At 32.3% G+C, this 57,671-nt stretch carries 52 protein-coding genes and 1 pseudogene (1 of these 53 running past the window's edge); 47 read left to right on the top strand and 6 right to left on the bottom strand.

Features of this window, described 5'->3' with window-relative positions; translation table 11 throughout:
* From ACQKM9_RS17365 to ACQKM9_RS17200, 34 genes are all read left to right on the top strand, one after another.
* Positions 1–1,788: the end of a hypothetical protein gene (locus ACQKM9_RS17365; protein ID WP_427735637.1), read on the top strand. The gene continues 4,179 nt to the left of window position 1, outside the view; only the last 1,788 of its 5,967 coding nucleotides appear in the window; the start codon falls outside the window, past its left edge; it ends in the stop codon at positions 1,786–1,788.
* Positions 1,789–1,876: 88 nt separating this feature from the next.
* A complete protein-coding gene (locus ACQKM9_RS17360; protein WP_427735636.1) occupies positions 1,877–2,617 on the top strand; it encodes a hypothetical protein in 741 nt (246 codons plus the stop codon).
* A 462-nt stretch (positions 2,618–3,079) separates the two neighbouring features.
* The gene (locus tag ACQKM9_RS17355) at positions 3,080–3,295 is read left to right on the top strand and encodes a helix-turn-helix domain-containing protein (protein ID WP_427735634.1); all 216 of its coding nucleotides are present in this window, start codon (positions 3,080–3,082) and stop codon (positions 3,293–3,295) included.
* Between the two features lie 51 nt (positions 3,296–3,346).
* Positions 3,347–4,294 (top strand): hypothetical protein, encoded by a 948-nt coding sequence (locus tag ACQKM9_RS17350; RefSeq protein ID WP_427735632.1) that lies wholly within the window; start codon positions 3,347–3,349, stop codon positions 4,292–4,294.
* A 139-nt stretch (positions 4,295–4,433) separates the two neighbouring features.
* Entirely contained in the window at positions 4,434–7,814 is a 3,381-nt protein-coding gene (locus tag ACQKM9_RS17345; RefSeq protein WP_427735631.1) for a hypothetical protein, read from the top strand.
* A gap of 65 nt (positions 7,815–7,879) precedes the next feature.
* Complete coding sequence (locus ACQKM9_RS17340) at positions 7,880–8,278, top strand: hypothetical protein (protein WP_427735629.1); 399 nt, start codon at positions 7,880–7,882, stop codon at positions 8,276–8,278.
* A 19-nt stretch (positions 8,279–8,297) separates the two neighbouring features.
* The gene (locus tag ACQKM9_RS17335; RefSeq protein WP_427735628.1) at positions 8,298–8,633 is read left to right on the top strand and encodes a hypothetical protein; all 336 of its coding nucleotides are present in this window, start codon (positions 8,298–8,300) and stop codon (positions 8,631–8,633) included.
* Between the two features lie 60 nt (positions 8,634–8,693).
* On the top strand, positions 8,694–9,377 hold the full coding sequence (locus ACQKM9_RS17330) for a hypothetical protein (protein ID WP_427735627.1): 684 nt from the start codon (positions 8,694–8,696) through the stop codon (positions 9,375–9,377).
* 12 nt (positions 9,378–9,389) lie between these two features.
* Positions 9,390–10,526 (top strand): ATPase, T2SS/T4P/T4SS family, encoded by a 1,137-nt coding sequence (locus ACQKM9_RS17325; protein WP_427735626.1) that lies wholly within the window; start codon positions 9,390–9,392, stop codon positions 10,524–10,526.
* The gene (locus ACQKM9_RS17320; protein ID WP_427735625.1) at positions 10,523–11,365 is read left to right on the top strand and encodes a hypothetical protein; all 843 of its coding nucleotides are present in this window, start codon (positions 10,523–10,525) and stop codon (positions 11,363–11,365) included. The genes ACQKM9_RS17325 and ACQKM9_RS17320 overlap by 4 nt, the downstream gene beginning before the upstream one ends.
* Before the next feature lie 154 nt (positions 11,366–11,519).
* On the top strand, positions 11,520–12,131 hold the full coding sequence (locus ACQKM9_RS17315) for a thermonuclease family protein (RefSeq protein WP_427735623.1): 612 nt from the start codon (positions 11,520–11,522) through the stop codon (positions 12,129–12,131).
* A 75-nt stretch (positions 12,132–12,206) separates the two neighbouring features.
* A complete protein-coding gene (locus tag ACQKM9_RS17310) occupies positions 12,207–12,431 on the top strand; it encodes a hypothetical protein (RefSeq protein ID WP_427735622.1) in 225 nt (74 codons plus the stop codon).
* A 29-nt stretch (positions 12,432–12,460) separates the two neighbouring features.
* Positions 12,461–13,507, top strand: a complete 1,047-nt coding sequence (locus tag ACQKM9_RS17305) for a conjugal transfer protein (protein WP_427735621.1) — start codon at positions 12,461–12,463, stop codon at positions 13,505–13,507.
* A 13-nt stretch (positions 13,508–13,520) separates the two neighbouring features.
* Positions 13,521–13,739 carry a TcpD family membrane protein gene (locus tag ACQKM9_RS17300; protein ID WP_427735620.1) on the top strand — a complete coding sequence of 73 codons (219 nt, stop codon included), beginning with the start codon at positions 13,521–13,523 and terminating at the stop codon, positions 13,737–13,739.
* A 42-nt stretch (positions 13,740–13,781) separates the two neighbouring features.
* Positions 13,782–14,858 (top strand): TcpE family conjugal transfer membrane protein, encoded by a 1,077-nt coding sequence (locus tag ACQKM9_RS17295; protein ID WP_427735618.1) that lies wholly within the window; start codon positions 13,782–13,784, stop codon positions 14,856–14,858.
* The gene (locus ACQKM9_RS17290) at positions 14,859–17,477 is read left to right on the top strand and encodes an ATP-binding protein (protein ID WP_427735616.1); all 2,619 of its coding nucleotides are present in this window, start codon (positions 14,859–14,861) and stop codon (positions 17,475–17,477) included. It abuts the gene before it with no gap.
* Positions 17,478–17,537: 60 nt separating this feature from the next.
* Complete coding sequence (locus ACQKM9_RS17285) at positions 17,538–20,123, top strand: glycine zipper family protein (protein ID WP_427735615.1); 2,586 nt, start codon at positions 17,538–17,540, stop codon at positions 20,121–20,123.
* Positions 20,124–20,165: 42 nt separating this feature from the next.
* Positions 20,166–20,789 (top strand): hypothetical protein, encoded by a 624-nt coding sequence (locus tag ACQKM9_RS17280; protein WP_427735614.1) that lies wholly within the window; start codon positions 20,166–20,168, stop codon positions 20,787–20,789.
* Positions 20,786–21,877, top strand: coding sequence for an NlpC/P60 family protein (locus tag ACQKM9_RS17275; protein ID WP_427735613.1), 1,092 nt, complete (start codon positions 20,786–20,788; stop codon positions 21,875–21,877). The genes ACQKM9_RS17280 and ACQKM9_RS17275 overlap by 4 nt, the downstream gene beginning before the upstream one ends.
* 365 nt (positions 21,878–22,242) lie before the next feature.
* The gene (locus ACQKM9_RS17270; protein WP_427735612.1) at positions 22,243–22,833 is read left to right on the top strand and encodes a hypothetical protein; all 591 of its coding nucleotides are present in this window, start codon (positions 22,243–22,245) and stop codon (positions 22,831–22,833) included.
* Positions 22,834–23,135: 302 nt separating this feature from the next.
* Positions 23,136–24,182 (top strand): hypothetical protein, encoded by a 1,047-nt coding sequence (locus tag ACQKM9_RS17265; protein WP_427735611.1) that lies wholly within the window; start codon positions 23,136–23,138, stop codon positions 24,180–24,182.
* A 43-nt stretch (positions 24,183–24,225) separates the two neighbouring features.
* Positions 24,226–24,450 carry a hypothetical protein gene (locus ACQKM9_RS17260; protein ID WP_427735609.1) on the top strand — a complete coding sequence of 75 codons (225 nt, stop codon included), beginning with the start codon at positions 24,226–24,228 and terminating at the stop codon, positions 24,448–24,450.
* 170 nt (positions 24,451–24,620) lie between these two features.
* Positions 24,621–24,956, top strand: a complete 336-nt coding sequence (locus ACQKM9_RS17255) for a hypothetical protein (RefSeq protein WP_427735608.1) — start codon at positions 24,621–24,623, stop codon at positions 24,954–24,956.
* A 171-nt stretch (positions 24,957–25,127) separates the two neighbouring features.
* The gene (locus ACQKM9_RS17250) at positions 25,128–25,508 is read left to right on the top strand and encodes a hypothetical protein (protein ID WP_427735607.1); all 381 of its coding nucleotides are present in this window, start codon (positions 25,128–25,130) and stop codon (positions 25,506–25,508) included.
* A gap of 137 nt (positions 25,509–25,645) precedes the next feature.
* Positions 25,646–27,388: a type IV secretory system conjugative DNA transfer family protein gene (locus tag ACQKM9_RS17245; RefSeq protein ID WP_427735606.1), complete on the top strand. Its 1,743-nt coding sequence runs from the start codon at positions 25,646–25,648 to the stop codon at positions 27,386–27,388.
* 130 nt (positions 27,389–27,518) lie between these two features.
* The gene (locus ACQKM9_RS17240; RefSeq protein WP_427735605.1) at positions 27,519–28,364 is read left to right on the top strand and encodes a S1 RNA-binding domain-containing protein; all 846 of its coding nucleotides are present in this window, start codon (positions 27,519–27,521) and stop codon (positions 28,362–28,364) included.
* A 3-nt stretch (positions 28,365–28,367) separates the two neighbouring features.
* Positions 28,368–29,093, top strand: a complete 726-nt coding sequence (locus ACQKM9_RS17235; protein WP_427735604.1) for a hypothetical protein — start codon at positions 28,368–28,370, stop codon at positions 29,091–29,093.
* A 436-nt stretch (positions 29,094–29,529) separates the two neighbouring features.
* Complete coding sequence (locus tag ACQKM9_RS17230; RefSeq protein ID WP_427735603.1) at positions 29,530–30,552, top strand: ERF family protein; 1,023 nt, start codon at positions 29,530–29,532, stop codon at positions 30,550–30,552.
* A gap of 23 nt (positions 30,553–30,575) precedes the next feature.
* A complete protein-coding gene (locus ACQKM9_RS17225; protein ID WP_427735602.1) occupies positions 30,576–31,304 on the top strand; it encodes a hypothetical protein in 729 nt (242 codons plus the stop codon).
* Between the two features lie 38 nt (positions 31,305–31,342).
* Positions 31,343–31,861: a single-stranded DNA-binding protein gene (locus tag ACQKM9_RS17220; protein ID WP_427735601.1), complete on the top strand. Its 519-nt coding sequence runs from the start codon at positions 31,343–31,345 to the stop codon at positions 31,859–31,861.
* Between the two features lie 93 nt (positions 31,862–31,954).
* Positions 31,955–32,338 carry a hypothetical protein gene (locus ACQKM9_RS17215; protein WP_427735599.1) on the top strand — a complete coding sequence of 128 codons (384 nt, stop codon included), beginning with the start codon at positions 31,955–31,957 and terminating at the stop codon, positions 32,336–32,338.
* The gene (locus ACQKM9_RS17210) at positions 32,338–33,057 is read left to right on the top strand and encodes a PD-(D/E)XK nuclease family protein (RefSeq protein WP_427735597.1); all 720 of its coding nucleotides are present in this window, start codon (positions 32,338–32,340) and stop codon (positions 33,055–33,057) included. Before ACQKM9_RS17215 ends, ACQKM9_RS17210 begins: the two co-directional genes overlap by 1 nt.
* Positions 33,058–33,108: 51 nt before the next feature.
* Positions 33,109–33,852 (top strand): hypothetical protein, encoded by a 744-nt coding sequence (locus tag ACQKM9_RS17205; protein WP_427735596.1) that lies wholly within the window; start codon positions 33,109–33,111, stop codon positions 33,850–33,852.
* A 1,137-nt stretch (positions 33,853–34,989) separates the two neighbouring features.
* Positions 34,990–35,412 (top strand): tyrosine-type recombinase/integrase, encoded by a 423-nt coding sequence (locus ACQKM9_RS17200; protein ID WP_427735595.1) that lies wholly within the window; start codon positions 34,990–34,992, stop codon positions 35,410–35,412.
* A gap of 259 nt (positions 35,413–35,671) precedes the next feature.
* On the opposite strand, the gene ACQKM9_RS17195 is transcribed toward ACQKM9_RS17200, so the two are convergent.
* Complete coding sequence (locus ACQKM9_RS17195) at positions 35,672–36,262, bottom strand: recombinase family protein (RefSeq protein WP_427735594.1); 591 nt, start codon at positions 36,260–36,262, stop codon at positions 35,672–35,674.
* A 413-nt stretch (positions 36,263–36,675) separates the two neighbouring features.
* Positions 36,676–36,891 (bottom strand): hypothetical protein, encoded by a 216-nt coding sequence (locus ACQKM9_RS17190; RefSeq protein ID WP_427735593.1) that lies wholly within the window; start codon positions 36,889–36,891, stop codon positions 36,676–36,678.
* Between the two features lie 558 nt (positions 36,892–37,449).
* Here ACQKM9_RS17190 and ACQKM9_RS17185 point away from each other — a divergent pair.
* The 8 genes from ACQKM9_RS17185 to ACQKM9_RS17150 all read left to right on the top strand — a co-directional run bounded on the left by ACQKM9_RS17185 (position 37,450) and on the right by ACQKM9_RS17150 (position 46,372).
* Positions 37,450–37,734: a protein NO VEIN domain-containing protein gene (locus tag ACQKM9_RS17185; protein ID WP_427735662.1), complete on the top strand. Its 285-nt coding sequence runs from the start codon at positions 37,450–37,452 to the stop codon at positions 37,732–37,734.
* Between the two features lie 299 nt (positions 37,735–38,033).
* Complete coding sequence (locus ACQKM9_RS17180) at positions 38,034–38,942, top strand: AlbA family DNA-binding domain-containing protein (RefSeq protein WP_427735592.1); 909 nt, start codon at positions 38,034–38,036, stop codon at positions 38,940–38,942.
* A gap of 123 nt (positions 38,943–39,065) precedes the next feature.
* On the top strand, positions 39,066–40,682 hold the full coding sequence (locus tag ACQKM9_RS17175; RefSeq protein ID WP_427735591.1) for a YecA family protein: 1,617 nt from the start codon (positions 39,066–39,068) through the stop codon (positions 40,680–40,682).
* 757 nt (positions 40,683–41,439) lie between these two features.
* Positions 41,440–42,345, top strand: a complete 906-nt coding sequence (locus tag ACQKM9_RS17170; RefSeq protein ID WP_427735590.1) for a hypothetical protein — start codon at positions 41,440–41,442, stop codon at positions 42,343–42,345.
* A 212-nt stretch (positions 42,346–42,557) separates the two neighbouring features.
* Positions 42,558–43,799, top strand: coding sequence for a hypothetical protein (locus ACQKM9_RS17165; RefSeq protein ID WP_427735589.1), 1,242 nt, complete (start codon positions 42,558–42,560; stop codon positions 43,797–43,799).
* 290 nt (positions 43,800–44,089) lie between these two features.
* Positions 44,090–44,488, top strand: a complete 399-nt coding sequence (locus ACQKM9_RS17160) for a hypothetical protein (protein ID WP_427735588.1) — start codon at positions 44,090–44,092, stop codon at positions 44,486–44,488.
* A 179-nt stretch (positions 44,489–44,667) separates the two neighbouring features.
* Positions 44,668–45,456 carry an ImmA/IrrE family metallo-endopeptidase gene (locus ACQKM9_RS17155; RefSeq protein WP_427735587.1) on the top strand — a complete coding sequence of 263 codons (789 nt, stop codon included), beginning with the start codon at positions 44,668–44,670 and terminating at the stop codon, positions 45,454–45,456.
* A gap of 7 nt (positions 45,457–45,463) precedes the next feature.
* Positions 45,464–46,372: a hypothetical protein gene (locus ACQKM9_RS17150; protein ID WP_427735586.1), complete on the top strand. Its 909-nt coding sequence runs from the start codon at positions 45,464–45,466 to the stop codon at positions 46,370–46,372.
* 66 nt (positions 46,373–46,438) lie between these two features.
* Here ACQKM9_RS17150 and ACQKM9_RS17145 read toward each other — a convergent pair whose 3' ends face one another.
* Entirely contained in the window at positions 46,439–46,762 is a 324-nt protein-coding gene (locus tag ACQKM9_RS17145; protein ID WP_427735585.1) for a hypothetical protein, read from the bottom strand.
* Positions 46,763–47,051: 289 nt separating this feature from the next.
* A pseudogene (locus tag ACQKM9_RS17140) lies at positions 47,052–48,186 on the bottom strand (IS3 family transposase).
* 274 nt (positions 48,187–48,460) lie between these two features.
* Here ACQKM9_RS17140 and ACQKM9_RS17135 point away from each other — a divergent pair.
* The 3 genes from ACQKM9_RS17135 (at position 48,461) to ACQKM9_RS17125 (ending at position 54,796) form a co-directional block, all read left to right on the top strand.
* Positions 48,461–52,003, top strand: a complete 3,543-nt coding sequence (locus ACQKM9_RS17135; protein WP_427735584.1) for an SIR2 family NAD-dependent protein deacylase — start codon at positions 48,461–48,463, stop codon at positions 52,001–52,003.
* A 592-nt stretch (positions 52,004–52,595) separates the two neighbouring features.
* Positions 52,596–53,522: a tyrosine-type recombinase/integrase gene (locus tag ACQKM9_RS17130; RefSeq protein ID WP_427735583.1), complete on the top strand. Its 927-nt coding sequence runs from the start codon at positions 52,596–52,598 to the stop codon at positions 53,520–53,522.
* A 123-nt stretch (positions 53,523–53,645) separates the two neighbouring features.
* Positions 53,646–54,796, top strand: a protein-coding gene (locus tag ACQKM9_RS17125) for an IS3 family transposase (RefSeq protein ID WP_427735582.1) whose coding sequence is annotated in 2 segments (ribosomal slippage) — positions 53,646–53,919 and positions 53,919–54,796 — 1,152 coding nt in all. Because the reading frame shifts where the segments join, the coding sequence is not laid out codon by codon here.
* A 546-nt stretch (positions 54,797–55,342) separates the two neighbouring features.
* Here the strand turns inward: ACQKM9_RS17125 and ACQKM9_RS17120 are convergent.
* Complete coding sequence (locus tag ACQKM9_RS17120) at positions 55,343–55,996, bottom strand: hypothetical protein (protein WP_427735581.1); 654 nt, start codon at positions 55,994–55,996, stop codon at positions 55,343–55,345.
* A complete protein-coding gene (locus ACQKM9_RS17115) occupies positions 55,980–56,138 on the bottom strand; it encodes a hypothetical protein (protein ID WP_427735580.1) in 159 nt (52 codons plus the stop codon). Before ACQKM9_RS17115 ends, ACQKM9_RS17120 begins: the two co-directional genes overlap by 17 nt.
* A gap of 149 nt (positions 56,139–56,287) precedes the next feature.
* On the opposite strand from ACQKM9_RS17115, the gene ACQKM9_RS17110 reads away from it, so the two are divergent.
* Together ACQKM9_RS17110 and ACQKM9_RS17105 are read left to right on the top strand one after the other, a co-directional pair.
* A complete protein-coding gene (locus ACQKM9_RS17110) occupies positions 56,288–56,779 on the top strand; it encodes a DUF2716 domain-containing protein (protein WP_427735578.1) in 492 nt (163 codons plus the stop codon).
* 95 nt (positions 56,780–56,874) lie between these two features.
* Entirely contained in the window at positions 56,875–57,471 is a 597-nt protein-coding gene (locus ACQKM9_RS17105) for an AAA family ATPase (protein ID WP_427735577.1), read from the top strand.
* Positions 57,472–57,671: the final 200 nt, after the last annotated feature.

Raw genomic sequence — 57,671 nt, 5'->3', positions numbered from 1 at the left:
GAGTATCAAAGTAATTTAGAACAATATAAGAAAGATAAGGGCGAAGCCTTAATAAAAGAAGATATTCAATTGGTAATCGAATCAACAAATGCTGTAATCAACGCAGAACAAGAAAAAACACTTGCAGCTGTTGAAGAAGCTAAGGTAATCGTGGACAAGTTACTTAAAGGTAATTTGAAAGATACTCTACTAGATAGATTAGATAAAGTTGTTATTGGTATCATCACTAACGACACATCTAATATTACAAAAGACGACTTAGAATATCTTGGTACAGAAAATGTTCGTCCCGAACTAGAAAATGATTATAAACATGCTCTAGGAAATGCTAATGCTACTACAAAAGATGAAATTCAAGCTGTAATTAATACGGTCAATCAATTAGTAGATACATTAACTGATTGGTCAACTTCTAATCTTTCAAAACTGATTAAACTGAAAGAAGTTTTGCCAAATGGTGATTTTAAACATGAAATTGGAGAATATATTGAGGTTATAGAAGATTTCAGAAAAGCAATGAATGATTTTGAAGTTTCAGCTTTAGATAAAGCTAATTCTACAATTGAAATGTTACCGATAGCTCCATACAAGGCATTGTTAAATCCTAGCCAAAATGCTTTAAATAAGCTTTTAAGTGCCAAAAAGGATTTAGACAAAGCTAGAATTGACGGAGCTTTGACAGCTATTGAGGAAATGGCCAACAGTACAGTTAAAATTGAAATGATGACAAAGTGGAAAGAGTTACAATTAGAATACTTTATTAATCACTTGAATGAAGCAGATGTTTCTGATTTAGAGGATCTTGGTATCAAAAACTTAAAGCCTGAATATGAGCAAGATTATTTAGATGCTTTAAAGCAATACGCAGAAGATAAAGGATCAGCACTTACTAAAGAAGATATTCAACTTGTCATTGAGGTTGTAAACGCTGTGAATAAGGCTAAAGAAAAGAAAAATAATGCACTTGTAAAAGAAGCGCAAACATTGATTAAAAATATGATTGATGGTGAGTTGAAAACATCATATACAAAAGAAATGAGCAGTCTATATAATGTTTTAAATCCATCTTACCCAGTAGATAAAGATTGGTTAGAATATGTACAAAAAAACCCTTCTATAGTTACGGAGAGTGATTTAAGTAAAGCAGGGATTGAGAATATAGACAATAGTTTAATCGATGAATATCGTTCATATTTAAACTTATATACGAAAGATCATGAGAATGAAGTATTAACTAAAGAAGATATACAATTTATCATTGATACTATCAATGCTTTAAATAGGATTTCAAATAAAACAAGCACATCAACTATTCAAAAGTTGCAAAATGTAATTTCTACTATGATTGATGGGACAGTAAAAGAAGAGCTATTATTACAACTTGCCACTGTTAAAGCAGAGTTAGGGTTTATTAATCCTACTAACAAAATTGAAATTAAGGATAATAAATTTGTTGATATAGCTGTTACCTTTACTGGTAAGCAATTAGCAAGTAATAAAGTGGATTTAAATATTAGTGCGGTTCCAAATACAGATATTAAAAAGCCACAATTAACTTTGTATAAAGTAATTGATTCTAAGAAAACAAAAATCAAAACAATTCAATTAGGTTCAATGAAAGCAGGAGAGTTGAAAGAAATTAATTACAGCTTAACTTTGGCTGAAGGAAAAGGATATGAAATTACAGCAACAATAAGTGAAGGCAATAATACAGTGAAAGCAATCAATAGTATTAAGGCAGATGATCTTAAGAAATATTTATTCCTAGAAAAAATCAGTGAAAAATAAGCTTGTTAGTCAAACTCGTAGACTTCGGTTTACGGGTTTTTTCTATTTATGAAGGGCAATTTAATACAAAAGTGTATAAGGAGGATTTATGAAGAAACTTACAAAAAGAGTCATGTTGATAATGCTGTTAGTTTTCTCTTTTAGTGGCTTACAATTAGGGACGGTTCAAGCAGCTACTCCAAAAAATGTTGATTTCAGCATTCCAATTAAAGGGGACTTAAAAACAGCTAGTAAGAGCTATAAATTTGAAGTTACGTACAAAACGGATTATATGATTGCTAGCTATCTAGGAAACAGTGTGAAAGAAAATGAGAACTATGTAAATGACTACAGCTTAGAAATTTATAATGCAAAAAACAAATTAGTTGCCACAAGCTCTCGTACATCTTACTACAATGAAGTTGAAAAACGTTTTTATATGTATCAATTAATTGATAAACAACTAACAAAAGGTAAATATACACTAAAAGTAAAAGTCAAAAATCCATTGTCTACTAAACAGCAATTCACGATTACAACGGATAGTGAAGTATATGGTGGAACAGTTTCTATTAGTTCATTGAAAGCTAATAAGAAATCGCCACAACTTGCTAAAACAAAGATTACACTATCAACTAAAGCAAAAGGATCTTATTTAAAGTATCAATACAGCGTAACAAACACGAAAACAAACAAAAGAACTGTGTTACGAAAGTATTCATCTAATAAAACAGCTACTTGGAAACCTACAAAAGCAGGAACTTACAAAATTCTAGTGACTGTAAAAAATACAAAGTCGGGTAAAACAACAACTAAGAGTATGGCTTACAAAGTAAAGAGTAAGAAATGATGAAGCAATTTGCGAATCCTTATAATAGGGTTCGCTTTTTTTATGTCTATAAGTGAACAGCAATTTTCACATCTACAAGGCTAGAGAATTAAAGAAAGGAGAACACTCTTGCAGTAAAAAAAAAGTAATTCTATTTGCAATATTTGCGGTTGCCATAGGTAGTATTTCTGTGTTGAAAATTCAATCAATTCAAGATACACCTTCACTAACCGAATATAAAGATGAAAGTCCAGTTAGACTTGCTTAAAAAGTAGTTCTTACTTTGTCTAATCTCAAAAATAATACATTTTGCTAAAGCGAATATAACTTCATAACTACAAAACAAGTTCTGTTTAATTTTGTAAATATGATACCTATACAAAGCAATTTGATTATAGTAAATGTCATTTTGCTTTGACTTGTTATCTAAAATTTGGTATAATATACATATAGCCAATAGGATATAAAGAAAGGAGTTCAAATATGATTCAATCAAAATTGCCTGTTTTGATGGCAAATCGACGAATTAATATATCTGAACTATCAGAAGAAACAGGTATCAGTAGAAATGCTTTATCTAATTTGTATAACGAAAAAGGCAAAGGGATAAATTATCACACGATAGATACACTTTGTAGGTATTTTGAGTGCGATGTTGCAGACCTGTTAAAATTCGTGGACGAGAAAACAGAAGAGTAATGATTCAAGGTAGGGAGAAGTGTTCAATAGCAAAAGAAGGGCGGAAAAACCATGAAATTAAAAACCAAAATTATTTCTACATTAGCAATCGGAATTTTAGGAGTATCCATGTTCGGTGCAAGTGGAGAAGTACAAGCGAAACATTATAATAAAGTACCTAATGACATTCCAGCAGTGTTTAAAGAATGTCGGTTAGTTATTTCGAAAGATTCTTCTTATAAAAAACGTGATTATGGTACTGGGGAAGTAGATATTTGCTATACAAGAAGTGGCTTTTATGATAAAGAACTTAAGTTGTATACCGATATGGATTATTTTTTAACTTTAAAAGATGGAGATATGTATGACGATTGGACAACTTCGGATTATGGATACTATATGCGTGTTCATTATTTTATTGCAGAAAAATACACAAGTGCTGTAAAGGCAAGTGATGTATATATTACAAATAACAAAGTAGGTAAAAAAGATACAATAGAAGTTACAAATTTACAAAAAAATGATGTTGTAAAAGTTTATACAAAACGAAACAAGGTTACATATATTGCGAATGCCGATAGCCAAATAGCGACCGGCAAATCAAAAGGTTCTAAACTTACATTGTCTGTTAACGATTTAGGTCAAAAAGCCGGTAGTGTATACGTGACAGTAAAACGTGGCAAATTGAATGAAAGTTTCACTAGAAAAATTTCTTTCAATAAAGAAAGTGACAAAGCAGCTATAAAAACTACCCTACCACTTAGTTCAAAAAACGTGACTATTAAAAATAACAAGAATAAACATGATACTATTCAAGTTAAAAACCTAGTGAAAAAACAAAAAGTCACTATTTACGATAGTAAAGGTAAACTATTAACAAGCAAAATAGCTACAGGAAAAACGGTTACACTTAAAGTCAAACAACTTGGTAAAAAAAGCGGTTATCTTTATTTAGCAAGACAAGTTGACGGCAAAAAAACTAGTCAAAAAATTAAAGTGAAATTTAATGCTGAAAAATAACTTTAGTAAAAGGGAAGTGCCTCGTGCATTTCCCTTTTTTTATGTCTATAAGTAAAAGGCAAAATATCTGTTTGCCATTTGATAAAGGGAGGATTGTTGTTAAGAAACATGAAAAAAGCATAAAACAAGGAGGAACATAATGATTAAAAAATTGAGTTTAGCCCTACTAGCTTTTATCATTTTATTCAGCGGTATGCAGTTAGATTTTACTCAACAATTCAAAGATATTATTCAGCCAACACAAAAAGCACTTGCAGCTTCCAAAAGTAATTATGAAGTTTCATCAAATAGCTATCTATACAGTAATATAGCTGATAGTGACAATAAACATGGAAAAGCATTTGCATTGAAAAAAGATGCCGAAAAGACACCGAAAATTGTTTACGATGTTTACAGCCAAGATAAAGGTACTTATCATAAAGCTCCAAGTGTACAAAACATGGATGTAGGTCGTGGTAAAGAGGATGTTTTAACGTTTGATGGATGGAGTGTTATTCATTTCTATTACAAACATACATCATCGAATCAAAAAACGTATATCTCAGTAAAGAATCACAATACAGGAAAGATCACCATTTACGATACGAAACAAACATCATTAAGTGCAACGGATACTTTGTATTACCATGGTCAAAAGGCATGGTGTTCAGATAAAACATTTGATGAATTCGATAGTAAATGTAATAAAAAATATGACAGTGTGGGTTTTAGAGCATATATTCCTGTCGCTGATTTACAAGATCCTGATAACCCAAAAAAGTCTATCAGATTTTCAATGAAGATTATTAAAGCTGTAACACGTACAGGTTCAGATGGAGCTAAACATACTAGAACATGGTGGGACGATTTAACTGTTCCTTATATGTCTTATAATTCAGACAAAAAAAGCAATGATTTAGCTAATTTAAACTATACTTTAGAAAATACTAATAGTAAGGATCTTAGAAGAGCACAAGTCAACAAATCAACTGTTATGCGCTTGTTACAAGCGGGTGGGGATACACGATTTGCTTATTTCAATATGGGACGAATTTATTCAGTACAAGATCAAGTAGAGCGTTCAGATAGAACTGCAGTGTATTTAGAAGTGAAAACACCTGAAGAATCCAACGCTTTGAGGTATGCTGCTAGTCCATTTTGGGTTTACCCTGAAACAGCATCCATATTTGAATTAACACCTGAACCATATATCTTGTATAGGAAAGGTTACGATAAAGACAGGACGACAAGTTCAGGTGGTTATAAAAAAATATATGACGAATTAGACTTTGATACAAGATTTTCTGTCTATCGATATACGCCAAATTATTCATATGCACCACGAACGACAGATAATAGTGGTGCTAAATTAGTGAACGATGAAGGTAATCCATTAGTGCCAATTACTACACCAGTTACAGGTGATCATAAAAAACTTAGTATAATTGATGTAAAACATAAAGAATTGGGAGATATAACATATAAGCTAAGAGAACTCCCGATTTACTACAAAACTAAATCTATTAAGATTACACGTACTCACGTTGATAAGGCTACAGGGGATAAGTTAGCTAAAGACGAAGTAAGCACCGTCAATGTGGGTGACGAATACACGTATTCGCCAAAAGAGAAGATTACGAAAGATGGAAAAGATTATTACCCTATAACGGCTACCAAAACAGGAAAAGTAGGTAAACGTAATAAAACAATTACTTTCCAATATCAAACTAAAGCAAGTAATGAAGTAGCAATGACTATTGAACACTATGATAAAGATTCAAAAAAGGTACTGTTAAAAGAAACAAAATTCGTGAAAAAGTCTGCAGCTTATTCAGTTACACCAAAAGCAAAAGGTTACTTTAAAAACTCTGCAGGGAAGCTATATGAGCCTGTGAGCGCTGTTCCAGTAACGGGTACGGCAGGTGCATCCGATTTTACTATTAAGATTCCTTATAAGCTCTCTACTGACGTAGATGTTGAAGATGGCGTTACTGTTACAATCAAGCACGTTGATAAAGATAGCGGTAAGTTACTTCTAACAGAGAAGTTGCAAAAGCCAAAAGATACTACTTTCCAATATCCTTCTAAACCATCTGGTTACTTTGAGGACAGTAAGGGTAATCCTTATAATCCAGTAAAAGATATTGTTTCTATAACTACAAAGAAGGTAGATATTACTGTACAAATCGATTATACGGTTACAGCTGGGGGTGATGGAGGAGGAATTGATTTAGGAACTGGTGAGTTTTCTCCAGGAGCTGCAGAAGGCGAATTTTCATGGAATCTGAAGAAGACAAGCGATACTTCTGCGCCAGTTATGGTACTTAAAAATAGCGGTACAATGAAAGGTCGTCACTTTGAAACACGCAATCAAAAATATTCAATTGAAGGTGAAGATATTGATTTTAATTCATCAAGTTCAATTACAAAAGAAGTTTCAAATGTAGAGGATTTAAAAGATACTTCTATCAAGTACACATACTCATATGAATATACAAACAGCTATGAGCCTATTCTGTCATGTACTAAATATGATTATGACAAGGAAGGGAACAACCTCGGTTGTTTAACATGGAAGGAAGTCGGCAGAAAACCATTATGGAATTATGGGAAAACTGCTAAATGGACAGCATCATTAAAAGCCGATCACAGCTACGAAGAAGAAGTTTCAGTCTCTTCTTCAGATAGTGATACATTGGCTTTAACAGTTGGCCGAAAAGGGAAATTTAACGGAATGGAAGGCTCTAGTCCGAAACAATCCGTACAAAAAGAACGTATTTCATTTGATGCTGATAATTTAGTGTTAAATACACAACAAGTTAAGCCAGTTGCGGAGGAAATCACGTATGCTTCCGATTTAGGAAATAAATTGTATGCAAATGTAGAAGATTCACATTACTATCCTTTTAATTTGGATGAAAACTTAAAAGATAAGTATGAAAATGATACAGAATATAATTCGTCAACTTACGCTATACCAATGCGAGTTGAATCAAAAACAAGTAATAGCATGAAAATGGTCTTAGCAGATGATTTCTTTGTAACAAAAAATACAGGTCTTCAGGTATCACTTCCGCATAATGAAGCTTCACAAGATAGATTTGCTGATTTAGCTAAATCTGAATATGAGGGCTTATTTGGAGCTACTTATGATGATGAGGTACTTTATACCGCAAATAAAGGCTCGCAATTCTTCATTCCGATAGATGGGAATGATAAGGATACGAAACCAAACACGTGGTACTTTGACAACTTCGTTGTAGGGAAAGTAGGACTAAATGATGTAATTGTTGAAGTACAACAAAAATTACGCTTCAATAAGTATTTGCTTGGTAATGCAAAAGATAACCCAGTAATCAATGAACAACATGAGTCTATTAAGAATATTACTTATACGAATGGCTTCACGATTCCTAAAAGTAATCTTGAACAATTAAGTGCGCTATCATTAGATCGTACAGCACTTTCACACAGCTTCCGTTCTACAGATGTATATGATAAGTACCAAAAAATAAAAGAGCTTGTAGAGGGCTTAAATTAGTGCAATTAAGGACAGTTGGAAATATTTCAACTGTTCTTTTTTAGTATGTAGAAAGGGGTAATACAATGAAAAATGTTTACTTGTATATCTTGATGACATTCGTCGGAATAAGCGCATTGGTAGCTTTCATGTTTTTACGCCACGATGCCAATGTCAATGCAACACAAAGTATTCAGCCAGGCATTATATCAACTGAACTTGGAACAGTTCGTACAGAGGGGAAGGTAGCACTTGATAAGGAAGCTGTAGTGGCAAATTTAGCTTTAGGAATTGCCAAGTCCTATAAAGGTACACCTTATAAAACAAAAGTTGATTATGCCTTTTTAAATAAAGATGGACAAGTTGTAACAAATAATAATTCTAAGGATTATGTAGGTGTTCAGTTCAAAGTGACTTTATTTAATGATGATGGTAAAGCAGTATCAACAAGTACTGAAAGAGTTGCATTGAAAGAGATTCAGTAGAAAAAAATGAGGTGAAATAATGGATCAAAAAGTTGATTTTATGACAACGCTGTTAATTTTTGCAGTTTGCGTTATCCCACTTTCTTTCAATTTGTTCGTAGGGCAAGTAAAAAGTAGTGAAGTGATGAATACATCAACCGAACTTCGCCAATTGATTGCAACAGAAGGTGGGGTAACTACTAGGGTAGAGAGTACTGTAAATAAATTAAAAGCACGAGGTTTTGAAGTGGAATTTAAAACAGAAGATGGTTCGTCAGCTAATGGCATATTACCTGTAGGAACCGTTGTTAAAGTACTAGTAGGTTTAGATGAATTTGAAACAAGTGATGATGTGACAGTCAATAGACGTTCATAAATACAAACAAAAGGGCATTTGAAATAATGCCCTTCTAAAAATAAGAAAGACGGTGAAATAATGGACACATTATTTAAAGAGACAGATAAAGAGTACCTTATTCAATATTTTAAAATACCGAAAAAGAAGTTTAGAAATAGACGGTTACTATTCGCATTTATAATTGGTGTAATACTTTTAGCATTAGGAATTAGACAAAATTCAATGCTTTATTTAGCTGTTCCTGTAGGAGTGTTTATTGGCTATAAAATTCCTTACTTTGAAATGCGAAAAATGAAAAGTATGCAAGATGTTATTAAACAGCTTATGTTCCCTTCATTTGTCCGTCATTTCGTTTCGCTAATAGATACACAAGGGAATGTTTATCAAACATTAATTAAAACTACTGATTACATTAAAGAGCCTATTAAAGCAGAGTTAGAAGTATTGGTATCTAAATTAGGGGTTACGGATCAACAAAATCGAGAAGCCTTTATGGAATTTGCTTATTTTATCAATTCATCAGAAGCCGTAATGATTATGAGTATGATTTATGAATTTGATAAAGAAGGAATCCAAAAAGAAGGGTTAAAGGAGCTAGAAGATATTTTATCGGAACTACAAGAGAATAAGGTTGAAGAAATGCTAAATATGAAGACTAGTTCAATGGGGAAATATGCAACACCTGTAATCCTTTATACATTAGCTTTTGTATTGTTATTTACATCAATTACATTCTTTACGTATTTCAAACTGTATTTATAAGGAGAGAAAAAGATGATTAACCAACACCAAATGACGGAAGAAGAACAAATCGAGCGTTTATTGTTAGATTCATTTTTAGGAGATTACTTAGATGAAAAATCAACAATCACTGATATTACATTTAACGGTACTGATTTATGGCTGAAAGATAATAAAGAAGGACATTATAGACCGACTTCACAACCAAGTGAAGAAGAGGTGAAAAATCTCGGTAAAAAGATAGCAAATAAGCAAGGCCGACAATTCAATCCAGGGAATCCTATTTTAGATACTGAAATTGGAGTGTTTCGTGTAAATTTCATAGACACATCTATTAGCCCTAGCGGAACTACATGTGCTATTCGTATTTCAAGACCTCGTTTAGCAATGGATAGCATTAGCGCAATTGCAGACGAAGACGTAGAAAAGTTGATGAGTGTATTAATCAAAGCAGGTCAAAACTTCGTTATTTCAGGTAAAACAGGCGCAGGTAAAACTGAATTACAAAAATTAATGGCAAAGTACATTAATAATAAAGTGACATTGATTGAAGATACGATGGATAGTCATATGAAAGCTTTGTACCCTGATACTGATATTAATAGTTGGCGTACATTAACAGAATCAACGAGAGAGCATAAAATTGATGCGGCAGCTCTTAATAAAGCTGCCCTTCGTAATAATCCTGATTGGATTATTATTGCTGAAACACGAGATCATGTAATGTACCATCTGTTACAAAGTGCAATGACGGACCATTCGATTATTACAACATTACACTCAAAAGGTGCAAAAATGATTCCTTCACGTATTATCTTTATGATTGCTGAAAAATATCAAATTAATGAATTGTTATTAGGAAGAGCGATTGTTGAAGCATTACCTTTTGGAGTTTATATGTGGGTTGAAGAAGATGAAAATGGTCAAGTGGTACGATTCATGCGTGAGTTTGTAGAGTTTACAGGATTTTCTGAGCAAGGCTTAGAGTACAACACATTATATGAAGTAAAGAAAACATACAATTCAGCTGAAGATAAATACGAAAAATATGTTGTTCGCAATAAACTTTCAGATAGAGTGTTAGATGATTTAATGTATCGTGGTTTTTATCATGAGCTACCTGACGTTTACAAATACGGTGAAAAGAAAAGCGAGGGTATTGAAAAATGAATTTATTAAAAAAACGTGAAGTAAATACAGAAGAAGTACTGGAAGTTGAAATGAATAAGCCAAAAAAGAAAGAAGAAAAAAAGAAAAAGAAAAAGATTGATATAAAAGCTCGATGGGCTGAAATGAGAGTGTTTTTCCCAGCCATTCAAATTATAATTGCGAGCCTTATAATAGGAGGTTTTATTGGATGGTATATGTTTATGCTTACTAGAAGCGTAGCACTATCTGTAATTATAGGTGTTATTTCAGGAATAGTTGGTTTTTACGTAATAGTATACATTCCTAAAGAAATAGCTCATAAACAACACATTTTGAAAGAATTACAGCGCTATTCAACCAACATGACATTTTATTTGCAAGCAGGATATAACATTATGGATGCATTAAAAGAAGTGAAAAAACAGGCTGATAAGGAAATTGCAGAGGACATTGAATTAACTCTCGTTGGATTAGAAAGAAAAGCAATTTTGTACACAGATCATTTCAAAAAGTACCGTTTCGATGCTTTAGATATTTACCACGATGTATTGAATGTAATGTATCAAAATGGTGGTAATCCAAAAGAATTGTTCCACAAGCCGAACAAAGCAATTAACTTTGAATTGGTTTCTTCAGATAAGCTTTATAGAAGAAAAAAAGCATTACGTCAAAAAATATATGTAATGATGGCTACTAGTGCATTAATGCCATTCATGATTAGTTATCAAACAGATGATTTATATGATGTATTTTTAAGTACAGGCGCTACAGCCTATGCAATTTGCTGTTTATATGTATGTGGATTCTTGTTCAGCTTATACCGTTTACAAAAGAATGCTTTAGATATAACAGTGTATTAATTACGCAGATTTTTTTTGCTCAAAATGATGACAACGCATAAAAAATGGATTATAATAATTTCAGGAACTCTACCCGTTCTCTAAAAAGGTAATTTCTATTCGTTGCAGAATAGGGGTTGCCTTTTTTTATGTCATAAGGTGAAAGGAGAAATAAGTGAAAGCACTGATCAAAATTATTCTTTCCTTGTCTTTATGTTTCACATTTTATAAAACTTACGATGATATGCGAGTTTGGGCTGTAGAAAGTGTACCTAAGATACTTAATAACATTGATTTTCCTGATTTGTTTAAAAGGTCTTCTGAAATATTCAAGTCCACAGTAAGAACACCAAATAAGGAAGCTGTAGTCGTTGGAGTAGTTGATGGAGATACAGTGAAAGTAAAGCTGAATAACAAAACTACGACTATTAGAATGTTACTAATTGATACTCCTGAAAGCGTAAAAGATGGTGTGAAGCCCCAAAAGTTCAGTAAAGAAGCTAGTAATTATCTTAAAAAACGATTAAAAAAAGGTTCAACAGTTGAAATCGAATTAGGAGAAAATGCTACAGATAAGTATGGACGTACATTGGCTTACGTTTGGTTAGGGGATGAGAATATGAATTTAACTATGGTGAAAAAAGGATATGCCAGAGTTGCTTATGTATCGAAACCTAACACGAAATATTTATCTGAATTTAAACAGGCTCAAAAAAAAGCGCAATCTAAGAACTCGAAAATTTGGAGCATAGACGGTTACGCAACACCCAATGGGTTTGTTGATTAGATCTTAAATTTACTCATTGGAAGGGGGAATGACTAAAAATTAACTACTTTAAGTTTCGGAAAGGGATGATAAAACATGGTAAAGAAAATGTTTGGTGCGATTGTGAGCTTATTTGTCGTAATCGTTGTAGGAAGCCTTATGCTTGAACAGTTTCCTCAATTACAACCGTTATGGGAAGAAACACAGGTCATGGCAAAATCGCTTTATGCAACCGCAGCAGCTAAATATGGTATTGCAGGAGCCGTAATTCTGATTGCCGGTGTATTAATAATGTTCGGTACATCTAAACATAATACGTAATCTCGAAATATTCCGAGAGGTGAGAAAAAATGAAAGCTTTATTTAAAAAATCGAAAGTAATAAGTGGCAATATAGCTGAAATATCAGAGCAAGAAAAGATAAAGAAAGAGTTAAAGAAAAAGAAACGACAGTCTTCAGTAAAGCCAAAAGGGTTTGTTGCTCGTAAGACAGGTTTAATTGCATTTTGGTGTGTATTTGGATTCATAGTATTTTTCGTGTTCGTTAATGTCTTTGTTGATAATGGCAGTGCAGAAGTAGAAGAACCTAAAATGATCGTTAATAAAGCTACTTCCATTGAAGCTGTACAGTATGCTATCGACTTTTCAAAAGAATTATATACATGGAAGTCTACAAATGAAGGTATTGACGAGCACACACAGCGAATTAAACCGTATTTGGCAGCATCCTTAGATAGCAACGCAGGAATAGAAATTCAATCTGATTCTTGGAACTCTACTTGGAAAAGTAGTGAAGTTAAAGAAATTAAAGAAATCAGTGAACATTTATCTCAAATAACTCTATCTGTGAAATCTAAATTAGTGCCTGGTAAAAAGTCAAAAGGAAAAAAAGCAATTGAAGATCAACAGTATGTAACTTTCTCGGTAGCTTATGACGGTAAAACATTTGGCATTTATGATTTACCACGATTAGCAAATTACAGTAAAACAACAACATTAACGTCTGTAGTATATAACGGTCTACAAACAGCAGAGACCGATACGCAAAGTGAAGTAAATCAGTTTTTACCAACATTTTTCAAAGTGTATATAGAAGATACAAAAGACAAATTGGATTACTTATTAACGGATTCTAAAGTTACTTATGGCTTAAATGGTACTGCAAGGTTTGTAGATGTATCTACTGCTAAAATTTATCAAACAAAAGATGAGGATAAATCAAAAATCATAGCATTTGTGGAGGTTGTATTAGAAAATCCCTCTACTAAGTTACAACATACAGAGAATTACCAATTGACCATTAAAAAAGAAGCAGATCGTTTCGTAGTAGCAGGTTTCGATGAACTAACAAATGTAGAAATTCAATCAACAGAAATAACACCTGGAACAAACAACTAAGGAGGAATATAAAATGGATTTTAAAGAAGCATTCAACTGGATTAAAGAGCAAGCAGGGTACGGACTAATGGCAGTTTTACTAGTGGTGATTATTGTTTGTGCAGCGAAGCGTTCATGGATTGCAATGATTGGTAGTATTGTTGCACTAGCGTTTATTGGTATTTTCGTTACTGATCCAACAGTAATCACAACTCTATCTGCATGGTTAAAAGGAAAAATAATGACTAAATAATTGGTGCATGTTATCACGAAATGATAGAAAGAGGTAAAGTCAATGCAAGAGAAAAAGAGAATCACATTATTGGTTTTAAATGACTACCTTAAATTTGATAGAAAAATATATCAATTGCTTGGTGTATCACTTGGTAGACCGATAAAATTAAAATCAATTTTGTATTTCTTTCTTTTCGCCATTATCGAAGCAACGATTTACTTCACGCCAATAATAGGGGGGCTTTTGAAAATCGTACCCCCTGTATTTTTATTACTAATACCTTTTGGAATGGCTTACTTATTAAGCGATATACGAACGGAAGGGCGAAATCCAATCGCTTTCTTCCGTTCTATTTTTTTATATCAATTAAGAAAGAGAGAGCGTGTAAGTTATTTGCGAGGGCGTGAAATAGCAAGACCAGCTACTTATCGTTTTAGCGGTTATGCAACAGTTGAGTATAGCGATATAGAAGAAATGCAAAAGCAATTAAAACAGGAATTTACGCCAAATAGAAAAATGGATATAAAGAAAAGATTCAAAACTGAGAAACCAATTAAAAACCAAAAGTTGAAAGAGAAAAATAAGAAGGATAAAATTCCGAAAGTAAAAGAAGTATTAAATACTCCTGCTATTAAAACTGCATTGAAAAAGAAAGAAGTTCCAAAAGTAACTCATCATGAAAAAGAAACAATAGTTGAGAGAACGTCAATTTCAAATGAAAGTGTACTTCAGCCAGTTGTTGAAACTAAACCGATTGCTAAACCGGAGCCAGTTGTTGAAACTAAACCGATTGCTAAGGCAGAGCCAGTTGTTGAAGCTGAACCGATTGTTAAAGCAGAGAAAGTAGAAAAAGCGAAAAATACAATTATTAAATTACCGAAAATTAAGCAAATATTTGTAACATCACGAAAGAAAGATACACCAACTATTGATATATCAGAAAAAGAAAATGTGAATCTCCCTGTTTATGGAACTCACGTTTTAGTTGAAAAACCAATAACTGAAAAAGAAAAAATGGAATTGGAATTAGCAAATCGGCCTAATTTGAAAGATTTGAGAACACAAGTGAAAGAAGAAAAAAGAAAAATAAAGATGGAAAGAAAATTAGATAAGTTAATGAAAAAAGGAGAATGGTAAATGTATTCTGCTGTATTAGATTTTCCCATAAAGCATATCGATAAAAACTTAGTATTCGGCCAAGATGGAACGGTGACAGCCTATTTTAAAATTGGGGGCTTTAACTACGACTTTTTAGACCATGAAGACAAATTCATGCCTTTCAGTCTACAACAAGCCTTTTTGTTTAACAATCGCTATGATCTACATTATATTTCAGAGCCTTTCCCAACCAATATTGATGAGATTATTGACCATACAATTGAAGAAATGAAACTTAAAGAATATCCATTAAAAGAGTCAGGACTTCTTTATATGGAGCAGTTGAAACAAATCTTAATTGAACATCGGGCAAACAGTGAAACGAGTGAATACTTTCAATATATCGGTGTTCAGCTAAACCCTGAAAAAAACAAATATCTAGATATGAATGTAGGCTTGCAAACGTTAAATACTATCAAAGAATTGTGGAAAGGATTAAACACACCAGTCCATAAAGCACTTGGTTTACAAGTGAACGATATGCTGAAATCAGAGATCGATGCCTGGCATGATCAATCTGATATGATTCAAAGCAGTTTAATAGCAGCTTTTAATTGTAAAGTATCTAAAATTAGTACAGTAGAGTGTATTTATATCATTGAAAAAGAATTTTCGGTTACACCATCAAATATTGATATTGACCATAGACGAGGATTCAAAAGTAGTGAAAAAGTAAATACGAATGAAGGAGAAGAAGCTGTTCGTCCAAAACCTAGTGCATTTTTAGATATTCAAAATACGAATATTGAAGAAGTTACTCCAACTACACTTCGCTTTTCAAAGATATTGGAGAATGAAGAAGGACCAACAGATATGTATTCTCGTTATTTAGTAGTACATAGCATGGAATCTGAAAACTTTTTCCCTAACTTTGAGTGGATGTATCATTTACAATCAACAATGCCTTTTCCTATATCTATAAGTGTAAGAGCTTATCACCAGTCAAATGAGCGCATTATAAAACGTTTATCTAATAAACGACTAGAATATCAAGACCAACGAGCAGAAGCCTATAAATCAGGCTCAAACACCGATTTAGCACTAGACGATTCAGAACGTGGGGCAATTCAAGCTGAAGCCTATTTCCAAAAGACAGGTCAACCCGCATATTCTTGCTCTTTTGTATTTAAAGTAACTGCATCCAATACAAAAGATTTAGAAATCCGTACAAAAAGATTAAAAGATGAATTGTTGAAATACGGTATCAAAGCAGTTGCCCCGTATGGAGAACAACTTAATTTAATGATGGAAAAAGTACTTGGTGCTAGACAAATAAACGAGGATTACAAAATAGAAGTAGAAAGTGGCGTATTGGCAGGCATGATGTTTGGAGGTACTACATCAGTTGGTGATAATCGAGGTTTCTTTATTGGATTTACAGACCGATTGAATCGTCCTGTATTCGTTCAGCCTGACTTAGCAGCAAAAGCATTTGAAGGGCTAGGTAACTTAGAAGATTCTATTTCTTTAGTAGTTGCAGGAGCTACAGGTAAAGGGAAATCATTCTTTATGAACCTTTACCTATACTTGTCTTTATTAACAGGCTCTCAGGCGCTTGTAATTGATCCTAAAGGTGACAGAAAAGGTTGGGACAGTTTACCTCTCATTGATTCTGAACACATCTCAAAATGGACGTTAGGTACTAATAAAGAAGACGATGGTTGTCTTGATCCTTTCCGCACTAGTGTTGATATTGAAGAAGGTAAAAACGTGGCACTTGATATTTTGTCTTATTTAACGAATGTTGACATCAACGACATGGAGTACACTCTTTTAAGTGAAGCTATAGAATTTGTCGGAGAGAATGAAGATCCTTGTATTGGAGGAATTATAGATTACTTAGTCGCTATGTTTAACAAAGCAATTAAGGGTGAAACAAAAATTTCGGATAATCGCTTTAAGGCATTAGAGAGCTTAAAAGATGCTTTAGTTTCTCTGAATAGTCAAAAAATCAGTTCTTTATTATTCGGTAAAGTGGGTCAAAATTATAAAGTCTTAAAAGTAGATAAGCCATTACAAGTACTAATGGTTGAAAACCTGAATCTTCCCGAAAAAGGCACAGAAAAAATAAGACCGGTTCAAAAGATTTCAGAAGCCATTTTGATTTCAATTACTGCATTTACTAAGCAGTACATGTTTAAGCAAGATCGCTCAATTCATAAAATCATCTTACAAGATGAAGCTAGTTCTATTGACCGTTCAGCCACAGGGCGTGAACTAATGGACTTCATTGTACGTAAAGGACGTTATTACAATACAACGTTAATGAAAGGCTCACAAAATGCTAGTGATCATGGTGACGATGTTGCCAATATGGGTATGAAATTCTCCTTTGGATTAAAAACTACAAAAGAATCAAAACAAATGCTAGAATTTTTAAATTTACCTGTAACGGATGGTAATGTTGACCGCATTAGAACAATGGAACGTGGACATTGTCTATTCCAAGATATATATGGTCGTACAGCACTAATTCGTGTTGATCCAATTTTCTCTAATTTAGCACAAGCATTTGATTCATCTACTGCAACCGAGGTAGAAAGAGAACGTGAGCGCCAACGAAACGGTCAAGAAGATGAAGTGAATAATGATTTATAGAGAAACGGCTTAAATAGTCGTTTCTTTTTTATATAGCAATTAATGGAGTGTGATAAAAATATGAAAAAAAACTATAAAATTTTGCTAACATTTATCTTACTTTTCACATTCAGCTTTGGTGTACAAGGTACTCAAAATACTGTATATGCAGAAGATGAGAAGACAGCAAAAGATGAGACACCCAAAGATGATTTATTTACATCTGATTACGGTAAATACAAAAATAAAAATTATGATTATGAATTAGATATTTTAACAGACGACGAAATAGAAAAAACCAGTACTCTAAGTGCTTTCTTGAACCCATTTGATACATTGAAGGGGGAAGGAAACGAATACTTTAATATGATGATTTTCAAAATCACCAATATGGCATTTAAGATGGATTTAACATTCACAAATATGCTTATTAAGGCTTTAGATTTCGGCTATTCAGCAGAAGATGTTTTGAATCCACTGATAGACAAAGTAACAGAATCAGTAGCAAAAATGTCAGGACTGGCAAGCGGTAGTTTCAGTACAAAAGGGCTTTATGGTTTGTTTGTTTCAATTATTTGTGGAGTAGTTGCTATTTATACAGTTTATCAGTACTTGGTTAAACGTCAGTTTATTGGGGCTATGTCTAACATCGTGAAAACAATTATTGCTTTCACTTTAGCCCTAGTTCTATTCTCAAATTTATCTACTGTCTTAAAAGGCATCAACTCATTAAGTACAACGGTTACAGTTGCCTTATTGCCATCTACAGTAAGTAAAGGTGAAACAGCCGAAATAAAATCAGTTAGAGAAGCTATGTATGACAATGTATTTAACTCATTTGTTCATAAACCCTATTTAATGTTGCAATATTCTACAACAGATGAAAGCGAAATAGGAGATAACCGTATCAAAGCTCTTTTAGCAGAAGATGCAGGAACGAAAGAACGATTGGAAGTAGCAAAAAAAGAAGTAACTAAATACAACAACTATACATTGTCTACGAAATATATAGATAATCGATTAATGTTTGCTTGTTTAATGTTAGTGGTTAATGCTATTAATTCGATTCCACTATTCTTATTATCTCTAGTCATGATTCTTTGCCATTTTTGGTTTATTATTATGGCTATTATTGCTCCCTTTGCTTTATTATGGGGCGCACTACCAAATCAATTTGGTGTAATTAAAAAGTATTCCTTTGAACTGTGTTTACCTATCGTATTAAAAGTGGGTTTAGTTTTAATCTCAATCATCTTATTTGGATTAACTGATATTGTTTATAATCTGCAAGATTTGCAAAGTGGACTAGGTGGCTTCTTGCTAACTGGTTTGATCCAAATGATTATGTTTGTATCTTTATTCGTATTACGTAAACGTATTATGAATATCTTCACACTTGGTTCACAAGAAATCGCTAAAATGAGAGAAGCATTTTCAGAAGGTAAAGATACAGCATTGAAACCTGTTAAATCAGCAGTAAAAGGTACTGCAACTGCTGTTGGGGCTGGAATTGGAGCAATGACTGGTAACCCAGTAGCCGGTATGAGTATAGGAAGTAGCGTAGGACAAGGGCTAACTGGCGATAAAAAGCTTTCAGATACAGTTCAAGGCGTTGCTCGTACAGCTTTATTATCGAATAGTAAGAATGGTAATAGCAGCACTGATAAGCTAGGTAATCCAGTATCTAAGGATTTCTACAAGCGTGTTACAGATAAAAACATGAGCGACAATGAAAAAGATATTAAAGCTACACTCGTAGAAAATGGCGATACTGAAGAAGAAGCTAATGAAAAAATAATGGAAATGCGACAAGTTGGGCTGAATGACACAACAGCAAATGAGTATAAAAAAGCTTTAAATGAAGATGGAAATGAAACAAATAATGGCGCACTGCTTACGAATTTGCAAGATCAGCAGAAGAAAAAATCTAATGGTTATTATCAACATGTAACTGACGAGAATTTAACTTCAAATGAAAGCCAAATCAAAGATTACTTAGTAAGTAATGGTCACACTGAAAAATCAGCAGATAAGCTATTGCTAAATATGCGTAAAGAAGGCTTATCAGATATGCCTTTAGAAGAAGCGAAAAAAGCCAACAATAATGTTCTTTCTAATGCAATTGATGACGATTTCAAAAAGACACCACAAGAGTACGTTCTGCAAACATTACGTAGCCAGGATAAAGATGAAAAATACAATACTTTATTGAATGCACAAGCACAAGGTTTTGACGGTGGTAGTCAAACTGCACAAAGTACTGCAGCCACTACAGATGTAAAACTAACTGGTAATCAAACAATCGAAAAATCGATTGATGATGTTATAGACCAATCTACAGTGAATGCAAGAACTGCCGGAAATGAAGGTATCAATAAAACTCTTGATAGTGTTGTAGACCAATCTACAGTCGTTGCAAAAGCTACTGGTGGCGAAAGTATCAATAAAACTCTTGATAGCGTTGTAGACCAATCTACAGTCGTTGCAAAAGCTACTGGTAGTGAAAGTATCAATAAAACTCTTGGTAGCGTTGTAGATCAATCTACAGTCGTTGCAAAAGCTACTGGTAGTGAAAGTATCAATAAAACTCTTGATAGCGTTGTAGACCAATCTACAGTCGTTACAAGAAATACTAACAACATTCAAGGGAATTTAAACAAGAAGTAATTAAAATAGCTTTTGAAAATTTAAAAGAAGGTGTGACTATTAATGAAAAACAAAATATTGATTTATGGCGTGGCAATTATTATTGTCACGCTTTTTCTATCTAGTTATTTTCTAGGTAAAGAAAAGGCGCAACCAAAAGAAGAACCTGATAATACCGTTAGTGTAAGTACCACTGACTTGAATCAGGAAAAGAAAATGGATGATAAAGAGAAAAAAGATGAAGAAAGCTATTCAGAAGACAAAGTAAAAGTTGAAGCAGAAGAAGATACGGAATTAACAAATGACAGCTTTAATTATAAAAAGCAATATTATAAAAAGTTTGGCAAGAAAGATGTAACTTGGGTGCAAAAAACCGCAGAACAAATTATTGAAATGTACTTAAATAATCGTGTAGATATTAAAGATTACGAAAAATATATGAGTGCCGAACTTGTTCAAGCAATGCTTGATGAACCTGAAGCAGATGAAAGCGTAAAACGAATTATCAAATTTGGGGAGAATCGCTTGTTACCTACAACTGTTGAGAATGAAATACAAATGGAGATTGAGGTTAGTTGGCGACTTAAAAGCAAGGGTGTTGTTAGTGACGGACGAAGCACATTAGTGTATATCAATTTTGCTAAAGAAAATGATCGTTGGTATGCAAAGGATATGAAAATGGTATGAGTAAAAAATCATTTCTAATTGGGTTTTCTTTTCTTGGCTTAAGTGGAGTTATTATCATTATCGTTATTCTCGGCTTAATTCTAACTTCAACACTATTTTTAGCCGGTGATGAACAAGTAACCAGAGATACATTAAATACGAGTTCTTCACTAGATGCAGGGGCTTTTTGTTCAACAACTAAGGAAATAGACTATGCAAAATGGGATGCTGCGATAGCTCGTGCAGGAGTTTTAAGTACTAAAGGCGATAAAATAATATCAATGTCTAATGAATTAGGTATTGATCCAGTCTTATTTGCTTCAATAGCTGTACATGAATCGAATTGGGGTAAATCTGATGCTGCGATTAATAAAAATAATATCGGTGGTTTAATGGACCCAGCGACTAATTGGTCAACTGTAAAAGTGTTCCCTTCGTTAGATGAAGGTATAGAAGCAATGGGAAAAACCTTATATAATCGCATAATCAAAGATGGAAAAAATACGATTGAAAAATTAGGGAGTGTCTATGCTCCATTAGGTGCAGCCAATGATCCTCACCATTTAAACGAAAACTGGATTCCTCGAACAAAAGAGTATGCAGCGGAATTTGGGGGCTTAACTATGAACTGTGAAGTTAGCGAAAATACTGTAACAACTGACTTCGATTTTTCAAAACTAACTGATAAAGACGTATCAGCACTGCGAGTAAGTATTGCTAAAACAGGTTTCAAATGGCTCGGCAGACCCTATGTTTGGAGCGGAGGGCGTAATCCATCTGATGTAGCAGCAGGGAATTTTGATTGTTCATCCTTTGTAAGATGGGTATATGCTGAAAATGGCATTGATTTAGGTCCAATGGGTTCTACTTCGACCGAAACATTAAATAAAAAAGGTAAAGCAATTTCAATTAAAGAGATCAAAATCGGTGACGTTATATTCTTTAATACGTATAAAAGAGACGGTCATATTGTTATTTATCTAGGTGACGGTAAATTCATTGGTGCTAATGGTGACGATAAAACTGGTAGTATCAGTGTTCAAAACATGAATTCACCTTATTGGAAGAGTGTTTTTACAGGGCATGTAAGAACTTACATCAATGATTAAATGTAAGTAACACAACTAAAAACCCTTTCGTACCAAAGCATAGATTCATTTGAAACTCAATTTGTAACACACATTTTAAACAATGCAAATTTTAATATAGAAAATTGCATTATGTAACACGTAATAGAACTATTTATATCAATAGTTCAAGTTACTTTATAACATAGATGTAATACGAATTATAGATTATAAAATAGACCTTATTAAGCTATTAAATCGGATTGCTATTTGTAACACACTAGAAACCCTTATATATATCAATAGTTAAGAGCGTAATAAGAAAAAATGGTAAAATCGTTGAATCAACAGTGTCTTAAAGCAATTCAAAATGGATTGTAACACACGAAAAAAAGGAGCTTAATTGGATGAATAACAACGCATTTACTGAATATATCAACTTAAACGGTTTCTCATTCTTCAAAATTACATATAACGGTGCATTACCACCATATAAAGCAGGTGATATTGATTCGATTAAGCAAGCTAAAAAGTATTATTTTGAAGCTACTTCAAATTCCTTTGATTTCAAAACCAATTTCGTTAAATTTAATAAGGCCATTATCCATATTCGCCACCATTTTAAGAATAAAATCATTCGTGATTTAGATAATCGTAACCGTAAATACATTATTGATGCTATTCGTTACGCTAATCTTATAGATGATGATGATTGGCAACACTTATCTTTACATGAAGATGCCGTTCTTAACCCTGTTTTAAACTGCGTTGAAGTCTTTGTTGGAGCGCAAGAAAATTACATTGATCTTCTAAAGTACCTGGAGAGTATAGACACTATTCGTGAGGATTTGGAACAAAAGCAAATAATGCTAGACGACGAACGTATTCAGGAAGAAGTTGACGAAAATGTTATTCGTGTCACAAGGGAGACTATTCGTAAAATGAATCGTCCAAACAGCCCTAGCCTAATGGTTTTAACAGAAAATCAGAAAGCTTAAATAAGTCACTTTTACAACTTAATAAAAAATGTAATAAAGGACATATTTCAGTTCATCGAAATATGTCCTTTATTAACCTTAAAATCAATTATAAAAAAGACATATTTCAGTTTGTTATAAAAGACATATTTAGACCTTGTTATACGTTGATATGAAAGCAAATACAGCAATTTGCATTAAGAATACAAAAGCTATCTAAAAAAGGTGAGTTTGTTGAGGTAATATTAGCTAATGTTGACGAAACGAACAGACCTTAAGAATACACTTGGCAAATGAAAAATCAGCCGAAGGGGGATAAAATCATGCTAGAAGACCTTGAAATACCTACAGCAAAGAAGAGAAAACCTTACAACGTCAAAACCCCGAAACGTGATCTCGATTTATTGCACTCGCTTGTTATTTATAGAGTTTCAACCGTAGAACAGTTGAAAAATCTACATACATTTACGAACGCTTATTTATCTAAAAAGATAGCTTCCCTATGCAAAAAGGGATTTATACAAAAAGGTAATATTCATAGTTATAGATTTGATCAGAAGAGACAGGGTTCGTACTATCGGATAACAGATGTTGGCTTAAATGTATTAAAGAAAAATGGATATGAAATTGAAGTGCCTAGTGCCAGCTACTTAAAAATCAGTTATGACCTCTTACCTTACAAACTTACTTTTAACGATATGGTCATTGCTTTAATTGAAAAAGGATGGAGATTTAAAGATAGCCGTATTGTGAAAAGAGAAAACAATATTAACCGCAACTCAATATTACAAGGTGTATTAATTAGCCCTGACGGAAAAGAGCATGTAGTATATGTAGCCTTAATTGATATTACACCTTCTAATCTAAAGAAGATGGAAACGGAGTTATTAGAACAAGCTGCAATCATAGACAATTATATTGTGTTCACTAAAGGAACGATGGCATTCAAAAAAATAGCAGATTGGTTATCCAAAACAAGTATCGGTAAAGCATTGGAATTGAAAATGATGCTGTTGCCATACGGCAAATATTATCTGCGTAATTACCCTGACGATTATCGAGTGTATAGTCTAATGCAAGAAATAATGCCAACTAGTCTGTCCTTCAAAACGAATTTTGAAAGAACAAACGAGAAATTAGAAACGCTCGTTACTCATGAGGGAGCAGAGAAATACATTGTAAATTTACTGGACACTGATTTGATCAAAATAGCCAATATACAAAGTTATTTATTGAATGATTATTTTATAGAGCAACGAGATGTGTTAGTAATCACAACACCATTATTAAGACCACTCCATAAGAAAATGCTTAAAGATTATAGCCAACACATTGCTTTCTTAGAAATAGATGCAGAGTTATTATTCTGATTTATCAAAACGGATTTTAAAATAGGAAGGATAGAAAGGTACTATGAATTATGATTTAATACCTGAAATTGAAAATTTAACACAATATATTGGTTCAGAGGAAGTATTACAAATGCGTACTACAATAGGTCACAGCCTTTCGATACAAAAGCAACACGAACTATACAATGTTATGAAGAAAATAATGCAAGATGAATTTTTATTTGCTTGTGAGGTGGTTTTACCAAACAATTGCTTTAGCGTATGTGGGGAGTCGACTGTTAAATGAAAAGATCTACTCTTGTAGCAATATTAAGTAGTTGTATAGCAATATTATTGGTGGTGTTTTATTACCAGGACATATTCATTCCATCAACCTTAATGATGATAATTTTCAACATTATCTCCATATTTGGATATTTCATTGTAAGAAACCATTATGGTGAGAGTAACAAGAGAATGGATAAATTAATGATTGGTGTAACGAGCTATTATATTTGCCTAATACTAGCGAACGGTTTGAGAAACAATTGGACACTTGAAACACTGATTAAAGCATCAACGTTTTCAAAATTTATATTAGTAATGCTATTGATCACTGTTACGTATCTAAATATCATTTATATTCGAGCAGAAAGTAATATAAAGAAAAAAAGAGGGAACCAACGAATACAAGTTGAACCTAATAATGGCAAAAATTTATTCAAAACATTATCTCAATATAACAAAGAAAGAGAATACGAAAAAAATAATATCGTCATAATATTAGGTAAAAAGACAAATAATGGTGATTAATTGACATTTTTGCATGTTGTATGACAAAAATACTATAGATAATCCAAACAACTGTATTGTAATGTGTAATTAAAACTATTACCATGTTACTAATAGGTAAAAAAATATGATAAATTTATATAAAATATATATAAGTTCGTATATACAAATACTGTTTGGAGGAATCCTTTAGTGAATCACCATCAATTACCGTCGTTTAAAAGCTGTTATGCAGTCCAAAATCCTGTGGAAATAAAAACCTTAGCATTAAAACTCCTAAATGTAGGGGTTAGTCTTATCTGCCAGTCTGAACTCTTTAACAATGCAAAAGAAGATACTAAAAAATCATGGCACGACACTTTGTTCAATACCACAAAACCACTTCCTGATATTATCTACAATGCAAAAAAAGATTATGAAAAGATAGAGCTTATCTATCTGCAAGGCATATTCATAGATAACCTCATTCAATTCAATGCATTCTTAGAAGAATACAAAGTAGATGGGATTACTCAAAGTGAAGATCACATTACTTTAAAAAATTACAATGAAATGCAATATCACGTTCTTTAATGGCTAATACCTACATTTAAAGCACAGTCCCAAAAAGATTTAGAATATGGACTGTGTTTTTATTTGTTCTAAAAATAACTTCGTATTACAAAATCAATTTAAAATTTTAGCTATTGTAGCAGAAAGAGGTAATGATTATGTTTTCAATTCCTGATAGTTCTAAATCGGTTAAATTGAGTGGTATGGATTTATTTACACATATGATAGTAGTCGGTCCCACTCGCTGCGGTAAAACTGCAACTATTTTAAAACCAATGATTATGCAAATATTAGAAGCCAAAAAAAGAGGTGTGGAGTGTGGTTTGTCTGTTATTGAGCCAAAAGGTGATGTTGCACAAATGGTGGCAGATGTCAGTGAAGAAATGGGATTACCATACACACATATTGATCCTGAAGCGGATGAAACAGCACAATTCAATCCAATGGAAGGTGAAATTAACGATGTTGCGGAAGCGACAGTCGTTGTATTAAAAGGTCTTTTCGGCAAGCAGGACGCATTCTTCGCTACCGTACAAGAATTGTCTGCACGAAACGTAACTAAGCTCTTAAAAGAGTTACATGGAGATAACCTGGACATTACAGATGTACTCAACTCTCTACAAGATGTTGATTTGTTACAAAGACAGGTAAAAGAATTAAGAAAACTAAAAGGTGAAAGTAACCTTACTCAATTCTTCGAGAATGAATTACTCGGTTCTATGGGGGATAAATACCGCCAATTTGTAATCGGTTTAAGAGCACAATTAGAAAACATTATCTCGAATGATTCACTAAAACGTATTATGACTGGTCGTAGCAGTATTAATATCGATGAACACTTTGCAACTGGTGGTATCTTAGCTGTAAATACAGCTCTCGGTAAACTGCGTACATCAGGTGATGCGTTCGGCCAATTTGTTATCATGCACTTACAGAATGGTACATTTCGTAGACCAGGAACAGAAGAAACACGTATACCTCATATTCTTATCGTAGATGAGTACAGTCGTTACATTAATCCCGATGTAGAGGTATTCCTTTCGATCGCAGCATCTTATAAAGTGGCTGGCGTTTTTGCTACACAATCATTAGGACAGTTGTCTGTAGAATCAGGTAAATATTCCGCACAAGAAATTAAACGGTCAATCCTCACGAACTGCCGTAGTAAGATTTGTTTCGGTGGAGTAGCTTCAGAGGATGCTAAAGAATTTGCCGACATATTTGGTAAAGATAAAATAACGATGCGCCAAAGTACGTACAAAAATAGAATACTGTTTCCTAATTTATTCCCTGACAATTATCGAGACACAGAATCAGAGGAATATCGTTTTGATCCAACCGATTTAATTGACGGATTACCTAGATTTCACTTCGTACATCAATTGATGGATGGAGGGCAATTACAGAAACCTGACATTGCTAAAGGTGAATTCATTCCCCGAGACTGGAAAGAAAGAAAAGTATGGGAAGTAGATGATACTCCACCTAAGATTGCAAAAGTTCAACGCTTTAAAACTTCTTTTGTTAGTTTAATGAATGAATTAAAGAATAAACGAAAAAAACCTGTAGAGGAAACACTTTTACTACCACCTCCACAGGAAGTACCTGCAGCTGTATTTCCTACAACCGTAGTTCCTGTATCAATTGAACTAGTAGATAATCGTAAGGAAGTGAATAATCGTGAGGAAAACCAAAAAGAAACGGCTTCTAACGCAGATAACGCAAAAGAATATTGCGTAAATGTTGAAAAAAGCAGAAAAAATGTAGTAATTTCGGGTAAAATAGATAATAATGGACATAATTCAAAAGAAAAAAATGCGAATTTATCCAAGCAAGAAAAAAAAGATTTAGAGCAGATGAAACAGCAACAAAGCAAGATACAAGACGATTTTTGGGATTAATATTCCAAAGCACATTGAAAGGGGGACTGTACCCTTCGTTTAATTACTGAATGAACATCAATCGTAACTAATGGACATTGTAAGAGCATTTTTTAAAAAACAGATAGTTAAATAAAAAGGAGAAATAAAAATGGCACATGCAGAAGACTTACAAGCATTACAAGGTGTATTAATTGAAGGGTTCAGCCCTGAAAAGGTTTTGGAGAATAAACGTCAAAGAGTAATTGATAAGCATTGGAAAGATGTATACAACGCTTTTCAAAACAACCTTATCTTAAGCGCAGAAGTTAAAGGTATTGAAAATATTGCAGGCAAATCTTGCGCTATATGTGAACTTGGTACAATTCGAGTAAATATCCCTGCAGAACATTCAGGTACAACTAACATAAACGAATTACGCTATTTAACAGGCCGAGTTGTAAACTTTAAGATTTTAAACTTTGATCGAGAAAATGAAATTGTAATCGGTAGTAGACTAGAAGCTAAAAAGCAAAGCGCTGAAATCACATTACGTAATATTAAAGTGGGCGATACAATTCATTCAGTTGTTCAGGCAATCTTGTCTAACGCTATTATCGTGGACATTGGTGGAATTGAAACTAAAATTAGTCCTAGCGAAATTCGTTACGGATGGATTAACAACATTCATGATGAAGCAAGAGTTGGAGATCACATTAAAGTAAAAGTATTGTCCATCGATAAAGAAAAGCAAGACGTTAAAGTAAGTATCAAGCAGACACTACCTAATCCCTGGCAAGGTCAAGCTCAACGTTATTTGAAAGGTAATGAATACGTTGGAAAAGTATCAGGAATTACAGAATACGGTATCTTCGTGAATTTAACAGATGGTGTCGATTCACTGGCTAATCATATGAAATTTGAGGATGTAAAAATCGGTGAGCGTGTATTGGTGCGAGTGTTAAATATTAGCGCTGAAAGAGAACAAATGACAACAAAAATCGTGCGTAAAATGTAGCTCATGGATTTAACAATCAGTCCATATTCATTATCATCATATGAATGGTCGGTTAATTGGGTAGAGCAATTGAAAGTAACTGGAAATGAAAGAAAATCAGGAACTAACAAAAGCGAAATGAAGTTGTTAAAAGCCCTTATGGTCGTTCCTATAATCGGCTCGAAACAGGCTGAACTTTTATTCGGCTTAACTCGTAAAAAAGCTGACAAAATGATTTCTGAAAAAAAAATAATTAAGCACACTGTTGTCCGTAACAACCAAACCATACCGATTTTTACACTTGGCGAATTAGGAGCAGAAATCGTCAATCATCCTCATTACCATAAAAATTATTGGTCACAATATGAAATAAAGAGTATTTTGAAATGCTTGTCATTTTACAATCTATATCAGTATTTTTCTGAATTTGAAATGTGGAAGGTGCAGCAACCGTTTACTGGTATCATAAGAACTAAAAAATCAGATATGTACGTATATGTTTTAAATGACAAGGGAGCTGATCTACAACGCTATCTGTTGTATGACGAGGACTTTGTTAAACGTATGATTATTATTACGGAGAAAAAAGAATATGTTGAACCTCTGATACCTTTACTAGCTAAGAGCCAAATAAAGCTACGAGTTGCATTGGATTCTGATATTTTTCTCAAATTGGAAACTGGCGTTAATAATAAAATGTATTTTTTAGATGCTGAAAATAATCAGTTGATTAAAGACGAGTTCACCTAACTGTACTCTTGATGCAGAAAAATTAAGAACATTTAGCTGTTTATGCAAAAAAAGTTGAAACATAGCTAATGGTTTGATATTATATATGCAGAGCAACACTTAAACCATTAGCTATTACATACGCAGTTAGCGAATATGAACTAGATGATTATTCCGTATGTAGTAGAAGCCAAATGCCGACCGTATAAACAATGTTTATGGAGAAGTCAGGAGATTGGCATAAAACCATTCGTTACGTCCCACTGAAGGACAATGTAACGGGCACTTGTGCCAAAAAATTAAAAGTTAATTAGAAATCCGATAGAACTATCTTTTGTTTACAAAAGATGTTTTGTCGGATTTTTTTGTGTTCAAAAACGATAGTTCGGTAAATCTTCGCTACTTAGCGGATTTATATATATATAAAAATACAATCAATTAAAGGGAGAGATCGGGTATGTCGAAAAATGTTTATAGAAAGTTATTAGAAGCAAGAAAGAATATTAGTCCTTATTTACAAAAAGGAGCAGAAAGCAAACAGTACAGCTACGTGTCAGCATCACAAGTTGTGGGTGCAGTACGTAAAGAGTTGGATAATGTAGGTTTAGTACTTATGCCACGCATTATTGGACATAAAGTTACTGAAACAAGTGTTGAAAACGTGGATAAATACGAAAAGAATAAAATCACGACAACGTATTTTACGGAGTTGGATTTAGAATTTGTTTGGTGTGATCCTGAAAGCGGTGAAGAAGTAACTGTACCATTCTATTCACAAGGTGTTGATATTGCAGGGGAAAAAGGCGTAGGTAAAGCTCTTACATATGCAGAAAAGAACTTTCTCTTAAAGCAATTTAACATTGCGACAGATGGTGATGATCCTGACAACTATCAACGCAGATTAGAAGAACAACAGTTAGCACCTCAAATGAGTGATGAACATAGAGATTTTCTAATGAAACTAGCTGAAAAGCTGGCTAAATTACGTTCTGTCAATGTAAATGATGTTATCTCAAAAATTAACGCATACGGTTTTGAGAGCATGAAAGACTATGACTTCGAGCCAGTTAAAACAAATCTCGAACATTGGATTGCAAATGCTGAAAAAGTAGCTACACAACAGGATGCTAATATTCAGCCAAAAAACGAGACTCAACATAATGTGTCACAGCATGAACAACAACAAATACCTCAACAACAAGCTGAAAAACAAACTCAAATTCAACCGCAACAGCAAGAACAAAGCGGATTGCAGTTTGTTGAATACTCACTTAAAGGGATTCAGTATGTAACTACTCCTAAAAATGAAAGAACAGCTCGAATTGCGGTAGTTGATGAAAATGGTGTAAGCGTTCTGATTATGGCTCGTCAAGCAAAATTAGATGAAGCTAATAAACTAGATGGTAAAGAGAACCAAAAGGTACTCATTGCTACTACTGAACAAAATACATTCAAGTTGTTAGAAGCTGTAAAACTATAAAAAACTCTAAGGGGAGTGGTTGAATGTTACCCAGGATTATAGAAATTGCAGAACAAAATGGATTAACTTTCAACCCTCGTACTTATGGGAAAAGAGAAACAACATGTAAATGTCCATTCTGTAATGAGGATGGTAATAAGGACAAGTGGTATTTATCTTTAAATACTCATGATAATGTCTACAAATGTTGGTATTGCGGTGTTAAAGGTGGCGTTCTCGATTTTGAGAGTCGTTTAACTAATACACCTTATCAAGTTGTTAAAGAAAAATACTTTCCGAAAAAAGAAAATGGTAAGAAAAAACATGGTGCATATACCTTGAATAATTATCAGCTAAAAAAAATCGGATGGGATGAATATAAACGAAGCTCTTTAGAGGGCTTTCAAAAAAAACGTGATGAAATATTTACGGACTGGAAACAACATGAAAATAGTGAATTAAGAAAACTGTTTGCTATGTTCCTAGTAGCTTCTTTTGTTGATTATTCAGAAGAACAAAAAGCTGAACAACTTGAGCTAATTATGAATATGGCTGAAAAAACAGGTATCTATTTAGCCTACAGTAAGATCGTATCGGAATTCATTTTAAATGAAGAAGATCGCTGCAGTTGGGCTAGAGAAGGTACAGAGATTGCTCGTATGGCATGGAAAGCTTCATATGTAGATATGGACTTTGACATGGAAGGTATATTTTTACGAGTTCTTTTTCTTAACTTTCGCTATGTAGATAAAGAATATCAGCAAAATAATTGAGCTGATTAAAAAAGAAAATAAGAATTGGAGAGTTTTATATGAATACAGTAAATTTAATTGGCCGTTTAACAAAGGATGCGGAATTACGTTTCACACCAACTGGAAAAGCATCAGGTAGCTTCACTTTAGCAGTCCAACGTGACTTCAAAAATGCTAATGGTGAATATGATGTGGACTTTATTTTGTGCCAAGTTTGGGACAAGCGAGCAGAAGCATTAGCCAATAATACGAAAAAGGGTTCTCAACTAGGTGTTACTGGTAGAATCCAATCTCGTAACTATGAAGATCCCGATGGTAAACGTGTCTATATTACAGAAGTGATTATAAGTAATATAAAATACCTTGATTCTAAGCAACAACAAGGGAATGGTCGCCCGGTTGCTAATTCAGAACAACAAGGGAATTACAACAATTCACCACAGCAAAACAGACAGCAAAATCCAGGAGGTAATTCTTCGTACCAACAGCAAAACGGTACAACAAATGGTGGGGGTAATAGTCGAGTAAGCGATGATCCATTCGCACAACTCCCTTCAGATGATGACCTTCCATTCTAAACAAAATAAGTTCTGATTGATTTAAAAGCCGATTGTTTTCTTAGACAATCGGCTTTTTTTTATAAAAATTTGACCAAGAAAGAGGAAAACAAAATGAATTTAGAAAATGCCATTTGTATGGTTAATAAATACATGAAAGTTAGGCGTATCTATTCGTCAAAAGAAAATATAAGCGTATATAAAGGTTTAATTGGTGGAGTCGATATAGAACATTTTGATTCAGTACCCATAGGAACTCTTCAAATTGAACTGGATATATCGTTTTATCACTTTGAAAACTTTGGTTATGAAAGTATGTACACCTATACAAATAATGAGGATATATTTAACTACCTCGAATTATTAATTGATAAATTGGTAGCTGTATTTTTAGAAATGGACACAGAGGATTTAGATGAAATTGATTTTGAACTCCATAAATTAATTGAAAGTGGATTCTTTGCTACAGACGATTTTTTTATGAAGAGTAAAAAATAATGATTTTCTCTTACTCTCGTCTTTCTTTATACGAAACGTGTCCTTTTCGATTTAAGAAAAAGTATGTAGATGGATATGAAGAAATCGAGACATTACCTCTTGCTCTCGGTAAAGGTGTTCATAAAGCAGCAGAAGAACGACTCCAAGGGGCAATGCTAGAAGATTCTTTAATAAGTGGTTTCATAGAAGCCAACTTTCATCCTGACCTGCAGAAAGATGCAATGGCAAGATTAGTTGCGAAAGTACCAGTGAAGCGTTTAGAGAAGCGAGTATTAGAGATTGAAAAACACTTTCAACTACCTTTAGCCCCAACATTAAATGCACCTATTATACAAGGCTACATTGACCTTTTAACAAAGGATGGTTGCCTGTATGACTGGAAAACAAATAGAGTGCCATACGATGTTACATCAACTCATCAAATGGGTTTGTATGCTTGGGCCGTAAGTAAAATCTTCGGGTACGATACAGTGATCGCCACTTTATCTTTCTTAAGATTCAGGAAGGAAGATAAGTTTAAGTACACAAGACGAGAAATGGAAATTTCCCGTAAGTGGGCTTATGACCTAGCTATTGAAATTGATATGAAAGTAAAAGAAGTAATGATGTTTCCTAAATTAGAAATGGACATATTCGAGTCGAATCCATCAAGTAGATGCGGTACGTGTCCATTTGCTATTGAGTGTTATTACAAAGACGAAAAGAGACTAGAAAAATAAATACAATAATACCTGTTATTTTGTATTGTTGTGCGAAAGGGAGTTTTTAAAGTGATAAATTGCAATTTGACATTAGACCGTACAACCCTTGAGGAAGTGATTGAAATACAGCGTCTTGACTACAACAACCTTACTGTAGATCAGAAACTATCAATAGCAAAAGTAATGGAGTTATTTAATAAACCATTAAAGGAAATACTAGATGATAGTACGACAGACTTACCGTATCGTATTTGTCGTCAGTGCGATAAGGTAATGAATGAAGGCTATGTAATAGATGCAGGTGATACCTATTGTTCAGATGCTTGCTTACACGTTAATATTTCTCAAGAGGAATACTTAGAAATGTACGATGATGGAGAAGGCGACAGCTATTATACAACGTGGGATGAAATAATTATAGATCCCCAGGCTACTGACACTCAACTGGTGGGAGTTATTCCAAAATGCTTAGTTGATCATTACTCTCTTGAATGCGTATCTTTTAATGTATTTATGCCGCCCGGCGTATTAAAGCATTTAGTAAAGAGGGGTCATTGGAGTGATTTTATGACTTACTATCAGGATATACCAGATATGATCGCTAATCCGGATTATGCAGGACAAAATCCAAAGGAACCAAATTCAGTAGAAATATATAAAGTGGTAAACGATCACGTTATATTGCCTATCAAATTGAATAAGGAAAGTGGTTTATTTTTGAGTTCTTTTTTTATTTTAAATAATGGTACTGATAAAATTCAAAAGAGATTACGGATTGGACGAATTCACCCATTTTCATTTTTCATTAAATAAAAAATGTCAATTTTAATTTACATTATAGAGAAAAAGTAATATAATGAAAGTGTTAAGCTAATTAATGGTTATTAATAAAGAATCTTGAATATATTAGATATATAAAAGTTATCTGAGGTGGGAAAGGTTCCCCATGCGCTACCTAGTGGTAGTTACCAGAGATCAAGGAGTGCCGTCCTTGCTTATAACTTTTTAGGTTATAAATCCTCTTCACTTTGAAGGGGATTTTCTTATGTTTCACATAATTAAATAATACAAAAATACTTGTGCTATAGTGTTTTAATTTTTCTCTAGTTAATACATAAAATTAACCCTTCTAAGGCGTCTTAGAATAAATACGACATTGATATCCGACCTACATACCTACATCCAAACGACTTGAAAGGTCCTTTAAAATACAAATTAATAGATTTATAATCTATTAAATTAAAACAGTTGCAAAAAACATGTATAAAGTAACAACTGTAGCCATAAATTTCATATATCCATATACCTTCATTGATATTTGTTTTACTTTTTCCATCCATTTTCTCATGTTCATCTCCTCCATTCTTTTTGAATTTTTATATCATTGATAGTTTTGTTGTAAAATATAACTTTGAGTTGGTTTTAGTCATAATAAATATATCTTGAACATTAGTATCTTGCCTGATAGTTAGAAGGGTTTGAAATTTCCCTTTATATAGATATTATTTGCAAAAAAAATGAATTTAAACCTGCTTTTGCATTGCCAAGAAAATTATTTTTTATACACTATCCAAAAAAGAATTTTCCATGTTTCCCCCTCTGCGACAGGTGCACCTGCCTAGTCTTAAAAAATTACCAATATAAAATGGCTGCTGTAATAGCAACCATTAGAATACATCCATAAGCACATCAAACTCACAGAAAACAGGTATGCATAAAAAAACTTTAACAATGATCGAAGTCCTTAGAATTGTTTCCCCTTTGTATTTGATAATCGTGGCACGTGTCATTAGTAAGCGAGGTTATTGATACGCTATAAATGTTGGTATTTCAATGTTTATTGGGTGTTCTTAGCTATTGATATCACTTCTAACGTACAACTATTTATATGTTAATTTAAACTCTCTTTTATTTAGTTTCAATAAAACTAAGTAGAAGGGAGTTTTTTGTTTGGCTGAAATCATTGAACTGATAGAGGACTTTGAATTAAACCAAAAAGTACAGGAACGTAAAAAGGAATACGTATCACTCTGTAAATATCGTTTAAACCGTTGGCGTAACTATATGGCTGAAAAGTTTAATATTACTGAATTTGAAGAAGTTAAGCCAATACATATTAAACAGTATATTCGTTATTGTCAGCAGTTAGGAAAAGAGAAAGCTATTACGATTAACGGCAGTATAGCCACACTCAGAGTATTCTTTTATGATTTAGTTGAAGAAGAATTTATTGATGAACCAAATAACCCTATAAGGAGAATTAAAAATTTAAAAGAGGTACGTAAAGTAATACATACTTTCACTGATGAAGAAGTGAAGAGGATTTTACGTGATGTAACAGAGTATACCTATTCCAATGTACGTGACAAGTGAACTATTGAAATTAGGGATATAAAGAATGGTGAGATGGTACATTTTAATAATCATTTAAAGGTCGAAGATATAAAGGATAATAAGGACTTTAATTAAGTCATGCACAACCATTCTAAAGTACATAAATCACGTGGTTACTGGATTTATAGTTGTTTAGAGGTATGCCCCAATGTGCGAAATATCGCTTGTATGCCTCTTTTACACAGCCCCTCCCGTAACTTTTTTACACACAATCTACAGTAAATAAAAAAGACGACTTTTAAAGTGTTGCCTGTTGTTCTCTATATTCTTTTAATCGTCTTTTGAATGTAGCAACACTACACCCAGCAAATTCAGCCCCCTCAGGCTGTGACATTGTACCAGCTTCAACCTGTTCAATAGCGTGTAACAAAGCTCCCTCTATAACGTATTTTTTTGACTTCCTACCAAACTTAACACCATTGTCTTTAGCGTTTTTAATACCTTCCTGAGTACGTTCTAAAATCATATCTCTTTCAAACTCAGCAAATGCCCCTAACACATTGAATAATAGCTTAGTCATAGGATTTTCCATGTTTACGGCTGTAAAGATATCCATATTTAGAATATGAACTGCTACACCTCTATTAGTAAGATCAGTGACCACCTTTTCTAGTTGAGATAAAGAACGTGCTATACGGTCAGCCTTTGTGACGATTAACGTATCACCAGCTTTAATAGTGTCTAGTAAGTTGTTTAATTCTTTTTTGTTAGTTTTAGCCCCACTGATCTTTTCTTTATAAATTTTAGTAGCGCCAGCCTCTTTTAAAGCCTTTATTTGAATGTCCAATTCTTGTTTATTAGTTGATACCCTTGCATAGCCATAAAGCATTATGCATTACCCCTTTTTTTATAGATTCTATTTGATACGACTTTTTGATGCTATCTTAATCCTATAATACAGGGCTTTTTATGTAGTGTCAACAAGTGTCAACTTTTTGATACTTTTTGTGTTATCAGAGAAAATAAAAACCCCAACCTTAAAAAGGAAGGGGACTATACAAAAGGTTATGGGATACTATGGGTTACCTAGAAAAGATGAAACGATCATTCTTTATTCTAGGATTTTTACATATTAGATTGGCAATCTGTTAAATGGATCTCGAATAATAGATTCTCGAATAATAGATTTTGTTTTTGTCATGGCAACACCCCCCCTTCACTTTATTTTTAATTTTAAATTGGATCTGAATTTGTAGGTAAGGAACTATCTCCCCCAAAGAATGGGGGATTTCCTATGTACCTCTATTTACGTTCCTTACGGAAAACGGTATATATTGATATGCTGAATGGCCCCGCTGACTCACCAAGCGATTGTATAATCCCATTAAATGAGTCTAGTACATCACTAAGTGAAGCTAGAACATCACTAAGTGAACCCAAGTTTCCACTAACACCCATTACAGTGACCCCGAAAATCAAAAGTACACTAACCAACAATAATCCATTAAATTTTTCCATAGTATCCCATCCTTTTTTTTAAGGGTGAGGCCATGTTTAAACACATCAGATGATGGCTTACGTTCAAGCCACCACCCCGTATAGTACTTATATTATACCCTTAAATTACCTATTTTCCTAGATTCCCTATAAAAATTCACCAATCAATTGTTAACAGATATGATTGACAGTAACAGGGCCAACAACAGCAAGACCTTAACGTCAATCAAATATATCAATGAAAAGTAAGGAATATATTATAGGCCAATACATAAGGCTATATAGAAATATAGATATATATGTAGGCAATATAAGGGCCATAGCAAGGCTATGCAGCCGAAAAGGGATAGAACGGGGAAAAGAAAATGGAATTGAACAGCACAGAAGGCCAGTGAGGCAACAGTAAGGGAAAGGACAACAGAATGAATGAAAGAAAGAGAATGAACGCAAACAAAGAAAGAAAAGAAATGAAATGGAATAAGTGAGATCACGTCTATAGTCCAGTACATCAACCACCTAACCATCTATTATTTATAGGATATTTTAGGAAGGGTATAGAGGGGGACGGGGAGGTACGATATTGAAAGTGTTGATATTGACCTAAATGGAGATCTTGTAGAAAAGTTTATTGAGGTAAAGGGAAGTTCATTAAGTGGAAAAAGAACATTTGATTTCTTTTTAACTGAACGAGAATTGAATGTTGGAATGGAGAAACGCGAGAAATATTATTTAGCGTTTGTTGAATATGTTGGATTTGAAAAGCAGAGGTTTTTTGATGTCATTATTCCATTTGAAGGTTCGTCAAAAGGGAATCTTATAAATAAAAGACCAGTTCTCTTTAAATGTAGTTTTGAAAAAAATTAGAAGTTATTGAAAGGTTCCTATTATATTAGGTACCTTTTATTTTTGTTATGTGATTTACTTCGCTTTAAAATGATTAATGGTTTGCCAAGTACATTGTCATTTTTATCAGATAGCAGACTAAGTCCATTATCGAAAATCGATGCCAGCTCAGCATTCTTATTTTAATAATCGACTCTTCAAATAAAAGGAGACAATAAAATGGTAAATAGGTAGTGTATTAATTGGTAATTATTTTAAATTGGTAATTACTATTTATCTAATGTTAAAATATTTAATACAAAAACCAAAGGAGACTGAACATGAATCTCGATCTATTGGAATCATTACTTGTACATAAAAAAGAAACAGACTACTTAGATTTTAAAAAAACAATATATCGTAAAGAACAATATGAGGAACTTTTAAAAGATGTAATAGGTATGGCTAATGCTCTAGTTGATGGTTCTCGTTATATTGTAATGGGTGTCAAACAAAATGAAAGAGGGACTTGTATAATTCATGGGATTGAAGAACATCACTGCGTCGATCCTTCTACATTCCACCAACTCTTCTTTGAAAACATTGAGCCAACTATTAATTCTGAGGTCCATTATATTTCATATCAGAAACAACTGCTCGCTGTACTAGAAATCAAATCACCTATGCATCAGCCTTATATGATGAAAAAGCAATTCGGAAAACTACATATTGGTGCTTGTTTTGTTCGCCGTAATACCAGCAATGGTTTTGCGTTAAGAAGTGATTTTGAGAGATTTTATAAACAGCAGCCATTTGAGATGCGTATTTTAACACCTATTTTAAGCGCTGTCGATGTTAAGAATGGTTGTGCTTTTCTAGAATGTTCATTCCGTAATTTAACAGATTTCCCTATGACTATTAAAAGTGGCTTGTTAGAGGTCTTAAGTGATAGTAATGTACGTTCAAAACATTATTTATTTGGATACGAGAAAGAATTTTTAGGGACTGATTATCGCTTATATTTAGTTCCTAGGACTGAAATATGTGGGAATTTCCTGTTTGGTTTTAATTCTTCTGATTGCTTACGACTAAATATGGATGAATATGGATGTGCTGATGAAACATTTCAATTTCAATTAACATTAATCGATACGACGGAGAAAGAATACACAACTACAGTTGATAATTGCGATGTATATGCTAAAGGGGATTTTCTATGGAAAGTTAGGGACATGCAAAGGGAATTATAGTAGAAGAAACGCCAAATAAATTTAAGCTACATTTTAAAAAGTAGGCTGAAAGGACCGAATGAATTGGATTCAATAAATACATTTTATGAGTATTGTGTCGAGAGATATTATTCAAAAGTAAATATGCAAAAATTTAAAGAACAATTTAGGGTAAAAACTGAACAAGATTGGAATACATCTTCTCAGGAGTTTTTTTACGTAGCTTGGTTTATTATAAATGAAGCTCCTTCTTATTATTTTGACACTAATGTATATCGTGAAACATTGACCGAATTAGATAAAGTAATTTCAACAGATTCTGATAAATTAAATATTAATAGTGAGATATTGGAACATTTTTATATTGCCTTTGATACGTATAAACAGGTAACAGAAACAATAAATGATTTATCAGATATTAGCATGAATCATCAACTAAAAAATCGACTATATAGGTTACCAACTTACATTTCAATCGTTGAAGGTTGTTTAACTAATTTATATAGAACAATAATATTAATATTAGATCAATACACCGATAAAGATTATAGCGTTCAGAAGAAGTTAAAACCCCTATGTGAAGCATTAAATAAAAATAATTTTGAACACTTAACTGCAGATGTGGATATCGATATCCGAAATTCAATTAACCATGGTGCTGTATTAACTACGGAAGAAGGAAAAAGTATTGGATTCAGGTATACTAGTGGGAAAAGTGTTCAGATGAAAAATCTATATTATTATCAATTTGATAACCTTATTGATTCTGTATACGACACTTGTAGTGGAATCCTTTTGGGGTTATCAGAATTTCTGCTAAAACACACTGATAGTCTTGACCAAAATAGTATCTTATCAAACCAATATGTAGCATTTAATTATTGGGGGTTAAAATTAAGTCTACCTGATATTAGTTGTTTGGGAATTAATGATAATAGTATTGAAAAAAAACAGTTAAATATAAATTTTAAAGTATCGGACACTGATCGAACTTTTCTAATACAAACAGCGCTTGAAATTACTGTACAAATACATGATATTTATCCTGATTATGAAAGATACTTTATTAATTTTGAAAATGACCGGTTACTTTTATCTTGGGTTAGATTTAAAAAATCTGAAATTATTTCTATCTTAAATGATTATACTAATATGGCAAAATGTATCGAAGCTATAATTAAACGTGGAGATATACAAATTGCCAATCCATCCGACGAAGATGTTAATATGTCACAAATAAAATACTATAAGTATCCTAATTATCAGAAAGAGCAATTCCATGTTAAGGAAATTGAAGATGTTAGTCTTGAAGGTCGAAAGAGACTAAAAGCTAGACTTTATATTGGAAATATTGAAGAAAAGCAAGAACTTTTAAAAATTATAAATGAGTCTATTAATTGGATTAAAACAATAAAAAATCCCCCTTCCTCTAAAACAAAAATAAAACATGGAACCATGGATGCAGATTCTATTTATTTGAATGTGTATAAAGACGATAAAAGGAAGGACAAGAACCTTTTACATTCGAATGAAAATTTAGTATGTATGGTTGACTATAACATAGACGGAAGAACTAATATTAAATATGGAGGCATACTTCAAAAACAATGGAATCTTTTTTTTTACGAGAAAAATGGATTATTAGATATTGCTTGGAGAGAAAGAAAATATGTTATAGGTAATAAAGAGCTCAAAGTAGGTAGAAACGATTTGTGCCCCTGTAATAGTGGGGAAAAATTCAAAAAATGTCATGGGAAATAAGATGACATTATCAACTGTATTAGTATTTGGAGTTATTTATTTTTTGTTGTATATATTCGATTGCATTAAGGATTTGCAAGACTTAGGAACTCCCATATCCTTTATCAAGACAAATTAAACCTATTCATATTTTTCAGAAAAGATGTAGTTACCGGAGATCAAGGAGTGATATCCTTACCTATATCTTCTAGACTATAAATCCGCTTCGTTTTGAAGGGGATTTTCTTATGTATTGTTACTTTTTTATCGTTACATATATATTTCTAATAAAATTGATATTCAAGATTAATCTATAAACGTGAGGTTGATTAACTAAATGGAAAGATGGATAAATTTTATAAATGTAGAAAAAACCCTATTGATAGACCTACTATTTCTATTAACATGTATACTTGGGATGTTCTATATCTTTCATATTTACACATTACAGGAAATATGGCATATAGTAATTAATTGGAATTCTAATTGGGAATGGTCAGGTCAGTGGTTTGGACTGTTTGCAATATATTGGATTGAGGTACTGTTTGTAGCTTTGATTTGGGACTTATTCTGGTTCCGATTGAATTATGTTTTCAAATTTTTTTATACGAAACTTACACAATACGCAGTTAAAAGGAAACGGTTATGGCTATTAGTTAAGCTTGTGCGTATCCAATATAGTTTTAATAAATTATCTTATAATATGCGATTTGGGTGGATTTCGTATTCTATCGATCGGAGAAAGGAACTAAGAAATTTTATAGTAAGTTCTACGATATTGGATAATATCAAAACTATGTACGCCAGTATGTTTAGGTTACCAGTAATTTTAGCAATACTATTAACAGTAGTTACGAATGATATGGCAAAAGATATAAAATTATTGATTTTCAAAGAACAACCATGGATTAAAGGAAGTTCATTCTTATGGGAACACTTTACAAAAATTTCTGCATTAGTTGTATTTGTTCTTATTCTTTTCCTTTGGTATTTCGCTAGCAGTAAAGGAGTAATTCGTCGTTCCATTGCGCAGGCAAATCGAAAAAAGTTGGAAGACGTTATTCAATTGCATCGTCATCTCACCAATATTACCATGGAAGTGATTGTTAAAGGATCAGAAAATTTGGAGTATGCTGTTAGGTGTCGTGAATCACTTTTAGACTATTGGACAATTAAACGATATCCATATGCTATAGAATCTCACTTTAATAATGAAAAAAAATTAAGATGGGGCGATAGAGATTCAGATTATATTCTATTTAATGACATCCCAGAAATAATTGAGATTGTAAATGAGTTTAGTAGATTACTCTCTGTAGAAAATCAAAATATTACCTTATGGTTTTCAAGATACCAGTATGAATTGATGAAGGTTTTAACGAAAACTAGAATAAATAAAGTTGAATACTATGAGGAACTTTTGTTCACAAAAAATTGTTTCAGTAGAGTATTTAATCCTAAAAAGCCCCAATTTGAGGATGAATTAGATTTCATAAAAGAAGCAAATAAAGAAATACAGGAAAACAGAAAATTCTTTGAGCGAAATGTATTAAACAGAAATATTATTGAGGGAATTGAATTACTTTACGAACTTTATAGATATTTTCATGCATTAAATCGATTACTACAAGTTGATTCGGATAAGACCGGAAGAATATTAAGAATGTTTACTGGAAAAGAGTAAAATATGCTAATAGAGAAGGGAAAAGAAAACCTTTTCCGCGATTTAGTCTTTTTAACAAAATCTTTTTAACAAAATTGTTTTTGTTAGAGGAGGCTAAATAAGCGAAAAAGCGAGAAGGAGATACAATTTAAACTTTAATACAGACTGTAACCGCTTTATTACATATAAGTAGTTTCCATAAATGGGCATTACTTTTTACTTTGGAGGTTAAAATGACTATCTACAACTTTTACTTTGATGAATCATCTCATGATAGGGCTATTACACATAAAGACGGAAAAGGTTTAAATATATATTTACCTTCTAATAATGATTTATTTGTAGGGCTATTTTGGGGTTTTAAACAAGAAAAAGAACTAGAATATCTTCACCAATATTCAATAATTGAAAGATATCTAAAAACTATATACGGTCTCGATGACAGTCAAGAATTTAAAGGTAGTGTTATTAAGCAAAACAATTTTAAATTTGGTTTTAATTCATTTAAACCAAATACGATAAAGGTTTATTCTAATTTGTTTCAATTACTGGATAGTGAAGAAGTTATATTACATACCCATTTGTATAGTAAAACCGAATATTTAGTTACTCAATACTTTAAAGAAATTAATTTTCCGATGGGTGCAATAAATGAAAAAGCACTTATCTATTCATTAACTAAATTTCTCTTTAATTATAGAAATGAAGAATTTTTATCGGGATTATTTTCAAGTAGTAGCATGAGTTCTAAAGAATTTTTGGAAAAGCTAAAATCAATGCTGAAAACAGTTATTGGAAATATACCTGGTATTAAAAGAAAAGAACACGAATTACCAGCTTTGAAAGAAATGTTAATTATTTTGGAAAGTGCACATATTAAAACCAATCCAAGAGAAAAATATGAATGGGACTACAAACCACTTTTTATTGGTCTAACTAAGTTATTAGAAGAACTAAATATTGATATAAATACGGTAAATCTAAAGATTGATCCAGAAGGAGCAAATAGAATTGTTAATGTTGCAAAGCAACAAGCATTTAAACTAGTTTCCGATGAGGAAGATTCATCTGTAAATGGATTAATAAGAGTAGCTGACCTTCTTAGTAACATGTTTTATCGATTAACATTAGCATTACATGAGTCTTTAAAAGAAGACCCTTTTGTAAATTCTGATGAACATGATTATGCTACTAAACGTATATTAAACGAAGAATGGTTTAATATAAAGAACGAAGAAATATATCAATTATATGTAAGTTTAAATAAAATTCTAAGAACAAATAATGGGAACTATTGGACAACTTTTAGTGGTATCTATTTTGATTATGCTCTATTAGTTTTTTCTTTAATAACTTATATTAGTGAGAACTATGAGAGTTTTAAAGATTTTAAAAGTGTAACAGATAAAGACCATGCAGAATATTTTAATACTTATGTTTCTTTAAGGTTAAAAGATAAATTTCAAGATATTTAAAATTCTTATTGAGCTAACCTGCCCAGATATAGCATTAAATTATCTAGTATTAGTATAAAAAACGTATGAGTAAAGTATTGCATTTCTTCGCATACGTTTTTTTATTTTACAAAATCAGGTTATTAAGTGTTTGTCTCAACTTATAAGTCTATGTTTTTGTACTTTTTTATATACATTTTTAAAAAAAAAAAAATAAAGTTGATCATTTATTGAATCAAGTACAAGAATCTACACTCAAAACTTTACATGTCTATTCCAATTCTCTATAATTATAATCGGAGGGTGATTATGTGGGTAACTATAGGGTTAACGAAGGAGATATTAATGTAATTGTAGCAAGGAATGTAAAGAATTATATTGATGCTGTGGGTAAATCTCAAAAATGGGTTTATGAGCGCAGTGGAATACCAAAAGCTACATTTTATAATTTAATAAAAGGGGAGGGAGATATTAATAAGAGTATTCCAAAATTAAATAAATTATTTCGTATTCAAGATCCATTTTATTTCTACAATGAAAATATTCAATTACCAAGAACTCTTGAAGAACTAGAAGCTGATTCGATTAAGAATTTTTCAGCAGCTAGTTTTAACGGAACAGACAGCGAAGCATTTAGAGAAACTATGACAATTTTAGATGAAATAATTAATATGATTCATACATTAAAAAGTGCCAAAGAGCTAGGTTAAATATAAAACTTTATTTAAAATCTTTTTGATACAGGTAAGATTAATTTTCTTACTATGAAACGCATAAAATAGATTAATGTCGAATATTGCAACATTATACAACTTTGTATTTCTTGTTCAATATTTATATATCCTAGAATTTTAATGATGTTTCGATACTCTTTCAAGGAAGTGAAAACATGATTAATAAAGATAACGTAATTGAAATAATCAATACGAATAAAGATTACTTGCAACAGGTACAAGTTTATGTCGATAAGACGCAAGAAATAGGCATTGCATTCCGATATACGCCTGTTGAAGCAATTAAAAATTATTTAGCAAGAGATGCTAATTTGATAATGTTTCCTAGTGATGACTTAGAATACGGCGGTTTAGTTACTTATAAAAATGGCCGTTATTTTATTCATATAAATACAAATCAACCAAAGACGTATGAAAATTTTATATGGGCACACGAATTTTATCATTACTTTTTTGAAGCTGATAAAATAAAAGCATCCAATGTTCGTACGTTTGCTGATGGAAGTTCACCAAATGAAAATGAACGAATTGCTAACTTATTTGCGTCAGAATTGTTGATTAATAGTGTTATTTTAAAGGCGGTATTTGCAGAAGTACGACAAACTTACGCAGGCGATAAACTTGAAAATCAAGTAATTCGGTTAATACAAACCTTTAAATTACCGTATAAATGTCTTGTGATTAAGTTAGCACAGGATGAGTTAATAACGCTCAATGAAGCGGTAGAAATTATTGATTATGATTACCGTAAGCATTTGCCTAGCGATTTTGACAAGTCCTTATTAACACCAAGTAGAAGTGTTCTATTCGATAGTGTTAGTGAACTATTGGATGATCCAATTGTTAGAGAAAATTTACGAGCCAGTGATTATCAGAGCATTAATACCACGTATTACTCGCATATGAATCATTTAGGAGGGCTCCGAGAAAAAGAGAAGGAGTGAAATTTAAATGGATTCTACCATTTATAAAAATACAATTGACTCATATGTTAAAAGAGGGTTACCAAATTTAGCAGATTTAAAAATTGCTATGCTTGACACAAATGTTTGGACAGACGTGGCAAAAGCGACAAGGGAAAGTGCTGACTATCATAAGTATATATTGCAGCAAATGTTCAAGGACGTTCAATTAGTCGTAATACCCGAAGTTATATTAAGAGAGTGTGCAGGTTCGGGAAAACAAAAAAATATGACGGACAAGGTTTTCAATCAGTTGTATGAGCCTGCTTTCCAAGCCATTTCCGCTCAGAAAGACATTCATGTTGTCACTTTTACTGATATGGAAAATATGATGTTAAATAGTAATGGTGGCAAAAAAGATTATGCACTTCGTGAAGCTTTAATAATTGCAAATGAACTGTTTGACCATAACAGTGATGTAAAAGCTGCATTAGCAACAGTTCAGCAGTTTCATGAGATTGAAGCTGCGTTGACCGTTATATCAGATGATGCTGGTGAACGTGTGTTATTGTTTTTCACTATGTTGTTTTTAAATGAGTATTGGGCGGTAGACGTTTACACTAATGAGGTTGAGGTCTATACGGATCGTATCATTATTGGTCCTAAAGAAAAGTTAAGAGAAGCATTAGGCTCTATAATGATTGAAGAGTTTTATGAAACATATCAAATAAACTCATATGACGTTGTATTGTTTGGTGTAATGGTAGAACATGATTCACAGTGGTCAAAGGCAATTAAACGCGATTTTGTGACTCAATGCCGTAACAATAAAGCTAGAAAAATTCGGATACAATCGAAGGTTGCAAATTATTCCAATGTTGAACATTGTGATAATAATAACCATTTTTTAACGAAATACGAGGCGTGGATAGAAAATTCCATGTCTATAACATTCTGATAAATTACAAGATTCACACACAAAAGAACTCAAGCTGTATTGGTTTGAGTTTTTTTGTGCCCATATTCATTTTTTACCTCCTAGCTGGAATGTTACTGGTATGCTGTGTAACTTCAGTTCTTGTTTTATTCCACGAAAGTCGAGTGAATAGCAGCCATCAAATTGCTCACCGTCAGCTAATTGAATGATACATGGCTGATAGACAACATATTTAGAACGGTCAAGAGTTGAGCATTCAAATATGAAAGAAGCTAATACTTCTGCTTGTCCTTCATAACCTCGTTCATTTTGTTTGACCCACTGGTTGCTAATACACCATTTCGATTGATCGCCTTTACTAGAAGTACTAATAATACGTTCAGCGTCGATAGGAATATGCATTGTTTCCATGTCATCACGTCCAATGTAGTATGAGTTTATTCTATTATATAGTGCATTATCATTTACCGCACGAAAAGTTGTCCATCCAGTATTGTTTTCGCTTTTTTAAACTTCTCCAATAAGTATTGTCCGCTTTTTAAAGTAACAAGGTATATAATTAACTTAATATATAATTCGTTTGCAGCCATGTCCTGAATTAACTCAGATAGAGTACTGTCTAAAACTTAATATGCTTTTTAATTGAATTACAAGATAAAAAGTGGATCTAAGTCAATATCTTGGACACAAAAAAGTTAAGTCAGGCAGTTGCTCGACATAATTTTTCTACTTCATCTGGGGTTAAGTAGTTGATTGCTCCGTGAATTCTTTTGCGATTATACCAACTTTCAATGTACTGAAAGAGTGACAATTTTGCAGTTTCAAAGTTCAAATACCTGTTTCTATAAACTTCTTCTTTTTTCAATGTAGCGTGAAAGGATTCAATACAGGCGTTGTCATATGGACATCCTTTTCTACTAAAAGGTGCAATCATACCGTGGCTCTTTAATTGCTCTTGGAAGGCTTCACTTGTATATTGCGTACCCAAATCCGTATGCACAATGAGCCCTTCAAGGGGCTCTTGACTCTGAACCGCGTTTTCTAAAGCTTGCGTGACTAATTCAACGGTCATTTGACGAGAAAACTTGTATCCAACAATTTTCTTTGAATGAAGATCTAACACTGAAGCCAAATAACACCAACCATCCTTAAATGTGTGAATATATGTAATATCGGCCACCCACTTTTCATTAATTGATGTTGTTTGAAAGTCTTGATTTAAACGATTTTCGCGTTCTTCTACTAAAACTTGAGTTGGCGTTGGTCGATACTTTTTTACGATAGTTGAACGGATTCCAGCACGTTTCATTAGACGCTGTACTCTTTTGATGCTTACTTGAAAGCCTTCTTTACCCAGTAGATAGTGGATTTTAGGTGCTCCATAACGACAGTCACTTGCTTGATGTATTTCATGAATACGTTCTGTAATGTGTTGATTTTCCAAATGATATACCGAAGGTTTTTTATGGGCCGCCTGATAATACGTACTTTTAGGCAACTTAAAACACGGCACATCATTTGAATAGGATAGTGTGCCTTCTCTTCATTAATATGTTCGATAATTTCTTGATCCGTCACTTTTTCGCGAATATGGTCATAGCCTTTTTTGAAATTTCTACCTCTTGTTTCAAGCGTAAGTTTTCTTTCTGTATGGCTGATATATCAGCTGGTGTAAGTGATTCTTTACCTTCAATTGGGGAATGTACTTTAATCCATTTATAGATAGTTACTTCAGTAACACCATATTCGCTGGCAAGTTGATTGACGGGCGTACCAGTGCGATAAATTTCGACGATTGTTTCTTTGAATTCTTGGTTGTAACGTTTTTGTTTCATTACGGACACGTCCTCTCTTAATTTCTAGGATAAGGACTTAACTTCAATGTGTCCATACATCTATACTGACTCCAAAAGTATTGTTTTCAATTAATTTTAAGTGGATTAAATGATAACCATGGTACACGGGATAAAGAAAGATTGCATTTAATAAATAAATTTCTTAAAGTTAAAGTATGGAAAGAAAATTGCTGAACATAGGGCTAAATTATTGTTTGAAAAGTTAATTTAGTGAAAATATATATTTTTTTTATTGAGAAAGGTTGAGTAATAATTGAGTATTAAAAATATTGATGAGTTTTTTCAAGAAAAATTAACCATGTATCCTCACTTAAAAGTAATTAGAGATAATTTGTGGTCTAAAGATGGAAAAAGTCGTGTTTCGGTAATGGTAGGTGCAGGATATAGCTTGAATGCTAATAAAATTGAAGAAAATTTTTCAGGAATAGCTCTTTGGAATGATTTAAAGAAAATGTTAACGGAAAATCTTAATCATCATTTAGATATTGAATATAAAGATGTTCTTGAAATAGGACAACTATATGAAGAGGAATATGGAAGAGCAAGTCTAGATGAGGTATTGAAAGAGGCTATACCTGATGATAATTATGAGCCGGATTCATTGCATTATAAATTGCTAAATCTTCCTTGGGCAGATATTTATACTACAAATTATGATACTTTATTAGAACGTGCTAAAAGAAATGTATATGAGCGTAACTATCAAGTTATTTATGATGTAAATGATATACCAAATTCAACTTCGCCTAGAATTATAAAATTACACGGCAGTTTTCCATCTAATAGACCGTTTATTTTTACTGAAAATGATTATGAAAGTTATCCTAAACGGTTTAGTCCATTTGTTAATATGGTTCAGCAATCAATTATGGAAACTACGTTTGTGTTAGTAGGTTTCTCTGGCGATGATCCGAATTTTGAAAGATGGACGACTTGGGTTAGAAATAATTTAGGTGACCAGATGCCTAAAATATATATGATTGGATATGGTCAAAGAAGTCGACAAGGATACTTGAAGTCCATAGGAGTTACATTAATTGATTTTGAGGAAATATATTCATTAGAAAAAAATCCGTATAAAGAAATGTTCACAGATTTATTTGAATTCCTCTCTTATAAAAATAGAGAAGAGAAGACTAAATGGCCTTATAAAGCATATAGAAAGATTAAATTAAGTTTAGAAGATTTACAGTATAACAGAGAGAGTTTCCCAGGATGGGTAGTTATGCCAGATGACATTAGACGCTCCAATGCTGAAAGTATTAGATTCTTTGCAAATAAGAAAATTAATAGCATTGCCACTTTAAAGAATGGAACAGATTTTAAATACTTAAACGAGTTGCTTTGGTGCTATGATCAGTTTTATATACCTTTGGTATCCGAAACTCATAAAAAATTGAAAGATTTGATTGAAGAAATAGGAAATGATTTAGATAATAATTTTAATAATATTTTATTAGTTTTATTAAAAGAAGCTAGATTAGATTGTAATAAAGAAGAATTTTATAAATATAAGGATTTATTAGAAAATACAGAGTCTAAAAAACTACACCGCCATAGAATTATTCATGAAGAGTTACTTTTTAATTTAGCTTTTAATAACATAGATAAAGTTGAAGAGAAATTAAATGTATGGCAGGTTGGAGAAAAGGAAATAGAATGGGGAATAAAAAAAGCAGCTATACTTATAAAAATTTCTAGAAAAGAGGCAGCAAAAGAAATTCTTGAAGAATATCTACAAACTATTAGAAATTTATTAGCGATACAGAGTGATGAATATCGATTGTTATCTTTAGAAAGTATTGCTCTAAGTCTTTTAAAGAAAATTAATAATGAGAGGGACTATGGTTATGATAGACTTAGAAATTTAAACTTAAAAAATTGTAATGTTGGTAAAGAATTCTATAATATGTTAATCTCGGTAAAAAAATATGAGTATACATTGGGGACTAAAGAAACACCAGGATTTGATCCAGGAAAAGGTAAAATTTCTTCAAGTATGGGGGACTATTTTAAACAAGAGCTTTTAGATTCATATGCTATTTTACAAATTGAAGAATTATTTAATCTTACAATAAGTGATAGATTCCAATATGAACTATCTTTAAAAAACTTGGAAATTCAATATCCACTGTATTCTCAAATTAAGAGAATACAACATGTAACTGTAAAGAAAATGGATGAATTTTTTTCAAGGGAGTTCGTTTATAAATTAGATGAAAATAATTTAAAAATTCTTGTGGAGATGCTAAAGGATACTATCAAACAGGAAACTACTTCAATTATCAATGTAGATGTTGCACTAGAAATAATTTCACGTATCTATTTCGCTTTATCTCAAGAAACAAAGCAAGATATAGATTTAAAGATTATTAGTTTTATAAATAATGAAGATAATTTTAAAGATAATGTGAAAAATATTTTAGAGAATTTAATTGAAAGGTTAATGTTTGATAAGAATAAAGAAGAGCAAAAATTATTTTGTGAACAATTAATTGAATCAAATATATTTAGTCAATGGAATACTGATAAAAGTCTTTATATGCATGAATTTTTTGAGCCTTTATTAGTCCCTTTTTCTAAAAGAAAAGATATTTGTAATTTGGTGATTTCTGAGAATAAAATTTTAGAAATGCTTAGATATATTAAAGAAGGTGTAGATAGAAGTAAAAAAGAAAGTGCATTGATTAGAATGACTTTCCTTGAAGAAACTAAGAGTCTTTCTGAAACAATTAGAAATGAATTCATCGAAGTAATAAAAGAATTAAAAAAGAATAGTGAACAAGGAATTAGCGATTTTATATTTAATGCTGTATTCGATAAAATAATTAACTCAAAGTCTGAAATTAGTGAGAATGGTATAGAGTTCTTTTTATCTAAAGAAATTCCTACGTTTTATAATTATAATAAAGGGTTTAAAGGATTTACGCTTTCCAGTAATGTAGCGGTATATGATTACTATAATGAGCTATACGGGATATTCCCAGATTATATTGGAAAGCAAAAAAGAAAAATACCTGATAGTCGATTTTATAAAGAGTGGCTTAATAAATTTTATAAGTGGTGGGATAGTCAAGAAAAGGGATTACTTCGAGATATCAAAGAGGATAATGGTTTCTTGTATGTACGAGACTATTTAAAAACAGCAGTTCTTGGTTTGAAAAATAATATCCTATCTGTGGTTCCAATAGATGCTTTAGACGATAGAGATATAGAAAAAATAAAAGAGATTTTTAATAAAATTGATGAGAGTAGGCCTGATTTATCTTTATATTTGTTCCCAAGTTTTGAACGTTTAAAAATACCTACTAATTATTCTTTAATGGATATAGTGAACTGTTTAAAATCAAAAGATCAGTCTAAAGTGGACGTAGCTACACATTGTACTTATGATTATTTAGTATTAATAAATAGTAAAGAGATATTAGGCGATGGTGATGCTTTGAAGAAAGAATTATTTAATATGCTACATTATGGCTCTGATGAAATTTTTAAAAATGCTGCAGATACTCTAAAATATTGTATGAAAAATATTCCTTCTATTTTTAGTGAAAATGAATGTAAGTTATTACTAGAGTTTTTAAATGATTTCATAAGCTTGATAAAAAAAGAAAAAATAATAATTTCTACATTGAAAAATTTTGAAGTATTATCAAGTGTTGTGGCACTCGCAGTTTATCTATATCAAAATCAAACATTAAGTACTAAAGAGAATTTTGATGAGTGGGATGAATTTATAAAAAATCATCGTTTACCAGAGATAAGAAAATATAGAGACTTGCTGATTGGAAATTAAACATTATTATCTAAATTTTTATAAAACTGACCTTTTTATTAATAATTTCTAAATTTAATTTATCCAGACATTTTGATCAAATTTTTTCAAAATGTCTGGGTTTTTTCTATTATAAATTTAACGTTTACTGTGGTTAGTGGGACAATTACACTTAAATTAATAAAAATATACTTGTGTTTTTGTATTTTTATAGAAGTCGGGTCACTCCCACATTTTAACGAAAACATATGCTAAGCAAAACCTAAGCGTACGGATGAACCTATTCTAGTTTTATCATTACCCATTATCTCCATTCTCGATTCATCTCAGAGTGTTTCAGAAACATACAAATTTATGAAATTATTCAAACCTATAATTAAAAGTGTTTTATTTATCCTTTTATAGAAATCGAGAAAGTATTAAAATTTTATGCCCTTTATAGCTATTAAAATAATTAACTATTATGATTAAGTTTTCGTAAAGAATTTTACTAGTTCCGAGAATGGTATGTTTTAAGAACTGGTATTAATTTGGAATGTAAAATGTTAAACTATTAAAAAAGATAACAATATTTAATTACATACTTGTCCATATTGCGATAAAAGGGATTTAGATGAAGGAGCGTGAAAATATGTCATCTCAAAATAACGTAATACATCAAAGTGCATTTTTAAATCGAAAACGCCACCAAGATCGTCAACAAGAAATTATCGCTTTTGAAAACGAAATACCTTCAGCTTATCAAAGTGATATTCGAGCGTATCAAAAATATCTTGTTACCACTGATCAAACTACATCAAAAGAGTCTATGTATGATTTTTTAGACTATTGTATTAAGGAGCAGCGTATTAAGAGCAGCACATTCGAAAAACGCATCTGCGCATTAAAACGCTATATAATAGTAGAAACTCAAAATGTTTTTCAAAATGATGATGATTTTAAGCGTGAAATAAAGTATCTAAGAAGTTTGTTTAAACAAGAAGAATATAGTAAGCAAACTATTCGAAAAGGAAAAAAAGCATTACCTATGGATGAATTAATGAAGAAGATAAATAAACTTAGTTTACGTGCAAAAGCTATATGCTTAGTTAATCTAATTACAGGTAACCGCCCGAGTGAAATGGTTCGTATACAAATAAAAGACTTTGATTTAGATAATTTATCAGTGAATGTTTACTTGAAGAAGCAGAAGATATATGAAGAAAAAAGGCTGACTCTAGATACTGTTATGGCGATTCAGGAGTATATAAAAAAATACAACTTGCATCCTAAAGATTATTTAATTGGTAGTATCCTTTCTAATGGAAATCACGAGAAATATATAAGTAGAGAAATTTCAACAAGAGCTTATTTGAACGATTTAAAAAAATGGACAGGTTTTACTGCATACAATTTTCGCAAAACATTAGTCTCAGATATGCATGAAAGGGGAGCAGATTTAGCGACAATTGCAAAACAAACAGGTCACAAATCAATTAAGACAATAAATGATCACTACTTGAAAGTATCGAATCGTACCGTCGATAAATTTCTACCTTAAATCAATTTAAAAGAGTGAGAATAGATAACGGGACTGACCCCAAAAGTATAGACAAATAAAAAAAGCATCTTCGTTTGAATTCGGGTATAGATACCTAAATTTCAATTAGGAGGTGCTTTTTCTATGGGCACAAGAGTGAGTTATCCATACGAAGTGAAAATGAAGGCTATTGAAATGCGATTATCTGGTATTTCAACGAAACAAGTTTTAATTGAATTAAATATACGAAATAAAACACAAGTGGAAACATGGTTACGTTGGTTTAAAAATGGAGAAATACATCGATTTGAACAGCCTGTAGGTAAACAGTATACCTTTAATAAAGGTCCTGAATATAAGAATAAACAAACAAAATTAGAAGTGGAAAATCGTTATTTGAAGCAACAAATTGAGGTTTTAAAAAAGTACGCAGAGTTGGAGAGGAAGTGGTTGGAGAAGTAGCTGTACAGTTAGTGGAGTCTTTAAAAGAAACGATGTGTGTGAAGGATATATGTACACATATAGGAGTTACACGATCTACCTACTATCGTTGGAAACAGGCATCTACCGATGTAAAATCTCGTCAATCAATTGAGCGACGTATTGGTGAACTTTGTCGTAAACATAAATTTCGATATGGTTATCGAAAAATTACTGCACTCTTACGCCAAGAACTACGAGTAAATCATAAAGTCGTGCAACGCATAATGCAAAAATATGGTTGGCAGTGTCGAGTGAAAGTAAAGAAACGTAAAAAAAATGGACAACCTTGTCACATTGCAGATAATTTATTGAACCGTAATTTCGAGGCAACTGCACCTTTACAAAGACTCGTAACCGATATTACTTACTTGCCATTTGGTCAAAAACAATTGTATCTTTCAAGTATTCAAGATTTATATAATGGGGAGATTATCGCCTATTCGATTGGTGATTGCCAAGATACTGATTTCGTATTGAATACATTATCTCAATTAGATACTTTACCCGAAAGGGGTACGCTGCATAGTGATCAAGGTTCGGTGTACACGTCTTATCGATATCAACAAGCTGTTAAAGGAAAAGGCATTATCATGAGCATGTCCCATAAAGGTACGCCAGCTGATAATGCCCCTATCAAATCGTTTCATTCTGTCTTAAAGTCTGAAACGTTCTACTTAGACAATTTAAGGAGTACTACGACTGCAATCGTAGTACAAACTGTCAAAGACTATATAAAGTATTATAACTATATCCGAATACAAGCGAAACTAAACAACCAGTCGCCGGTACAATACCGTCAACTGATGGGTTGATCCCTGTCTTAAATACAGGGGTCAGTCCCCAACACACCCGCACGCTTTTTTATATCTTTAAAATAACATGATGAAAATGCTATATCCTTATAAACTATTCACTTGACCTTCAAATGTAGACTAGCGAGGTATATACAAAACGTGTTTTGAATTATATCACTTGTTTTTTTGGGACGGGATTATTAAAATTCATTTAGTTTTGTTCAAATACTATAAAACCAAGCCAGTAGGTCATCATTTATTGTGCTAGCTCTTTTTTTGCACTCTAAGTCCATATTGTGTAGTAAGTTAATTGTACTTATTGAATTAACAGGTGCATTAGTTTAAGAGAATTAGGCTGCTGTATGTAGTTCTTTTCATATTCAACTAACGGGTGCTTTAGTAAAGATCTTTGAGCTGTTCAGACAGCTCTTATTCAACTAACGGGGCAGGTTAATTGAAGAAGTACAAAATAAAAAGACCAATAAGTGGTCTTTTTTAAAGGGAAATATCAACAGTATCTCCCGTGCAAATTAAATCGTGTGTATGGGAGATACTGTTGGAAAATTAAATTACCTTTTCTCCACTTATGTCATAAATGTGGATTTCTACTAATACATTTTCTTTTTTTAGTGTTTCAATTTCTTTTTCAAGTACCTTTCGTAATTCTTTATCAATTTCTTTTCCATAACTAATACTCGTATCATCATTTGGACGAATATTTGTCAATATACTTAAGCCTACGAAATTGGGTTCTATTTCTTTCAAAACTCTTTGAACTTTTTCATAACCTTGGTCTTTAAGTAATCTTCGTATTTTTTCTTTATTTAATTCATTATATTGTTTATCTGTTTCAATGGAATACGTAAAACTTTTATTGATATAGACTGAATAATCTTTATAAATTGTTTTTCGTATTGCCTCTTGAGTAGCTTTTGTGATATTTTTTTCATTTTCATCTATATAGCTTTGTCTTCCTGCGATCCCTACGTCCAATCTTTCTTCATTGAAACTTAAACCAATTGAGATTTTATAAGGAATATTTTCTTCTTTCAGCTTAGTTCTTATAGCGTGAGCAGCCTTCTTATTGTTCTCTGATTTGAGCTCTTGCTCTTTCTGATTCGTCGAGGCTTCAACATGAACTTGAAACTGATGGATAAACCATCCACCACTGGTCACTAAAAAAAGAAGTATACCTAATCTTTTAATTACGATCTTCATATATTACACCTCCAATAATTCGCGAAGCAAATGTTTCATTGGCAATTGCATAGTTTTCAAATCCAACTTTATCTAAATCAGTATAATCGTTGATTGAGCCTTTAATTTTAGTACCTCTTCGGGTTAAATCGCTATCTTCCATACCTCCAATTTTTAAAGTTAACTAAAGATTCCCCTGATTTTTGTTATGTATACTTAGATGGTGAACAAATTTGAATATTGAACTAACGGGGCAGGTTAGTTCAATAAGAAATGTTATAATAGACGCTACTAAAGAAGGTGGTCATTCAAATGAAAAACTGGCTTGAACTATCCAATACAGAGGATGAAAAAGTGTGGAATAAAATATATGACGAATTGAAGTTTGAACCAAGCATAGCCAATTTCCCATCTTTTAAAGTACCACCCCCTTTTATTACCTACGATATCTCACTCTACTTTGGCAAATATAAATGCTTGGATGCCTATGATGACTTGGAAGAAAAAGCATTACTTGCTTTTCAAGAATGTACGTCAGTAGATGAATATATGTATGCATTAGATTGGCAGCATGAATGTTATTGGATAAATCCCTATCTAGAATTTCAAAAAAACGAATTCGATGAATGGACAGTACCGATTTTCCCAAATGGCGATTATTACTTCTTTATTCATAAGGATTTTGAATGGGGATATTTAGGACACCCTTGGGAAAAAACTATAACTATTTTCGGAAAAGAATTAATAGAAGGTTTTGAAAAACATCGACCACAAATGTTTCAAAAAATAGTACGTCAGGGGTAATGTAGGCTTTGTTCGACTAACGTGGCAGGTTAGTTGAAGAAGGAAATTACGTTTTATAAGGTGAACTTATACAATATAGAAAACGGGTGATTATAATGATTATTTGGATAAATGGGGCATTTGGTTCTGGGAAAACTCAGACTTCATACGAATTAAAAAGAAGGATTCCTAATTCCATTGTCTATGATCCAGAAAATATAGGTTTTTTTATTAACAGGAATATACCCAAAGAAATTAACAAAGGAGATTTCCAAGATTATAGTATCTGGCGAGAGTTAAATTACACTACTTTAAAATATATAGATAGTGAATATGACGGGGTTATCATTGTTCCAATGACCTTAGTAAATCCACAGTATTTTGAAGAAATTGTAGGGAAACTTAGGGATGATGGAGTGAAAGTCAATCATTTTGTACTTTGGGCTTCTAAGGGAACATTACAAAGGAGATTACGAAGCAGGGGTGAGAGAAAAAATTCATGGGGGGAAAAACAAATAGATAGATGTATTCAAGGGTTATCAAATGATATATTTAAACATCGAATAGAAACTGATAAATTGACAACTGAGAGTGTAGTGGAAACAATTGCATCCATGTTAGACATTCATTTACTCGATGACAACAGAAATAAATTCAAGAAAAGATTGGACAGAATTAAAACGCAAATAAAACATATACGATTTATAAATTAAATAGGTTACTTTCTTCAACTAACGGGTGCTTTACTTCAATTAGGAGTAGAGCCTTTTTCTTATTGAACTAACGGGGGAGATTTGTTCAATAGCCGTATGGAAATGATATAATATGGATTTGAAGTATTTCTATAAAGGATGGTTATTGTTGAGCTTAGAAATTGGATTTATACCTAAAGGATGGATTTCAGATATACCCA

The organism is Viridibacillus sp. NPDC093762 (genome assembly GCF_050279675.1).
Taxonomy (GTDB): domain Bacteria; phylum Bacillota; class Bacilli; order Bacillales_A; family Planococcaceae; genus Viridibacillus.
This window is presented reverse-complemented; position numbering and strand designations above follow the sequence as displayed.

Excerpts from the sequence above, each read along its gene's own strand:
- ACQKM9_RS17285 (WP_427735615.1), top strand. The coding sequence starts at position 17,538 with ATGAAAAAAAACTATAAAATTTTGCTAACATTTATCTTACTTTTCACA.
- ACQKM9_RS17155 (WP_427735587.1), top strand. The coding sequence starts at position 44,668 with ATGATTAATAAAGATAACGTAATTGAAATAATCAATACGAATAAAGAT.
- ACQKM9_RS17105 (WP_427735577.1), top strand. The coding sequence starts at position 56,875 with ATGATTATTTGGATAAATGGGGCATTTGGTTCTGGGAAAACTCAGACT.
- ACQKM9_RS17120 (WP_427735581.1), bottom strand. The coding sequence starts at position 55,996 with ATGAAGATCGTAATTAAAAGATTAGGTATACTTCTTTTTTTAGTGACC.
- ACQKM9_RS17355 (WP_427735634.1), top strand. The coding sequence starts at position 3,080 with ATGATTCAATCAAAATTGCCTGTTTTGATGGCAAATCGACGAATTAAT.
- ACQKM9_RS17130 (WP_427735583.1), top strand. The coding sequence starts at position 52,596 with ATGAAGGAGCGTGAAAATATGTCATCTCAAAATAACGTAATACATCAA.
- ACQKM9_RS17210 (WP_427735597.1), top strand. The coding sequence starts at position 32,338 with ATGATTTTCTCTTACTCTCGTCTTTCTTTATACGAAACGTGTCCTTTT.
- ACQKM9_RS17235 (WP_427735604.1), top strand. The coding sequence starts at position 28,368 with ATGGATTTAACAATCAGTCCATATTCATTATCATCATATGAATGGTCG.
- ACQKM9_RS17335 (WP_427735628.1), top strand. The coding sequence starts at position 8,298 with ATGGATCAAAAAGTTGATTTTATGACAACGCTGTTAATTTTTGCAGTT.
- ACQKM9_RS17180 (WP_427735592.1), top strand. The coding sequence starts at position 38,034 with ATGAATCTCGATCTATTGGAATCATTACTTGTACATAAAAAAGAAACA.
- ACQKM9_RS17195 (WP_427735594.1), bottom strand. The coding sequence starts at position 36,262 with ATGCTTTATGGCTATGCAAGGGTATCAACTAATAAACAAGAATTGGAC.
- ACQKM9_RS17345 (WP_427735631.1), top strand. The coding sequence starts at position 4,434 with ATGATTAAAAAATTGAGTTTAGCCCTACTAGCTTTTATCATTTTATTC.
- ACQKM9_RS17325 (WP_427735626.1), top strand. The coding sequence starts at position 9,390 with ATGATTAACCAACACCAAATGACGGAAGAAGAACAAATCGAGCGTTTA.
- ACQKM9_RS17265 (WP_427735611.1), top strand. The coding sequence starts at position 23,136 with ATGCTAGAAGACCTTGAAATACCTACAGCAAAGAAGAGAAAACCTTAC.
- ACQKM9_RS17360 (WP_427735636.1), top strand. The coding sequence starts at position 1,877 with ATGAAGAAACTTACAAAAAGAGTCATGTTGATAATGCTGTTAGTTTTC.
- ACQKM9_RS17110 (WP_427735578.1), top strand. The coding sequence starts at position 56,288 with ATGAAAAACTGGCTTGAACTATCCAATACAGAGGATGAAAAAGTGTGG.
- ACQKM9_RS17280 (WP_427735614.1), top strand. The coding sequence starts at position 20,166 with ATGAAAAACAAAATATTGATTTATGGCGTGGCAATTATTATTGTCACG.
- ACQKM9_RS17240 (WP_427735605.1), top strand. The coding sequence starts at position 27,519 with ATGGCACATGCAGAAGACTTACAAGCATTACAAGGTGTATTAATTGAA.
- ACQKM9_RS17230 (WP_427735603.1), top strand. The coding sequence starts at position 29,530 with ATGTCGAAAAATGTTTATAGAAAGTTATTAGAAGCAAGAAAGAATATT.
- ACQKM9_RS17290 (WP_427735616.1), top strand. The coding sequence starts at position 14,859 with ATGTATTCTGCTGTATTAGATTTTCCCATAAAGCATATCGATAAAAAC.
- ACQKM9_RS17330 (WP_427735627.1), top strand. The coding sequence starts at position 8,694 with ATGGACACATTATTTAAAGAGACAGATAAAGAGTACCTTATTCAATAT.
- ACQKM9_RS17225 (WP_427735602.1), top strand. The coding sequence starts at position 30,576 with ATGTTACCCAGGATTATAGAAATTGCAGAACAAAATGGATTAACTTTC.
- ACQKM9_RS17310 (WP_427735622.1), top strand. The coding sequence starts at position 12,207 with ATGGTAAAGAAAATGTTTGGTGCGATTGTGAGCTTATTTGTCGTAATC.
- ACQKM9_RS17350 (WP_427735632.1), top strand. The coding sequence starts at position 3,347 with ATGAAATTAAAAACCAAAATTATTTCTACATTAGCAATCGGAATTTTA.
- ACQKM9_RS17245 (WP_427735606.1), top strand. The coding sequence starts at position 25,646 with ATGTTTTCAATTCCTGATAGTTCTAAATCGGTTAAATTGAGTGGTATG.
- ACQKM9_RS17150 (WP_427735586.1), top strand. The coding sequence starts at position 45,464 with ATGGATTCTACCATTTATAAAAATACAATTGACTCATATGTTAAAAGA.
- ACQKM9_RS17175 (WP_427735591.1), top strand. The coding sequence starts at position 39,066 with ATGCAAAAATTTAAAGAACAATTTAGGGTAAAAACTGAACAAGATTGG.
- ACQKM9_RS17165 (WP_427735589.1), top strand. The coding sequence starts at position 42,558 with ATGACTATCTACAACTTTTACTTTGATGAATCATCTCATGATAGGGCT.
- ACQKM9_RS17260 (WP_427735609.1), top strand. The coding sequence starts at position 24,226 with ATGAATTATGATTTAATACCTGAAATTGAAAATTTAACACAATATATT.
- ACQKM9_RS17215 (WP_427735599.1), top strand. The coding sequence starts at position 31,955 with ATGAATTTAGAAAATGCCATTTGTATGGTTAATAAATACATGAAAGTT.
- ACQKM9_RS17320 (WP_427735625.1), top strand. The coding sequence starts at position 10,523 with ATGAATTTATTAAAAAAACGTGAAGTAAATACAGAAGAAGTACTGGAA.
- ACQKM9_RS17295 (WP_427735618.1), top strand. The coding sequence starts at position 13,782 with ATGCAAGAGAAAAAGAGAATCACATTATTGGTTTTAAATGACTACCTT.
- ACQKM9_RS17190 (WP_427735593.1), bottom strand. The coding sequence starts at position 36,891 with ATGGAAAAATTTAATGGATTATTGTTGGTTAGTGTACTTTTGATTTTC.
- ACQKM9_RS17340 (WP_427735629.1), top strand. The coding sequence starts at position 7,880 with ATGAAAAATGTTTACTTGTATATCTTGATGACATTCGTCGGAATAAGC.
- ACQKM9_RS17255 (WP_427735608.1), top strand. The coding sequence starts at position 24,621 with ATGGATAAATTAATGATTGGTGTAACGAGCTATTATATTTGCCTAATA.
- ACQKM9_RS17115 (WP_427735580.1), bottom strand. The coding sequence starts at position 56,138 with ATGGAAGATAGCGATTTAACCCGAAGAGGTACTAAAATTAAAGGCTCA.
- ACQKM9_RS17275 (WP_427735613.1), top strand. The coding sequence starts at position 20,786 with ATGAGTAAAAAATCATTTCTAATTGGGTTTTCTTTTCTTGGCTTAAGT.
- ACQKM9_RS17270 (WP_427735612.1), top strand. The coding sequence starts at position 22,243 with ATGAATAACAACGCATTTACTGAATATATCAACTTAAACGGTTTCTCA.
- ACQKM9_RS17300 (WP_427735620.1), top strand. The coding sequence starts at position 13,521 with ATGGATTTTAAAGAAGCATTCAACTGGATTAAAGAGCAAGCAGGGTAC.
- ACQKM9_RS17145 (WP_427735585.1), bottom strand. The coding sequence starts at position 46,762 with ATGGAAACAATGCATATTCCTATCGACGCTGAACGTATTATTAGTACT.
- ACQKM9_RS17305 (WP_427735621.1), top strand. The coding sequence starts at position 12,461 with ATGAAAGCTTTATTTAAAAAATCGAAAGTAATAAGTGGCAATATAGCT.
- ACQKM9_RS17220 (WP_427735601.1), top strand. The coding sequence starts at position 31,343 with ATGAATACAGTAAATTTAATTGGCCGTTTAACAAAGGATGCGGAATTA.